Source organism: Actibacterium ureilyticum, assembly GCF_002285435.1.
GTDB classification, from domain to species: Bacteria; Pseudomonadota; Alphaproteobacteria; order Rhodobacterales; family Rhodobacteraceae; genus Actibacterium_C; species Actibacterium_C ureilyticum.
In genome coordinates this window covers 2,501-59,301 of the sequence record NZ_NSBT01000007.1, presented here as the reverse complement: position 1 = coordinate 59,301, position 56,801 = coordinate 2,501, and the positions used below count along the sequence as shown (strand labels likewise).

Here is a 56,801-nt window from a genome sequence, read left to right as displayed (position 1 = left end):
ATGGCACAGGCATGCAGCGGCCCGGCGCCGCCAAAGGCGAACAGCGCGAAATCGCGCGGATCCTCGCCTAGCGAGATCGACACCATCCGCACCGCATCCGCCATCTTGGCCGTGGCGATCCGCAGCACCGCCGCCGCGGCCTGTGTGGCATCCAGCCCCAGCGGCGCGCCCAGCTTGTGCTGGAACGCGTCGCGGATCGTGTCGATCGACACATCCCCCGATATCGTGTTCAGCTTGGCCGGGTTCATCCGCCCCAACAGCATGTTGGCATCCGAAATGGTGGGGACCGTGCCGCCCTTGCCGTAACAGATCGGCCCGGGATCGGACCCCGCGCTGTCCGGCCCGATCTGCAACAGACCGGCCGGATTGACCCGCGCGATCGACCCGCCACCGGCACCCACGGTGCGCACATCGACCATCGGCACATGGATCGGCATGGCGTATTCGATCTCGATCTCGTGCGAGACCGCCGGATCCGCGCCGCGGATCATCGCGACATCGGTCGATGTCCCGCCCATGTCATAGGTCAGAAGATCGGGGATCCCCGCCCGCCGCCCGGTATAGGCCGCCGCCATCACCCCCGATGCGGGGCCGGACATGACGGTTTTTGCGGCCTCTTCCGCGACGATGCGGGCCGAAACCATCCCGCCATTGCCGTTCATCACCAGCAGATCGCGGGCATAGCCGCGTTCGGCCAGCTTGTCGGCCAGCCGTTCGACATAGCGCCGCAACAGCGGCTGGACCGACGCATTCACCGCCGCCGTCACACCGCGTTCGAATTCGCGGCTTTCGGACAGCAGCGCATGGCCCAGCGTGATGTTGCCGTTGGGCCATTCCTGTTGCGCGATCTGGCCGGCGCGGACCTCGTGGGCGGGGTTGGCATAGGCGTGCAGAAAGTGGATCACCAGCGCCTCGCACCCGGCCGCGCGCAACTGGCGCAGCGCGGCGCGCAGGGCGTCCTCGTCCAGCGGCATGTATTCCGAGCCGTCGGCCAGCATCCGTTCGGGCACCTCGAGCCGCAGATCGCGCGGGATCAGGGGGCGGAACTGGCCCTTCATCCCATAGGCCTGGGGGCGCGTGCGGCGGCCCAGCTCCAGCACATCGCGGAAACCCTGGGTGGTGATCAGGCCGGTCTTGCACAGCTGCCGTTCCAGCACCGCGTTGGTCGTCGTTGTGGTGCCGTGGACGATCAGATCCAGCGCCGCCGCATCGACCCCCGCCGCATCCAGCGCGCCCAGCACGCCGTGCGCCTGATTGTCCAGCGTGGTCGGCACCTTGGCCAGGTGAACGCGCCCGGCGCGGCTGTCATAATGGACAAGATCGGTGAAGGTTCCGCCCACATCGATCCCGGCAAAGCTGCCGGTCAGCTGGTTCTTTTCCGTCATTCTGTCGCTCTGTCTGCCGCGTCGCGCCGGGCCAGGATGGCGGCGCGCACCCGGTCGGGGGTGGCGGGAAGGTGGTGGATGCGCGCACCCGTCGCATCCGCGATTGCATTCAGCACCGCAGGCGCGGTCGGGATCAGGCAATGTTCGCCCAAGCCCTTGGCGCCATAGGGACCATGCGCGTCCCCCGATTCCACGATGATCGACCGGATATCGGGCACATCGCCCATGGTGGGGATCAGGTAATCGTGCAGGTTCTCGGTCCGGCCGGGCAGGAATTCCTCCATCAGCGCCAGGCCGATGCCCTGCGCGATCCCGCCCTCGATCTGGCCCTCGACCAGCAGCGGGTTGATCGCCTTGCCGACATCATGGGCGGCGGTCACTTTCAGCAGCCTGACGGTGCCCAGCTCGGTATCGACCTCAAGCTCGACCATCTGCGCGGCAGTGCCGAAAACCGCATAGGGCGCGCCCTGGCCGTTTTCATCCAGCGGCAGCGTCGGCGGGTCATAGCTTTCGACCACCTCCAGCGCATAACCATCGCGCGCGGGCAGGTCGATCCGGCGGGTCACGCCATCCTCGGACAGCTCGACCGCGCCGTCGCGGAAGGCGATGGTCGCCTCGGCCCCGACATTGCCCAGCCGCAGAATTTGCGCGCGCAGCGCCGCGCCCGCAAGCCGCGCGGCATTGCCGGTGATAAAGGTCTGGCGGCTGGCCGATGTCTTGCCCGCATCGGGGGTCTGGTCGGTATCGGGGCCGATCAGCGTGACCTGTGACACCGGCACGCCCAGTGCCTGGGCAAAGATCTGGGTGATCACGGTGTTCGACCCCTGCCCGATATCCACGGCGCCCTGATGCAGCATCATCTCCCCGGCCGAAGTCACCCCCGCCCGGATGGTCGACGGGTTGGACATCGACGTGTTGCCACAGCCGTACCAGCCCCCGGCGACCGCAACCCCGCGCCGCAGATGCGTGCCGCGCGCATTGGCCGTGGCCGCATCGGCCAGCGCCCGGTCCCAATGGGGTTTCAGCACATCGAAACAGGCGTCGATCCCCATGCCGGTATCGAAGACCTGGCCGGTGACCGTCGGATCGCCATTGCGCAGACAATTGCGGCGGCGAAATTCCAGGCGGTCCATCCCCAGCCGGGCCGCCAGCAGGTCGTAAAGCTGTTCCTGCGCCACCGCCGATTGCGGCACGCCAAAGCCGCGAAAGGCACCGGCAGGGGCGGTGTTGGTGTGCACGCCGGTCGATCTCGCCTGATAGTTCGGCGTCAGATAGGGCCCCGAGGCATGGATCGGCACCCGATTGGCCACGGTCGGGCCCCAGCTGGCATAGGCGCCGGTGTTGAACGTGCCCTCGAACCGCGCGGCGACGATCCTGCCGGTGGCATCGGCGCCGATCTCCATGTGGATTTCCGACGGATGCCGCTTGGTGCTGGTCGCGATGCTTTCGCTGCGGCTATAGGCCAGCCGCACGGGCTGCCCCAGTATCCAGGCGGCCAGCGCCACGAAGGGCTGCGCCGTCAGATCCAGCTTGGACCCGAACCCGCCACCCACCGCCGTCGGCAGGATGCGCACCGCCTCGGGCGCCAGGCCCAGGATCCCGGCCAGCTCGTCGCGGTTCATATAGGGCGCCTGGGTGCAGCAGTGCACCTCGATCCGGTCGCCCACCCGCCGGGCCGAGGCCGCCTCGGGCTCGATATAGCCATGTTCGATGAACCCGGTCGAGAAATCGCCCGACACCACATGCGCGGCCTGCGCCAGTGCCGCTTCGGCATTCCCGCGCGCGACATAGCCCCGGCACATCACGTTATCCGCCCGGTCGGGATGCAGCATCGCCGCCTTGGCCGCCCCGGCGGGCGTCAGGTTGGCGCGCCGTTCCTGCCAGGTCACCGGGAAATCGGGCAGCGCGGCGATCACCTCCTTGCGGCCGATGACGGCGGCGACGGCCTCGCCCTTGAACCGTGCCTCGTGCTCGGCAAAGACCGGCTGATCCTCGAACCCCGGGATCACGCCGAAACGGTTTTCGCCCGGAATGTCGGCCGCCGTCAGGATCAGGTCCAGCCCGGTGCGGTCGCGAAAGCCGTCCAGATCGCCGAACCGGAATGTCGCGCGGTGAAACGGCGACCGGATCACCCGCAGCACCAGCGCCTCGGGCGGGGCAACGTCATCGCCGAACCGTTCGGTGCCCGCGACCTTGGGCCAGCCATCCAGCCGCGCGACCGGCTGGCCGATGCCGCCCTCGGCCAGTGGATCGTCGTCGCTGGCGGCGTCCAGAACGGCGGCGATGATCTTGCGATAGCCGGTACAGCGGCACAGCACACCGCCCAGCATGTCGGCGACCTGGGCCTCGGTCGGTGTCGCACCGGAGCGCAGAAGCGCCACCGCCGACACCATCATCCCCGGCGTGCAGATGCCGCATTGCGCCGCCTGATGGCGTTGGAACGCCTTGGCCAGGCGCTGTGCGGTGTCGCTGTGGGCCACCAGCCCGGCCTGGGTTTCGACATGGCGACCCTGGGCCTGTCCGGCGGCGGTGACACAGGCACAAACCGGCGCGCCATCCAGCAGCACGGTACAGGCCCCGCAATCGCCAGCGTTGCAGCCCACCTTTACATCCAGCGCGCCCGCGCCGTCGCGCAGCACATCCGACAGGCGGTCGGTCGCGGCGGCGGGCACGGTGATCCGGTCGCCATTCAATGTCAGGTCGATATGACCTTCGGGCGCGTCAAGCGACATGGGGGGCCTCCATTGCCATCAGGATGGCGCGGGCGATCAGCGTGCGCGCGGCGTCATTGCGATAGGTGGCGGTCGCGCGAACATCGTCGATCGGGGCCAGCTCGGGCAGGTCCGCCGCCGCGACCAGCCGCGCCACATCCCCCGGCGCAGCCCCCGTCAGGGCGGTTTCGACCCCGGTCAGGCGTCGCGCCACCGGCCCGCAGGACCCGACCGCGACACGCGCCCGGTCGATGCGGCCCGACCGGGTCGCGATCACGGCGCCGACCATCGCGATCGAGATCACCAGATACCGGCGCGCGCCCAGCTTCAGAAAGGCGCCCTGCCCCGGACCGTCGGGGATCAGCACCGCCGTCACCAGTTCGCCCGGGTCCAGCGCGACCGCGCGCGGCCCGGCGATGAAATCCGTCAGCGGCACCTGCCGGGATCCGCCGGGGCCCTGAACCTCGACCAGCGCATCCAGCGCCATCAGCACCGGCACGCCATCCGCCGCGGGCGAGGCGTTGCACAGGTTGCCCGCCACCGTGCCGCTGTTCTGTATCTGCACCGATCCGACCTCGCGCGCGGCCAGTTTCAGGCCATCGAACAGCGGCGGCAGGTCGGCGCGGATCACATCGGTCCAGGTGGTCGCCGCGCCGATGCGCCATTGACCGCCCGCGCGCGCGATGCCGCGCAGCCCCGCGATGCCGCTGATATCGAGCAGATGCGCGGGCGGCGCCCCGTCCCGCAGCCCCGGATAGACATCGGTCCCCCCGGCCAGAACGGTCATGCCGCCCTTGCCCAGAAGCGACAGGGCGGAGTCCAGCGAATCGGGTCGGTACAGCGTCATCGGTGCCTCTTGTGGTTCCTGAAACGACGTGAATCTTCATTTGTATGCAAACATTATGCGCTCACCGTAGAAAGTTGCACGAAAAGTTGTCAATCGCCGTGGTGCGGTTCGGGGGCAGAACGGATCAAAAAACGAATTTCATTTGTATACGAATGAATTTTCACGCAGCATATGCCTCGAAATGATGCAACAGGGACCTCAGACATGACCGAACCGGCCATCCAACCGATCCTTCAGGGCGCGCCTGCGGGGTTTGCCATTCCCAACGGGTGCTTCGACCTGGCCGTGACCGAGGTCCAGCATTACACAGACCGGCTGTTCCGGTTCCGGGTGGAACGCCCGGCATCGTTCCGGTTCCGCTCGGGCGAGTTCGTGATGATCGGCCTGCCCAATGCCGAACGCCCGGTAATGCGCGCCTATTCCATCGCCTCGCCCAGCTGGGACGACACGCTGGAATTCTATTCGATCAAGGTGCCCGACGGCCCCCTGACCCAACATCTGCAAAAGATCCGCGAAGGCGACACGGTGCTGATGCGCAAGAAGCCAACCGGCACGCTGGTGCTGGACGCGCTGACACCGGGAAAGCGGCTGTGGATGCTGTCGACCGGCACCGGCATCGCGCCCTTTGCGTCGCTGATCCGCGATCCCGACACTTATGAGCGGTTCGAACAGGTCCTGCTGTGCCACGGTTGCCGACAGGTTGCCGAGCTGACATATGGCCAGCAGATCGTCGCCGCCACCCATGCCGATCCGCTGGTCGGCGATCTGGCGCGCGACCGCCTGCGCCTGTTCAATACCACCACCCGCGAACCCTATGGCGTGCAGGGCCGGCTGACCGACCTGATCACCACCGGCGCGATATATACGCATCTGGACCTGCCGCCGATCAGCCCCGCCGATGACCGGGTGATGATCTGCGGCTCGAAGGAAATGTTGACCGATTGCCGCGATATCTGCCTGAATTACGGGCTAGAGGAAGGCGCCAACAACCGTCCTGCTGAATTCGTGGTCGAAAAGGCATTTGTGGACTGATCGATGACCGGCACTTTCGCAAAACTGTTGACACACAAACGATCCACATGCGTTCGTGTACAAATGAATAACCCGTCAGAGGCGGCCGCACGGACCGTCCCGACACCGGAGCCCGCAACGTGACCGACGCACCCGCCAAACGCCAGCGTGCCGACAAGCCGGAGAAGATCCGCTGCGATGCCTGTCCGGTCATGTGCTATATCGCCGACGGGCGGTCGGGTGCGTGTGACCGCTATGCCAACGAGGGTGGCGAGCTGGTGCGGCTGGACGCGCTGACGATCCTGGAAAACCGGCCGGATGACGCCCCGCTGGTGCCGTTCCTGGACCGGGAATGGGACGGCGAGCTGGTATCGGGCGAAGACACGTTCATCACCGCTGTCGGCTCTGGCACGACCTATCCCGACTATAAACCGGCGCCCTTCATCGTCGCATCCACGGCGGCGGGCGCGGACATGATCACCGTGGTGACCGAGGGGATCTTTTCCTATTGCGGGGCCAAGGTGAAGATCGACACCGACCGGCATCTGGGCAGCGAATGCGCGCCCGTCCGGGCCGAGGGCGAGGTGATCGGGCATGTCACGACCTCGGAATACGGGTCGCAGATGCTGTCGCTGGGCGGGGTCAACCACCTGACCGGTGGCTCCAAGAAAGAGGGCCGCGCCACCTGTTCCACCCTGCTGGCGCTGTGCAATGGCGAGACCGTCGCGCTGGAGATCGACGGCGGCGCGCAACTGGAAATCGCGGCGGGACAGGCGCCCGTGGTCAATGGCCAGCGCGAAGAGCGGATGCGCGTCGGCTGTGGCTCGGCCACCGTGGGCATGTTCGCGGCACAGTGGAAGGGGCTGGTGGACGAGGTGGTGGTGGTCGACGACCACATCACCGGCGTCATGTCGGAACATCAGGCCGGCAAGGTCATCGGCTGGGCCCCGTCGGGCATCCGGGTCAAGGGCCGCCGGTCGACTCCGGGGCGCTATTTCCAGGTGGCCGAACCCGGCACCGGCTGGGGCGGCACCGACCTGAGCGATCCGCTGACGATCCTGGACAAATGGCGGCCCGAACAGGGCGCACGCCCGGGGCTATCGCTGCTGATGGTGTCGACCACCGGCGAAAACGCCGCGTATTACCAGCTGAACGACGCTCTTGAACCGGTCGAGATGGACATGCCCGCGCGGCTGAAACCATCGGTCCGCCGGATCGAGGAAAACTGCGAGCCGTCGCTGGCCTCGGTCCTGTTCATGGCGGGGGCGGGTGGATCGCTGCGGTCAGGGGTCACCGAAAACCCCGTGGGCCTGACCCGGTCGGTCCAGTCGCGCCTGACCCGCGTGACCGTGGGCGGCGCGCCGGTCTTCATGTGGCCGGGCGGCGGGATCACCTTCATGGCCGATGTCACCCAGATGCCGCGCAACGCCTTCGGCTATGTGCCCACGCCTGCGCTGGTCGCGCCGATCGAATTCACCATGCGCGCCGACGATTACGCGGCGTTGGGCGGTCACATGGATTACGTGATGCCGTTGCAGGATGCGCTGCGCGGGGCCAAGGGCCGGCAGAACGATCACCGCCTGTCGGGCCAGCGGACCGAGCCGCGCAAGCAGGGCGCGCCCTGGCCGGTGGCCGGTGCCCGCAAGCCGGAGCAGACGGAATGACCTGGTCCGAAGGCCCCCGCGCGCACCGCGCGCCGGATGGATCGCTGCGGCTGATCCACGGGCCCATCGACCTGATCGTTGCCGTCCGGGGACCGGCGCAGGCGATGCAAGCGGCCCAGACGCGCGCCTGTCGGGCCTTTGCGACGATCCTGACCGATCTGGTGGCCGAACTGCCAAGGCTGCGCACAGCGCATGGCGCCGATCCGACCGGCGCCGTCGCGCGCCGGATGCAGGCCGCGACCGATCCCTTCCGCCCCGCCTTTGTCACGCCGATGGCCGCCGTGGCGGGGGCCGTTGCCGATCACGTTCTGGCCGCGATCCTGACCCCCGGCCACGCGCTGACACAGGCCCATGTGAACAATGGCGGCGATATCGCCCTTTGGACCGGCGCGCGCCCCCTGTCGCTGGCGATTTGCGAGGATCCGCTGACCGCCGCCCCCGGCGCCCGCGCCCGGATCGGTCAGCGCGACGGGGTGGGCGGCGTTGCGACCTCGGGCTGGCGGGGGCGCTCGCATTCGATGGGTATCGCGGATGCGGTGACCGTGCTGGCGCGCAACGCGGCCCTGGCCGATGCCGCCGCGACGCTGATCGCCAATGCGGTCGACCTGCCCGGGCATACCGGCGTGGCGCGCAGCCCCGCCGATGCCCTGTCGCCCGACAGCGACCTGGGCGGGCGGCTGGTCACCACCGATGTCCCGCCCCTGTCCACGGCCGAGATCGGACAGGCGCTGGAGGCCGGGCGCGCCCTGGCCGAAACCTATCGCGCGGCGGGGCTGATCGCGGGGGCCTGCCTGGCCTGTCAGGGCGGGCGGATCGTGATCGGCCCGGCCATCGACGCCCCCGCCGCGACCCACCAAACCACCGGCAGACAAAGACAAAAGGAACCGGCCCATGCCTGAGCCGCAGATCCGCAAGACCGCGATCCTGATGGAAACCATCTTTCACGAAGGTGGCCCCGCGCCCGAGACACCGCTGCGCCGCGCCGCCTGTATGGCGGTCATCGCCAACCCCTTTGCCGGGGCCTATGTCCAGGATATCCAGGGCTTCATGGCCGATCTGGAGCCGCTGGGCCAGCAGATGGCGCAGGACCTGATCGACGCGCTGGGCGGCGATCCGTCGGTGGTCGAAGGCTATGGCAAGGGCGCCATCGTCGGCACCAATGGCGAGCTGGAACACGGCGCGCTTTGGCATGTGCCCGGCGGCTATGCCATGCGTGACAAGATCGCCGACAGCAAGGCCATCGTGCCATCGACCAAGAAGCTGGGGGCGCCGGGCACGCGGCTGGATGTTCCGATCACGCACACCAATGCCTCGTATGTGCGCAGCCATTTCGACGCGATGGAGGTGGGCCTGGCCGACGCGCCCAAGGCCGACGAGATCCTGTTGGTGCTGGTGATGACGACCGGGCCGCGCATCCATGCCCGTGTCGGCGGGCTGGCGGCCGGGGACGTGAAGGGGGAAGACGGGCTGAGATGAAGCTGCGCCGGATCATCACCCTGGCCGAAGAGACGCGGACCGAGATGGGGCGGGTGATCGCCCCGCCCAGTCGCCGCGCCCTGGCCGCGGCGGTGATCGCGGACCCGTTTGCCGGTCGCTATGCCGACGATCTGGACGATCTGATCGAAACCGGCGCGCTGCTGGGCGAGCGGCTGGGATCCGAGGCGCTGGCCGCCCTGGGCTGTGCCGCCGACGAGGTACAAGGCTATGGCAAGGCCGCGCTTGTGGGCGAGGCGGGCGAGCTGGAACACGCCGCCGCCCTGCTGCACCCCGCGCTGGGGGCGCCGCTGCGCGCGGTCCTGGGCGGCGGCAAGGCGCTGGTGCCGTCGTCAAAGGCGATGGGCGGACCGGGCGATGTCCTGCATATTCCGCTGGGGCACAAGGATGCCGCCTATGTGCGCAGCCATTTCGACGGCATGACCCTGAAACTGGCCGACGCGCCCCGCGCCGACGAGATTGTGGTTGCCGTCGCATTGCAGATCACAGGCCGCCCGAACCCGCGGGTCGGCGGGCTGAAACATGACGAGATTACCGGCGCGGACGGGCTGCGCTGACCCCGGAAAGCAAGGAGGAAGACCGATGACGCATTTCGTACGCAACGCCTGGTATGTCGCCGCCTGGTCCACCGAAATCGACGGCGAGCTCCGACGCTTTACCATCCTGGGCGACCATGTCGTGATGTTCCGCAAGACCGATGGCACGGTCTCGGCGCTTGAGGATCGCTGCCCGCACCGGCTGTTGCCGCTGTCCAGGGGCAAGCGGATCGGCGACACGGTGCAATGCGGCTATCACGGGCTGACCTTCGACGGCACCACGGGCATGTGTACCCGCGTGCCCGGACAGACCAACCTGCCGCGTTCGGCCTATGTCACCGCCTATCCGATCGAGGAACGCCACGGCATCGTCTGGATCTGGATGGGCGATCCCGAAAAGGCCGACCCGTCCAAGGTGTTCGACATGCCCGAATTCTCGGACCCCGACTGGGCGGTGCATCACGGCGACGCGCTCTACCTGAAATCGAACTATCTGAACGTGGCCGAAAACCTGGTCGACCCCGCGCATGTCAGCTTCGTTCATCCCACCACGCTGGGCAATGCGGCGTCGGAAAACGTGCCGGTGCATGTCCAGACCGAAGGCGAGGCCATCGTCGCCTGGCGCTGGATCCGCGATGCCGAACCGATCGGCTTCTTCAAGGGTTTCGGCGGATTTACCGGCAATGTCGACCGCTGGCATTACTATTACCTTTACACACCCTGCACCGCCGTGATCGATTTCGGATCAGTCGAAACCGAGAAAAACTGTGCCGAGGAAGACCGCAACGCCGGTGTCCGCATCTTTGCGCTGCATCTGATCACCCCCGTGACCGAGACCGAAACCATCGACCGCTGGCTGCATATCCGGAACACGGCGCTGGACGACCCCCAGGCCGAAACCACCATGGACGCCATGTTCCGCAAGGCGTTTCAGGAGGACAAGGAGATCCTGGAAGCCGTGCAGGAGGAAGAAGACCGCCCCGCCCGGCGGCGGCCGATCCGGCTGGCCATCGACAAGGGGCCGCTTGTGTATCGCAAGCGGATCAATGACCTTCTGGAACTTGAACGAACCGAAGACCTGGCAAGCGACCCCTCGCCCGCCTTCGTCTATCACGATTAACCGGCGTCAGACCGGATCAACGGCAGCACGCTGCCACCCAACAGGAGAACCCTTCATGACTTTCACGCGACGCATGATCCTTGCCGCTGCCGCCGCCCTGACAATGGCCCCGGCCGCGGTCAGGGCCCAGGACACGATCAAGATCGGCGAAATCAACCATTACAAGCGCATGGCCGCCTTTGCCGAACCCTATAAGAAGGGGATCGAGCTGGCGCTGAAGCAGATCAACGCCGATGGCGGGGTGCTGGGCAAGCCGCTGGAATACATCTATCGCGACGATCAGGGCGACCCGGCCGAGGCGGTCAAGATCGCCGAAGAGCTGATGACCCGCGACGGCGCGGTGATGCTGACCGGCACGATCCTGTCCCATGTGGGGCTGGCGCTGTCGTCCTTCGCCGCCGAGAAAGGGTATCTGTATCTGGCGGCCGAACCGCTGGCCGACAGCCTGGTCTGGAACTCGGGCAATCCCAACACGTTCCGGCTGCGGGCGTCGACCTGGATTCAGGCCGCCATGCTGGCCGAAGAGGCCGCCAAGACCGACGCGGTGAAATACGCCACCATCGCCCCCAACTATGCCTATGGGCAGGATGCGGTCGCGGCGTTCAAGGAAAACCTGAAACGGCTGAAGCCCGAGGTCGAATTCGTCGCCGAACAATGGCCTGCGCTCTTCAAGATCGACGCCGGCGCCGAGGTTCAGGCGATCGAACGCGCCAAGCCGGACGCGATCTATAACGTGACCTTCGGTTCGGACCTGGCGAAATTCGTGCGCGAGGGCGGCGACCGCGGCCTGTTCGACGGCCGCAATGTCTATGGCCTGTTGACGGGCGAGCCGGAATACCTGGACCCGCTGGGCGACGAGGCGCCCGAAGGCTGGTTCGTCACCGGCTATCCCTGGTACGGCTTTGCCGACGGCACCCCCGAAAAGGCCTTTGTCGATGCCTATATGGCCGAAACCGGCGAAACGCCCAAGATCGGCTCGCTCGTGGGCTATCTGGACGTGCTGTCGGTGGCCGCGGCCATCGAAAAGGCCGGCTCGACCGACACACCCGCGCTGATCGCGGCGTTCGAGGGGCTGGAGATCCCCGACACCCCGATCGGGCCGCTGACCTATCGGTCGCTCGACAACCAATCGACGATGGGCGCCTATGTGGGCACGCTGGCGCTGCAGGACGGCAAGGGCGTGATGGTCGACTGGTCGTATAAGGGCCCCGACGGGTACATGCCGTCGGATGAAGAGATCACGGCGATGCGGCCTGCGGACTGATCCGCGCGCCCGGCGGGGCGGTTTTTCCCCGCCGGGCCGCACGCAACGGCCCAACGCGCCGCGCCCCAGACGCGGCAGACCCCCGATACCGCGACGCTTCGGCGTCGACCAAGGACCCATTCGCCCGCCATGGCTTTCTTCTTCGCTCAGTTCCTGACCGGCCTCGCCAATGCGTCGTCGCTGTTTCTTGTCGCTTCGGGGCTTTCGCTGATCTTCGGTGTCACCCGGATCGTGAACTTCGCCCACGGCTCGTTCTATATGCTGGGCGCCTTCATCGGGATCACCCTGATGCAGATCCTGCCCGGCGCCATTGGCTTCTGGGGCGCGATCCTGCTGACCGGGCTGGCGGTCGGGCTGATCGGCGCGGTGGTCGAGATGCTGGTGCTGCGCCCGATCTATCGCGCGCCCGAGCTTTTCCAGCTGGTCGCCACATTCGGCGTCATCCTGGTGATCCAGGACCTGGCGCTGATGACATGGGGCGCCGAAGACCGGCTGGGCCCGCGCGCGCCCGGATTGCGAGGTGTCTGGCGCATCTTTGGCGAGCCGGTGCCGAAATATGACATCGTGATCATCGCGATCACCCCCTTCATCCTGTTCGCGCTGTGGTACCTGATCGCGCGGACACGGGCCGGCATCCTGGTGCGCGCCGCGACGCAGGACCGCGAAATGGTCGGCGCGCTGGGTGTGAACCAGGCGTGGCTGTTTACCGGGGTCTTCGCGCTTGGCTCGGCGCTGGCGGGTTGGGGCGGCGCGCTGCAACTGCCCAAGGGGGGTGCCGACCTGCTGATGGATTTCAACATCATCGGCGCGGTCTTCGTGGTGGTGGTGATCGGCGGCATGGGCAGCCTGCCCGGCGCTTTCATCGCCACGGTGCTGATATCGGTGCTGAACGTCTTTGGCGTGACCTATCTGCCGCAATCGACGCTGGTGCTGATGTTCGTCGTGATGGCGGTGGTGCTGATCATCCGGCCCTATGGCCTGCTGGGCCGCGAAGAGGTCGCGGGCGAGCACGGCCAGGTCGGCGCACCCGACATGCCGATCCGGCCCTATGGTCCGGTCGGCCAGGCGCTGGTGGCCGCGCTGCTGCTGGTGCTGGCGCTGCTGCCGGTTTTCGCCGATCAGTTCATGCTGATCCTGATGATCGACATGATCGTCTTCGCGCTGTTCGCGGCGTCACTGCATTTCATCCTTGGCACGGGCGGGCTGGTCAGCTTTGGCCACGCGGCGTTTTTCGGCGGCGGGGCCTATGCCGCGGCGCTGCTGGTCTTTCACACCGACACCCCGATGGAGCTGGCGTTCCTGTTCGCCCCGCTGGCCGCCGGTCTGCTGGCGCTGGCGATCGGTTGGTTCTGCATCCGGCTGACCGGGGTCTATTTCGCGATGCTGACGCTGGCCTTCAGCCAGCTTGTCTGGTCGCTGGCCTATCAGTGGCGCGCGGTCACGCGGGGCGATGACGGGCTGGTCAATATCTGGCCCTCGGACTGGCTGGGCGAAACCGCGTCCTATTACTATTTCACCCTGATCCTGGGCGTGGGGGGCATCCTGTTTTTGCGCCATGTCATCCACGCGCCCTTTGGCTATGCGCTGCGCGCCGGGCGCGACAGCCCCCGCCAGGCCGAGGCGATGGGCATCAACGTCAAGCGCATCCAGTTCGCCGCCTTTGCACTGGCCGGGGCGATGGCGGGGCTGGCGGGGGGGATCTTCGTCTTTTCCAAAGGTTCGGTCTTTCCGACCGAGCTGGAAATCGCGGCCTCGTTCGATGCGCTGATCGTCGTCTTCCTGGGCGGGGTCAAGACGCTGGCCGGGGGCGTGGTCGGCGCGGGGTTCATGACCGTCGTCGAAGACTGGCTGACCCGGCTGGAATACTGGCGCCTGCTGCTGGGCCTGGTGATCATCGCCGTCGTCATCATCGCACCCGAGGGCATCGTCGGGTCGATCCGGACCTTCTGGAACCGGATCCGGGGATCGGAAGAAGAGGCCGCGAAATGACCGAGATCCTGCGAGTCGAGAACCTGAAGAAATCCTATGACGGCTTTCTGGCGGTCAACGGGGTATCGTTTACCGTCGAACAGGGTGAGCTGAAGGCGCTGATCGGGCCGAATGGCGCGGGCAAGTCGACCTGTTTCAACATGCTGATGGGCCAGCTGAAACCGACCGCCGGAGAGGTCTTTCTGGACGGCCAGAAGATCACCCGCCAGAAACCGCGCGAGATCTGGCGCAAGGGCGTCGGGCGGACCTTTCAGATCACCAGCACCTATCAGTCGATGACGGTGATCGAGAATGTGCAGATGGCGCTGCTGAGCCACCATCACAGGCTGTTCGCCATCGCGCCGCGGGCGTGGAAACTGTATCGCGACGAGGCGCTGGAATTCCTGCGCATCGTGTCGATGGAGGATCAGGCCGACCGCAGCTGTTCGATCCTGGCCTATGGCGATCTGAAACGGCTGGAGCTGGCGATCGCGCTGGCCCACCGGCCACGGCTGCTGCTGATGGACGAACCGACCGCCGGCATGGCCCCGACCGCGCGGGTCGCGCTGATGCAGCTGGTGGCCGATATCGTCCGGACGCAGGGCGTTTCGGTGCTGTTCACCGAACATGACATGGATGTGGTCTTTGCCCATGCCCATCACATCATGGTGCTGAACCGGGGCGAACTGATCGCCGATGGCGACGCGACCGAAGTGCGCAACAACCCCCAGGTCCAAGAGGTCTATCTGGGTGGCGGCACGCTGTTCAAGGAGGCGCAGGATGCTTAGCGTCGAGGGTATTCACAGCTATTACGGCAAGGCCCACATCCTTGGCGGGCTCAGCTTCGAGGTCCGCCGGGGCGAGGTCGTCGCGCTGCTGGGCCGCAATGGCGCGGGCAAGTCGACCACGATGAAATCGGTGATGCAGCTGGTCCGGCCGCGCACCGGCAGCGTGATGTTCCAGGGCGAGGATCTGGTGGGCAAGCCCGCCTTTCGCGTGGCGCAGGCCGGGATCGGCTATGTCCCCGAAGATCGCCGGATCTTCACCGACCTGACGGTGACCGAAAACCTCGAGGTCGGGCGCCAGCCGCATCGCGACGGGGCGCCGGAATGGAGCGTCGAGCAGCTGTTCGACATCTTTCCCAACCTGGCCGAACGGCGCGGCAACCGGGGCAAGCACATGTCGGGCGGCGAACAGCAGATGCTGACCATCGCCCGCACGTTGATGGGCAACCCCCTGCTGCTGCTGCTGGATGAACCGTCCGAAGGGATCGCGCCCGTGATCGTCGAAGAGATGGCCAGTACCATCATGCGGCTCAAGGCGGAAGGGCTGACGGTCATGATCTCGGAGCAGAACCTGCATTTCGCCCGCGCCGTGGCCGACCGCGCGATCATCATCGAAGGCGGGGAAAAGAAGTTCGACGGCAGCTTTGCCGAGCTCGAGGCGCATCCCGAGATCCGCGATGCCTATCTGTCGGTCTAGGCGCCCGCGCCCCGGCCGGTTGCGGCCGGGCCATTGCCCTGATCGGCGGCGGCGGTTAAGCCCGGACCCGCAGAACCCAGGAGACGCCGTTGACCCGTGACATCAAGCCCCGCACCAGCGCAGAGCACGGTTACGTGCTGGATGAACAGATCGGCTTTCTGCTGCGCAAGGCCTATCAGCGCAATTCGACGATCTTCCTGAACCGCGTTCCCGGCAACCTGACCACGACGCAGTTTTCGGTCATGCACCGCCTGGCCGAGGACGGGCCGGTGTCGCAGAACCGCCTGGGCCGGTCGGTGGCGATGGACGGTGCGACGACCAAGGGCGTGGTCGACCGGCTGATCGCGCGCGGGCTGCTGGCCACGCGGCGCGACCCCCAGGACCGCCGCCGCCATCTGGTATCGCTGACCCCCGAAGGGGTCGCGCTGATCGACGAGGCGGTCGAGGCCGCGATCCGCGTCACCGCCGAAACGCTGGAGCCGCTGCGCGAAAAGGAAAAGGAAACCCTGCTGCGCCTGCTGGCCAAGATCATCTGAGCGCCCTTGCGCCCGCTTCAGACGGGCGCGGGCACCTGCTGCGGCATCCGCTCCAGTGCGTCGACAAAGAAGGGCCGGAACCCTGCGGGGTGTTCGCTCATCGGGAAATGGCCAAGCTCGTCCATCACCGCCAGCGTGGCACCCGGGATCGCGCGGGCGGTCCGCGCCGCGTCCTCGGGCGTGCAGGTCAGGTCATAGGCCCCGACGATGATGTGAACCGGTGTCTTGGCGGTGTCGATCGACGACAGGCGGGGGATCAGGCTGTCATCGCGGGTATAGAAGCTCAGATCCCCGCGAAACACGCCCGGGCCGCTTTGCATGAACATCCACAGGGTGTTCCAGCGTTCCACATCCGGCGCATGGGGCGAGATATTGGCCGAAACCAGCGCCGCCCCCATTTCGCCGCCATGGGCGTCGGGGCGGTGGAACCAGTCGATATCGTACCAGGCGGGCTGGAAATCGGATGCCTCGATCGCGATGAACCCGCTGAATTTCCCGGGGTGCAGCGCCGCAAGCTGCAACGCGATGCGCCCGCCCATCGAACAGCCCGCCAGGATCGGCCGGTCCAGACCCAGCCCGTCGATCACCGCCAGCACGGTTTCGATATAGGCGTCGGTCGTCAGCAGGTATTCCTGGGTCTCGAACCCCTCGGGCGGCAGCGATTTGCCGTGCCAGGGCATGTCGAACGCAATCAGACGATGCGCCGCCGTCACCTCGGCGTCGTTCATCAGGTGGCGCCACTGGCGCGTGTCGGCGCCCGCGGTGTGCAGGCACAGGACCGGACGCCCCTGCCCGGCCTCTTCGAAATAGATCCGGCGCGGGGCGCCTTCGACGGTGACGGTCAGGTACCGGCCGGTGATGGGTTCGATGCTCATGCCGTGGGCTCCGTGGTTGCGCGCGCCAGGGACAGGACCTCTTTGAAAAAGCGCAGGTTCTTAACCAGGCTCAGGATGTCGCCATCCACCCGGCCCCGTCCGATCTTCACCAGGCCGAAAATATCGTGAAATCCCGGCGCGGGGCGCGGGCGCCAGAACTTTGCCAGCGCCTCGGCATCGGTGCGCAGGGCAAAGCGCCACGGCGTCTTGCGGCTGGGCCCCTCGACCACCGAAACGATATGGCCCTTTTCGAAGGTCAGATAGAATTCGGCGCCGTCGACCTCGATCAGGACCGTTTCGGAAAACAGCCGCCCAAGCCGCAGCAGGTGCGGCGTTTCGTCCAACTGGTGCTGAATATGCCTGAAGGTGTCGATCATCCTTGCCCTCCCGCGGGTGTCCTTGCTGCGTCGTTGGTGCCACGGGCGGGGGGGCGGGGGCCATGCCACATGGGGTATGAGCCGATACTTTGGCCGCGCCCGCGACGGCCAACCACGCGGCGCCCCGGTTCCGGCTGCGGTATCATCTGATACCGACGCAGGCATTGGGTGCGCAGTTGATTTGGCAAATGCTGTCGAGCCATGGAGGGAGGCGGAGGCGCATCCCGCCATCGGCATCAGACCGTTTGGAGGAGGAAATATCCATGGGAATCGTCAATCAAGACAATATTACCGATGTGGTCATCGCAAGCCTAGGCAAGCATGGCGACATCACCGACCGCCAGCGCGAGATCATGACATCGCTGATCAAGCACATGCATGGTTTCGTCAAGGACGTGAAACTTCAGCACAGCGAGTTTCTGGAGGCCTGTTTCTATCTGGAACGCGCCGGTAAGCTTTGCAATGAAAACCGCCAGGAATTCATCCTGCTGGCCGATATCATCGGGGTCGAGGTGCTGGTCGACATGATGACCAACCCCGTGGACGGCAATACCAGCGAATCCACGGTTCTGGGCCCGTTCTATCGGGAAAACCCGCCCGTGCTGCCCAAGGGCGCGTCGACCATCCAGAAGCATTACGAGAACGAGGAAACCGCCTATTATGAGGGTTATGTCCGCGACGCCCAGGGCAATGGCATCCCCGGCGTGATCATGGATGTGTGGGAGGACGCGCCGAACGGCATCTATGAAAACCTGGATCCCGACCAGCCCGAATACAACCTGCGCGGCCGGTTCGAAACGGACGAGAACGGCCATTATGCCTTTATCGCCGTGCGCCCCGTGCCCTATCCGATCCCCGAGGACGAAACCGCGGGCGAGCTGCTGCGTTTCATGGGTCACCACCCGAACCGGCCCGGCCACATGCATTTCATCATCTCCAAGGACGGCTATCGCCCGCTGATCACGCAGATCTATGACGCCGACAGCGAATGGCTGGAAAATGACAGCGTGTTCGCGGTGAAGGAAAGCCTGATCGGCAAATTCATGCCCGCCAATGCGGAACACGGCACCGACCTGCATTTCCAGCACAATTTCGTGCTGCAGGACGAGGCCGCGGTCAGCTCTGTCGCGGCCGAATAGGCCCGCGCGCTCCCCCACGGACTGGCCCCCGTCCCTGCGCGGGGGCCTTTTTTGTTCGCGCAAGATCCCATACCTTGCGCGGCGGGAGAGAGGACATGAATTTCAAGCAACTGACCTATTTCATCGCGGTCGCCGAAGAGCTGCATTTCGGCCGCGCCGCCGAACGGCTGGAAATGGCGCAACCGCCGCTCAGCCGCCAGATCAAGCAGCTCGAGGAAGAGCTGGAGGCCGTGCTGTTCAACAGGGGCCGCAACGCGATCACGCTGACACAGGCGGGCGAGCGGCTTCTGGAACGCGGCAAGGCCATCCTGTCGCAGCTCGAGGATACACGGCTGGAGGTGCGCCGCCTTGGGCAGGGGGCCGAGGGGCGGCTGCGCATCGGCTTTGTCGGATCGGCCACTTTCGGGATGCTGCCCAATATCATCCGGTCCTATCGCGCCAATTACCCGCAGGTGAACCTGAGCCTGATCCCGATGAACAATGCCGAGCTTTACCGCGCGCTGGTGTCGCGGGAAATCGACGTGGCCTTTGCGCGGCCCACGCTGAAGGACCCCGAATTTCTGTCCAAGCACCTGATCGAGGAAAAGCTGATCCTGGCGCTGCCCGATATTGTCGACACCGGCACGCGGACCGTCGCCAAGCTGGAGCGGCTGAAGACGCACAACCTGATCCTTTACCCCGAACGCCCGCGGCCAAGCTATGCCGACATGGTCCTGAAGGCGGTCGAGGATGCGGGGTTCGAGACACCGATGCGCATCTGGTGCATGGACCTGCAAACGGCGTTGAGCCTTGTGGCGGTCGGCGAAGGCGTGTGCATCGTCCCCGAGTCGGTGTCGAACGCGCCGCGCAAGGGGATGAAGTTCCTGAAGATCGAACCCGAGATCGCGCGCACCGAACTGTCGGTCAACTATCGGTTGGACGAACAGGGGGTGCACGTCAAGAATTTCGTGTCCATGGCGCAGAAGGTGGCCCGCAAGAGCCCGATCAAGAAATAGCGCCCTAAACCCCCAGCCAGGTGTGCTGGGCGTCCTCGTCGGCGCGGATTTCGGCGGCGCTGCCGGTCCAGACCACCTGTCCCTTGCCCACGACGGCCACGTCATCGGCCAGTGCGGTGGCGAAACCGAAGTTCTGCTCGACAATGATCATCGACAGCCCGTCGCGCTTCAGCTCCTGCAGCTTGTCGTGGATCAGCTTGACGATGATCGGGGCCAGCCCCTCGGTCGGTTCGTCCAGGATCAGCAGGCGCGGGTTCATCAGCAGGGCACGCGCGATGGCCAGCATCTGCTGCTCGCCGCCCGACAATTGCGTGCCGCCGTTGTCCAGCCGCTCGCCCAGGCGCGGGAACAGCTCAAGCACGCGGTCCATGGTCCAGTCCGGGCGCGGACCGCCGAACCGTTTCGCCACGATTTCCAGGTTCTCGCGCACGCTGAGCGACGGGAAGATGTCGCGCGTTTCGGGCACATAGGCGATACCGCTTCTGGCCACGTCGAAGGCGCGCGTGGCAATGGGATTGCCGTCGAAGACGATGTCGCCGGATTTCAGCGGCAACAGCCCCATGATCGTCTTCAGCGTGGTCGATTTCCCCGCGCCATTGCGCCCCAGAATGGCCAGGACCCGCCCCGGCTGCGCGACCAGCGACAGCCCGTACAGCACCTGTGTTTCGCCATATCCAGACGAGATCGCGTTCAGTTCAAGCATCTTCCCAGCTCCCCAGATAGATGTCCTTCAACAGCTTCGATCCGCGCGCCTGCTCGGGCAGGCCGTCGAACACCACCTCGCCATAGTTCAGGACGGTGATCGTGTCGGCGACATCGAATGCCAGGTCCATGTCATGTTCGATGATCAGCATCGTCAGATCGCGCGGCAGGTTGTTCAGCAGCGCATGGAACCTCTTGGACATTTCCGGCCCCACCCCGCTGGTCGGCTCGTCCATCAGCAGCACCAGCGGCCGCGTGGCCAGCGCGACGCCGACCTCAAGCTGGCGGCGCACGCCATAGCTGATCTGGGACACCTTGGCGTGGATATGGGGCATCAGGTTGACCTGTTCGGCCACCTCTTCGACGATCTCGCGCACCTCGGGATCGGCCAGGCTGTCGGACCACAGCCGGGTGGCCTTGCCGGTATGCACGGCAGCGGCCAGGCCCAGGTTCTCTTCGACCGTCAGCCCGTCGAACAGCGTGTTCTTCTGATAGCTGCGCGACAGCCCGCGCCGGGCGCGCTTGGCCACCGGCAGCGCGGTAACATCCTCGCCCGCCAGATGCACCGATCCGCCATCGGGCGACAGTTCCCCCACCAGCTGGTTGAAAAACGTCGTCTTGCCCGCGCCGTTCGGCCCCAGGATCACCCGGCGTTCACCGCGTTCCAGCTTCATCGAGACATTGCGCGTCACGTGAACGGCGCCAAAGCTTTTGTCGAGATTGCGGGTTTCAAGCATCGCTCGTGGCCTCTTCGGGTTCGGGTTTGCGGGTGGCATCGGCGACGCGGCGTTCGATCCGATCGCCCCAGCGTGCCTCGATCCAGCCGAAGATCCCGTTGGCGCGGCTCATCACCACGGCGATCAGGATGACGCCGACGACAAGGTGCCAATAGCTGGTCAGACCGCTGAGCTCATGTTTCAGCACCACGAAGGCGGCGGCGCCGACAAGCGGGCCAACAAGCGTGCCCAGCCCGCCAAGGATCACTACCACCAGCGCCTCGCCAGAGACGGTCCAGCTGAGCAGCCCGGGCGAGATATACATGATGTGCTGCGCGGCCAGCGCCCCGGCCAGACCCGCAATCATCCCCGACAGGCCGAAGACATCGGCCTTGACCCGCCACACCGTCAGGCCCAGCGCGCGCATCCGCTGTTCGTTGTGCATGACCCCGCTCAGCGACCGGCCCAGCCCGGACCGCAGGATCAGCACCGCCGCGCCATAGACCGCGCCCAGCGCCGCCAGACAGAACAGCGCAAAGCTGCGGCTGTCGTTCAGGTCGATGCCGAACAGGCCCAGATCCAGCCGCGCAATGCCGCCCAGCCCGTCATCACCGCCGAAAACCAGCGCCTCGAACACATAGGAATAGGCCATCTGCCCGAAGGCGAGCGTGGCCATGATGAAATAGATGCCGTGGCTGCGCGAACAGATCGCCCCGATGGCCCAGGCCGTCACACCGGTCAGGGCGACCGCCCCGGCCATGGCCAGCGGCGGCGCGATCCCCGCCTTGGCCGACAGCAGCGCATAGGCATAGGCCCCCACCCCCATCAGCGCGCCGTGACACAGCGACACCATGCCGCCGAACCCCGCCACGATATCAAGCGCCAGCACCAGAATGGCCAGGATCAGGATCTCGGTCAGGATCTCCAGCCCGAAATACTCGGCGGTAAAGGCCTGAAACAGCGCCGCGGCCAGCAGCACGACCAGAACGGCATATCGAAGTGCGTTATGTCGGAACATCGCCCTATCCTTTCGCCGGGAACAGGCCCACGGGCTTGATCACCAGAACCGCCGCAAGCAGCGCATAGATCAGGACCGAGGCAAGCTGCGGCGCCAGCACCGCGCCGAAAGTCTGGACAAAGCCGAAGATCAGCGACCCCGCGACCGCCCCTTTCAACGAGCCCAGCCCGCCGATCACGATAACGATCAGCGTGGGGATCAGGATTTGCAGCCCCATATCCGGCGTCACGCTCAGCAGCGGTGCCGCGACAACACCAGCCAGCCCGGCCAATGCGCAGCCAACGCAGAAGACGATGAAGAAAAGCCGCTCGACATTGATGCCCAGACAGGCCGCCATCGCGTCATTGTCGACCCCCGCGCGGATCATCGCACCGATCTGCGTGCGGCTCAGCACAAAGGCTAGTGCTGCGAAAATGCTCAGACCAAGGCCGATGATGAACAGCCTGTAGGTCGGGTATTCGATGCCCAGAAGGGCCGTGCGCCCCGCCAGGATCTGCGGCACCTGGATCGCCAGCGCCAGATCGCCCCAGAACAGGCGTGTCAGGTCCAGCAGCGCAAAGATCAGGCCGAATGTCACCAGCACCTGCGCCATCGGTCCCGATTTGCGCATCCGCCGGATCAACCCCGAATACAGCAGCACCCCGACCCCAGCCACGGCCACCGGCGCCACGAAGAACCCCAGCCAGAAGCCGCCCACAGCCGCCGCCGACGCCCCGAAATAGGCGCCCAGCGCGTAAAGCGAGCCATGGGCCAGGTTCACGAAATGCATCAGACCGAAAATGACCGTCAGACCGATGGAAAGCAGGAAAAGAAGCATCGAAAGTTGCAAGGCATTCAGCGCCTGCAGCATCCAGAACCCCGGATCATGTGCCATGAGCGTCCCCCTTCGCGTGAAAGACCCGGCAGCGTTCAGGCCGCCGGGCCATTGGCATCAGTTCGAAACCGCCGGCATGGCGCAGCCATTGACCGGGTCGGCCTCGGCCGGCAGTTGGGCCAGGACCTTTTGGGTCAGCCCATCGTCGCCAGCCACGGTTTCATAGACATAGATCGGCTGGACGATGTTGTTGGTGGCCGGGTCGATCGACAGCGCGCCGCGCGGCCCGTCGAAGCTGACCTTGCGCAGCGCCGCGGCCAGCGTTTCGCGATCCCGCGCGCCGGTCTGCACGGCGGTGACAAGGGCACGGCCCGCGTCATAGCCATGGACCGCGAATTCCGACGGCACCCGGCCCGTCTTGGCCTTGAACGCGGCAACGAACGCCGCATTGGCAGGGTTGTCGATGGTGGGCACGTAATGCAGCGCGGTGATCACGCCCTCGGCCGACGGACCCTCGGCGTTGACGTAAAGCGGCGAGGTCAGGAAGCCCGAGCCATAAAGCGGCAATTCCGCCTTCAACCCGAAACTGTCATATTGCTTGACGAAGGAAATCGCCTCGCCCCCGGCATAGAAGACATAGACCGCGTCGGCGCCGCTGGCCTTGGCCTGTGCCAGATAGGGGCCGAAATCCTGGGTCTTCTGGAACGGGGTGAATTCCTGGCCGACAACCTCGCCGCCCGCTGCGGTAAAGGTCTGGGTGAAGCCGTCGATCATCTGGCGCCCGGCGGCATAGTCGGGCGCAAGGGTGAACACCTTGCGAATGCCCTGGTCGTACATCCAGGTGCCCATCGGGCGGTTCACCTGCCCGTTGGAAAAGGACATGCGGGTGATGAAGGGCGAACAGGACGCGCCCGTTGCATCGTCATTGCCCGCATTCGCCACGATCAGTGGCACACCCGCGCCGTGCACCATATCGCGCACCGCGCCCAGCACGCCCGAGCTGACGATGCCCGCCATCACGTCGACCTTGTCCTGCAGGATCAGCTTCTTGGCCTTGCCCAATGCGACGGGCGGCTTCACCTCGGTGTCTTCGCGCACCACGTCGAACGTGACGCCGGTATCGCTGCCGAACTCGTCCAGTGCCAAGGTGAAGCCCGCTTCGATGTCATTGCCAAGCGCGGCATAGACCCCCGAAAACGGCAGCAGCAGACCGACCTTCAGGTCGTCGGCGGCGGCAGGCAATGCAAGGCTGGTGGCAAGCCCCAGGGCTGCCAGTATCGCGCGTTTCATTTGGTAACTCCTCCAAGTTTCCCGACCCCTCCTCAGGGCCTATCCAAGATCTCCTCCACCCACCGGGACGGTGACCCCGGTGATGTAGGAAGCGTCGTCCGACGCCAGGAAAAGGATCGGACCTGCCTGTTCGTCGAGCGTTCCGTAGCGTTTCATGAACGAGGACTGGATCGTCTGATCGACGATGGTCTGGTACCAGTCCGCGCGCTGTTCTTCGGCGGCGTTGGGGTTGCGCGGCACCACGCGCGGCGGCGCTTCGGTGCCCCCCGGCGCGGTGGCGACGACGCGAATGCCGCGCTCTGCCACCTCCCACGCCAGGCTGGCGGTCAGCGCGTTCACGCCCCCCTTGGCCGCGGCATAGGGCACCCGGTTCAACCCGCGCGTGGCGATGGACGACACGTTCACGATCACGCCCGCGCCCTGCGGCAGCATCCGTTCGATGGCCGCCCGGCAGCAGTAAAGCGTGGGGAACAGCGACCGGCGCAGTTCGGCGTCGATCTCTTTCGGGGCATAATGCTCATAGGGTTTGGCCCAGATCGTGCCGCCCACATTGTTCACCAGGATGTCGATGCGCCCCCAAAGGTCGACGGCCCTTTGGATCGCCTTTTCACAGCCCGACCAGGTCTCCAGGTTGACCGATACCGCCTCGGCCGCGCCACCGGCGGCGCGGATCGCCGCGACCACGTCGTTGCGCGCGGGCGAACGGTCCACGATCAGCACCCGCGCGCCCTCGGCGGCGGCGCGTTCGGCCACTGATCGGCCAATGCCCTGTGCCGCGCCGGTGACGACCATCACCTTGTCTGCGAAACGGCCCGTCATGCGGCGGCGACCTCTGCCTCGGTCGGGTTGAACTTCTCGAAATAGAAATTGGCCGGTTCGACGCCCAGCCTCGCGAAATGGTCGCGCACGGCATCGACCATCGGCGGCGGGCCGCACAGGTAAACGTCGCAATCGCCGCCGTTCAGATCCTGGGCCGTCACGTGATCGGTGACGAAGCCCTTGCGGTCATGCGCGTCCTCTTCGGCGGCCAGGATGGTGATGACCGTGACATTGCCGATCCGGTCGGCCAGCGCGGTCACGCGGTCCAGCTCGACCAGATCCGCAGCGCGGGTCACGGCATAGTAAAGCGTGACCGGCTGATCGCTGCCCTGCGCGGCCACCTGTTCCAGCATCGACAGGAAGGGCGCCAACCCGGTACCGCCGGCCAGCCAAAGCTGCGGGCGTTCGATGGGGCGCAGGTAAAACGCCCCCATCGGCCCGGTCAGCGTCACCGCATCGCCGGGCGCCGCGCGCTCGGCCAGATAGCGGCTCATCACCCCGCCGGGCAGGTTCCGGATCAGAAAGCTTGCCTGATCCGTGCCGGGCGCCGAGGAAAAGGAATAGGACCGGTGCGTATCGGCGCCCGGGACGGTCACGTTCACGTATTGGCCGGGCAGAAAACCCATCGGCTTGGCCAGCGTCACCCGCAGGCCAAAGGAGGTCTCGGACAGCGGCTCCACCGCGCTGACCGTGCCCGACACGGCCTCCGGCGCGGTCTTGCACAGCGCGGACGAGGCCGGAACCCGCAGCACGCAATCGCTTTCGGGGATCATCTGACAGGTCAGGACGAAACCCTGCTCGGCCTCTTCGTCGCTCATGGATTCGTCCATGTAGAATTCCAGCTCGTATTCGCCCTTCTCGGCGAAACACTTGCAGGTGCCGCAAACCCCATCGCGGCAATCCATCGGCAGGTTGATCTTCTGGCGAAAGGCGGCATCGGTCACCTTTTCGTCGTCATCGCATTGGATGACACGGGTCACGCCATCTTCGAAATTCAGCGCGATATTATAGGTCGTCATGGCATGTTCCTCCCTTGATCGCGCACCCTGGGGCGGGTGCGCGTCTGATGTCCCGCAAGACCGGGGTCAGATGTGGTAGACGTCGATCACGTGGTGGATGTGATCGTTTTTAAGCACCACCTTCTTGTCGGCGATCAGCGGCTTCGGGCCGCTGGTGTCGAGCGTATAGAACGACGTGCCCCAGTGCTGATCGGTCGTGCCATAGCGATAGCTGAGCGTCTGCCAGTTGAACCGCAGCCGGATCTCGGTGCCGTCGCGGGACAGAACCTCGATCCCCGACAGGTAATGATTGGTGCGCGGTTCGGGCAGCGACGTGGCCGATGACCGGTCGGTCTTGATCCGGAACACGCGATCCTCGATCCCGTGCTTGTTGGGGTAATACATCAACGACATCTCGTTCTGCGGATCTTCGGTCAGGGTGTCGTAATCGTCCCAGGCCGGCATCCAGAACGGGCATTTGTCGTGATAGAACGACAACCAGGTGTCCCATTCGCGGTCGTCCAGCGCGCGTGCCTCGGCATAAAGAAACGCCTGGATTTCCTCGAAGCTCATGGCGGTGTCGGGCTGGCTGCGTTCAAGCGTGGCGGTGCTCATGTCCGATGTCCTCCTTATTCGGCCGCGGTGCGCATCTGCGGCGCGGCGGCACGTTCCCGGGCGATGGCGTCGGCCATGCGATCGGACCAGTTGCTGTGCTGGATGACGAACAAGCCCTCATCCTCGGTCCGGGCGCCCGACAGGACCGGGTTGATGCCCAGCGCCTTGGCGTCCTCGTCCGGACCCGCGATCCATTGGGTCGCACCACGGGTAAGGTCGTTCCAGGGCGCGTGGGACGCCCCGGCATAGCCACGCTGGGTGGCGCGGAATTCCTCGGTGTCGTCCGGTGTCGCCATGCCGGATGCGTTGAAGAAATCCTCGTACTGGCGGATGCGGCGTGACCGGGCCTCCTGGCTTTCGCCCTTGGGCGCGATGCAATAGATCGTCACCTCGGTCTCGTTCACGCTGATGGGGCGGAACACGCGGATCTGGCTGCTGAACTGATCCATCAGGAAGACGTTCGGATAAAGGCACAGGTTGCGCAGCACGCCCACCATCCATTCGGCCTTGGTCTTGCCGTGCTTCTCGGTCCATTCCGCCAGACGCGGATAGCCCGGGCGGTTGGTCGGGTCGGCCCATTCGGTCCACAGCAGGATGTGGCCGTTTTCATAGGCATGGAAGCCGCCGCGCTGCTTGGCCCATTTGGACGCATCGGTCGCCTTGATGTCGTCTTCCTTGCCGTCATCGGTGCGGTGCGCGGTGGTCGCGACATAGTTCCAGTGCACCGCCGACACGTGATAGCCATCGGCGCCGTTCTCGGCCTGAAGCTTCCAGTTGCCGTCATAGGTATAGGTCGACGCGCCGCGCAGAACCTCAAGCCCCTCGTCGGCCTGATCGACGATCATGTCGATCATCTTGCGCGCCTCGCCCAGATATTCCTCCAGCGGTTTCACATCCGCGTTCAGCGATCCGAACAGGAAGCCGCGATAGTTTTCGAACCGGGCGACCCGGGTCAGGTCGTGGCTGCCATCCTTGTTGAACTGTTCGGGGTATCCCGCGCCCTTGGGGTCCTTGACCTTCAAAAGCTTGCCGGTGTTGGAAAACGTCCAGCCGTGAAACGGGCAGGTAAAGGTCTTCTGGTTGCGGCGCTTGAACCGGCACAGCATCGCGCCACGGTGCGAACAGGCATTGACCAAAGCGTGCAGTTCGCCGTCCTTGTCGCGGGTGATCACGACGGGCGTGCGGCCCATGGTCAGGGTGAAATAATCGCCCGGCTCGGGGATCTGGCTTTCATGGGCCATATAGATCCAGTTGCCCTCGAAGATGTGCTTCATCTCCAACTCGAACAGGTCCTCGTCGGTGAAGATGTCCCGGCGGCAGCGGAAGATACCGTTTTCGGGGTCGTCCTGGATCGCGCCTTCGATGTGCCGCTCGACCGCGTCGAGATCTGGGTTCGTAAACATCAGTAGTCCTCCTCCTGACTGCTGAAACGCGTTTGTGCCGCGCTTGTGCTGGGTAAGAATCCTTGTGCCGTCTAAGCCCCCGCGACGGCTGTGACGGTCCGCCCCCTGTCGCGGCGGAAAAAGTCGATCTTGTCGGGGTCCAGCGCGATGCCGTTTCCGGGGCCGCGCGGGATTTCGACGCAGAAGTCGCGATAGCCGATGGGCGTGGCCAGAATGTCTTCGGTCAGCAGCAGCGGACCGAACAGCTCTGTCCCCCATTGCAGGGTCTCGACCGTGGCGAAAAGATGCAGCGCCGCCGCGGTGCCAAGCCCGGTTTCAAGCATCGTGCCCGCATACAGCCCCAGCCCCGCCGCCTGTCCGATCGCGACGACCTCGGCCGCGCGTTTCAGCCCGCCCGATTGCGCGACCTTGACCGCAAACACATCCGCCGCACGGTCGCACGCGACCTCGACCGCGTCCTCGGGGCCGTTCAGCGCCTCGTCCGCCATCACCGCGATCTCGTATCCGCGCGCCAGTTCCGCCATGCCCGCACGGCACCGGGCCGCAACCGGCTGTTCGACCAGCTCGCACCCGGCCTCTTGCAGGCCCCGCAGACCCCAGCGCGCATCCTGCAGCGACCAGGCGGTGTTCACATCGACCCGCACGCTGGCGCGGTCGCCCACGGCGGTCTTGATGCGGGCCACATGGGCCACATCCGCGCGCACGTCGCGCTTGCCGATCTTCAGCTTGAAGATGTTGTGGCGCCCGGTCTCGATCATCTCGAGCGCCTCGGCGATATCGGTTTCCGAATGGCCCGAGGCCAGCGTCCAGGCGACCGGCAGCCTGTCATGCACCGCGCCGCCGAACAGCTGTGAAACCGGCACGCCCAGCCGTTTGCCCAGCCCGTCCCACAGCGCGGTTTCCACCGCGGTCTTGGCGATGCGGTTGCCCTTGACCAGCTTGTCGATCAGCTGGATCGCGCCGTTCACGTTGTCGCCGTCACGGCCGATCAGATTGGGCGCGATATAGGTCTCGATCGCGGACTGGATGCTTTCGGGGCTTTCGGCGCCATAGCTCAACCCGCCGATGGTGGTGCCTTCGCCGATCCCCTGGGACCCGTCGGAAAACCGGATCGTCACCAGAACCGCCGTCTGGGTCCGCATCGTGGCCATGGAAAGCACGTGGCCCCGGATGGTCGGAATGTCGAGGATCGTCGTCTCGATCTGGTCGATCTTGGTCACTGCTATCACCACGTCCGCAGGTTTCGTTGGCCTGCAGATTGCCCGCCCGGGCCGGTTTCTGTCGATGATGGGGCGGGTCTTGGGTGATACCCTGATGGGGCAGATTGCCGCGCCACCATGGCAGCGCGGCAAGGGTTCGTCCGTCAACCGGCGGATCGCCGGAGACGCGTCACGCGATGAAATCGTCCGTGGCGAAAACGATATTGTCGACAACGCTTTCATCGGCGTCGCGAATGACGATCACGTCCCGATCACCACCGTCGAGCACGATCCGAAGATCGCCACCGCGTTCGATCAGGCGCAGGATCTCGGCGCCCTGCTCCAGAACGATCAGATCCTCGTCGATGTTGAAATCGGTGATGACATCGCGATCACGCGACCCGTCGCCGGTATCCGCACCGAAGATGAACGTGTCGGCCCCGTCGGAACCGGTCAGCTTGTCGCTGCCCGCGCCGCCAATGATGATGTCGTCGCCGTCGGTCCCGCGCAGCCGGTCATCGCCGCTGGTGCCCTCGATAACCGTGACCTCGGGTTCCGGGATCGGGTCGGGATCGGGGATCGGATCCGGCGTCGGGGCGGGGTCGTCGCCCGGCGTCGTACCCAGCGGTTCGAAACCGATCTCGGCATAGGTCAGGTTGTGGCTGGTGAAGGATTCGAAATCCGCATCCACCACATTGTCCAGCGTCCGGCCCGTCGCCTCGACCGCCGCGACATCGATCGCAAAGGCGCGTGTGTCGATGGTCTGGTTGTTCACGAACGAGATATCGCCCGACTGATAGGCCCGCACACCCGAGATCGAACTGCCATCATCGAAGGTGACGGTGACCAGCACTGCGGCATTGAACACGCTGATTTCCGTGCTGTCGTCGGGGTTGAGCACGGTGTCGTCGCTGTCGATCACAAGCCGTGTCACGCCCAGACCCGGCGCATCGATCGAACCGCTTCCGAAAACCAGGCCCTCGAACTGCGTCGTACCCGGCGGGACCAGACCGAAATCCAGCTGGTTGAAGGCGACGTTGTTGGCGCGGATCTGCGAATCGGCGGTGACATCGGTCAGCCCATCCGCCGGGAAATCGTTGCGCGGCAGGAAATAGGTGTCGCCGCCGGCAAAGAAGGTGATGCCGAAAATGGTGCCAACATTCGTCTGCAGGCTCACGAACTCGTAAGATGGCGATTGCGTCGCGATTTCGATGCCATCGGCGAAGAAGCTGATCGCTTCTGCCTCACTCAGCACGGTTTCGTTGACGGTGCCTTCGAAGATTACCGAACGCGGGGTCACGATAAAGTCGTTCGCATCGGGATCGACGGTCCGAAGCTCGACCGCGGTCAGGCTGGTGCCTGCTGAAATGATGTCGTTCGACCCAAGCTCGACGCCTTCGATGCGATAGGCGGTACCGACCAATGTTGTGGGCATGTCTTTATCCTGTATGGGTGTGGTTGGAGGTTAACGACACCGATATAGCCGCTTGTGCGCGCCCAGGATGTTGACACATTTTCACATAACGGTGCGGAGCCCGCGAGCACCCCCCGCACAGGTGACGGGCCGCCGGAAAAGGCGCGGGCCGCCGCCCTCAAGCCCGGCATCGAACGGACCATATGTCGACGTTCCGCCAAGCTTGAGGGTGTCTTTGACCTCAGGCTTCCAGAGGCACCTGACGGTCATGGGCCCGATTGACCCGGGCCGCCAGCCGGTGCAGGCGCGCGGCATCGGGCGCGGCATCGGCCACCGCCGCGATGCGCGCCCAGACGGCGCGATAGGCCAGGGTGCAGGTCTGTTCCATGAACGCGTGTGCGCCCTGCACGGCTTCCGGGTCCCGGGCGATCTGTTGCGCGGCGGCCTGCCATTCGGCCAGCGTATCGGCCATCTGCGGGCCGCTGTCGCGGATGAACGCGGCAAAGGCCCGCGCGCCCGCCCCGCCGTTCAACGCCAGCGACCGGGTCGCCGTCGTTCTGGCATGGATGCCGTTCGTGCCTTCGTAGATCGCGCAGATGCGCGCGTCGCGCCAGTTCTGTTCGGCGCCGTATTCGCGCAGATAGCCGTAGCCGCCCATCACCTGGATCGCCAGATCGGCGGCACGCGTTCCTGCCTCGGTACAGAAATACTTGCAGACCGGCGTCATGAACTCCACGAAATCGGGCGCGTCGCCCCGTTCCTGCGCCACCAGCGTGATATGGCACAGCGCCCGGCCGCCAATGGCCAGCGCATCGCAGGTGTCGATCATGCGCGCGACATCGGCGTGGCTGTCGATGGTGGCCGGTTGGCCCGCCGCATCGCGCCCCTGAACCCGGTCAGCGGCATAGCGCGCTGCCAGATCGGCCGCCCGCGCGGCATGAGCCACGCCCTGCAACCCGACATCGAGCCGGGCGTGGTTCATCATCGCGAACATCGCCTTCAGCCCCGCGCCCTCTTCGCCGACCAGATAGCCCACCGCATCGTCGAATGCCATCTGGCAGGTGGGCGAGGCGTGCAGGCCCAGTTTCTCTTCGATGCGGGTGACCTTGATCGCGTTGCGCGTGCCGTCCTCCAGATCCGAAGGGCAGGCATAAAGGCTAAGCCCCCGCACCCCCGAATCCGGCGGGCCGGACCGCGCCAGCACCAGGTGCAGGATGCCCTGCGACATGTCCTGATCGCCGCCCGAGATGAAGATCTTCTCGCCATTGATGCGCCAGCCGTTGCCATGGGCGGTCGCGCGCGTGCGGATGGCCGACAGATCGGATCCGGCGCCCGGCTCGGTCAGGGCCATGGTCGCCAGCCAGCGGCCTTCGGCCAGCAGCGGGATATAGGCGGCCTGTTGCGGCGCGGTGCCGAAATGCCGGAGCGTGCTGATCGCCGCCGGGGCCAGCGAACAGACCATCTGCAACGCATGGTTGGCGCCGCTGAAAATCTCGCTGACCCCGGCCAGAACGATGGCGCCCTGGCCCTGTCCGCCGTGTTCTTCGGGCGCCGTCAGCCCCTGCCAGCCCTGCGCGGCCAGTTCGTGGAACAGATCCGCAAAGCCATCGGGCATCCGCACCCGGCCACCGTCGAGCCGGCAGCCCTGGGCGTCGCCCACCGCATCCAGCGGCGCGATGCGCCCCTCGGCGAATTCGGCGAACGCGCCGATGATCGCCGCGGCCAGCTCATCATCCCAATCCGGCAGCCGGTCGGCCCGCGCCACATGGCGCAACGAAAACAGGATGTCGTCGGTTGGCGCGTGAAAATCGGTCATGACAGCCCCAACAGCCGCATCGCGTTGTCCTTCAGGATCAGCGGGCGCACATCGTCGCGGAAATCGGCCTGGTCGAAGGCGTTCAGCCATTTTTCCGGCGCGATCATCGGCCAGTCGGAGCCGAACAGCATCTTCTTCTTCAGGATCGTGTTGGCGTATTGCACCAGGATCTTGGGGAAGTATTTCGGCGACCAGCCGCTGAGGTCGATATAGACGTTGGGCTTGTGCTGGGCGACCGACAGCGCCTCTTCCTGCCAGGGGAAGGACGGGTGCGCCAGGATGATGGGCATATCGGGGAAATCGACCGCCACATCGTCCATATACATCGGGTTGGAGTATTTCAGCCGCATGCCGTTGCCGCCGCGCATTCCCGACCCCACACCTGTCTGGCCGGTGTGAAACAGCACCGGCTTGCCGGTTTCGGCAATCGCCTCGTACAGCGGATAGGCCAGCCGGTCATTGGGATAGAACCCCTGCATCGTCGGGTGCAGCTTGAAGCCCTGAATGCCGTGGTTTTCCACCAGATCGCGGGCCTCGCGCGCACCCAGCTTGCCCTTGTGCGGGTCGATGGACGCAAACGGGATCAAGATATCGGCCTCGGCCGCGCAGGCCTCGGCAACCTCGTAGTTGTTATAGCGCCGGTAACCGGTCTCGCGCTCGGCATCCACCGGGAAGATCACCGCCGCGATATTGTGCTGGCGGTAATGGGCGGCGGTCTGCGGGATGGTTGGCGGGTGCTGCCATGGTGCGCCAAAGTAATTGGCCATGGTCGACATCAGATCGTCATAGCCGTCATCGGCATGACAGCCACAGGGCTCTTCGGCATGGGTGTGAAAGTCGATCGCGCGGATCTTCGAGAAATCTATCATTGTCCTACCTCACACCCGGATCAGCGCCGGGTCTTCGTTGTCGTAAAGCCGTTCCAGCAGGTCGGCGCGTTTCTTCAGGATGTTGTTGATGTTGAGCGAACCCTTGTCCGTGACCTCGTTCGCTTTCAGCGAGGGCGGCTCGGCCAGGATCAGCGCGCGGGTGATCCGCTTGGCCGATCCGGTGACGGTGCCGTTCATCGCGCGCAGGCGCTCTTCGATCCGGGCCATCAGATGGGCGTCGGTCACCGCGCCACGGGTGACATTGCCGGGCTCGGCCGCGCCGGGGGCGGGAAAGACGAACAACCCGATCTCGCCCCGGTCATGCCCGCAGACCACCACGTCGGAGGCCAGCCCCGCCAGCGCGCCCAGCGCCTTCATCCGCAGGGTACCGGCCTGGACCCAGGTGCCGGTTTCCAGTTTGAAATCCTCGGACACGCGGCCATCAAAGATCAGCCCGCGCGCCGCATCGTCGGGGTCGACGAATTTGACCGCATCGCCGGTGATGAAGAACCCCTCGTCATCGAAGGCGGCGGCGGTCTTGTCGGGGTCGTTGTAATAGGCCGTCATCACGTTCGGCCCCTTCACCCGCACCTCGCAGCGCATCTCGTCATCGGGGATCAGCTTGATCGTGACGCCGGGCAGCGGCACACCGATCACGCCAGACCGCCCGATGGGTTCGTGCACCGCCAGACAGGCGGGCGCGGTTTCCGTCAGCCCCCAGGACGAAATCATCAACGGCAGCCCGCCGCGCGCCTCGAGGCAGAAGTTTTCAAGCGCCTCCCACACGTCCTGCGGCAGCGACGCGCCGGCATAGAACAGAAGCTGCTGTTCCTTGATGATCTCGCGCCGGGTGTCGGGCATCTCGGTCAGGGCATCGACCATCATCGACCAGCCCACCGGCACGTTGAAGGCCAGCGTGCCGGGCCGGTCGATCCGGTTTTTCAGCGTCGTGGCAAAGGCCGGGCCGGTTGGCTTGCCGCTGTCGATGGTCAGCGTGCCGCCATTGGCCAGCATCATGTTGACGTTGTGGCTGCCGCCAAAGACGTGGTTCCACGGCAGCCAGTCGGTGATGCGCGGCGCGTGATCTTTCAGAAACGGCAGGATGGTCGCGATCTGGGCCTGGTTCACGCACATCATGCGGTGCGTCGTCAGCACCCCCTTGGGGTCCGAGCTGGAGCCCGATGTGAACAGGATCTTGGCCAGCGTATCCGGCCCGACCTTGGCATGCGCGGCGTCGACATCGACGCTGTCATCGGCATCCATCAGGTCATCCATCCGGGTGACGGGCCGCGCACATTCGCCGCGACAGGCCACGATCTCCACCCCGTCCAGCTGCGGCAGCTCCAGCGCGGCGGCATAGCGCGTGGCATCGTCGACAAAGGCCATCGCGGGTTTCACCCGATCCAGCACATAGATCAGGCGGCCATGCGCCTCGGCGATCAGGGAATACTGTTCGGCCAGCGGGACCACGGGCACGCCCACATATTGCGCGGCCAGCGACAGGATCAGGTGGTCCAGGCCATTGCCGGACATGATGGCAATCGTGTCCCCCTGCCCCAGCCCGCGCGCCACCAGATGCGAGGCCACCGCGCGCACCTGCACCAGCAGCTCGCCATAGGTCACGTTGCGCCAGCCCGGCCCCTTGGCGGGGCGTTCGGACACCGCCACGCGATAAGGTGCGGCGACGGCCCAATGGTGCAGCCATGCGCCGGTGTTCGGCGCGGGGTCCGGCAGCGCATAGCCCGAGGTCAGAAGGATCGTGCCATCGGCCCGGTCCTGGCGCGTCACGCGGTGCGGCACGAACTTGGTCAGGGTATGGCGCCGCGCCCAGTCGGCGCGTTCGGCGGTGCCTGTGGGCGCCTTCTCGATTTCGGTGATGGTGGTCATGGGTTCCTCCCCCCAAGGTGCGATGTTCAGCGGAACACCGGCGCGCGTTTTTCAAGAAATGCCTTCAGCCCCTCCTCGGCGTCGGGCGTGGTCTGGACCAGGGCGGCGGCCAGGCTTTCGGTGAACAGCCCGTCGGCGCGCGACATGTCGGCGATCCGTGGCAGCGCGTTCACCATGAAATAGTTGGACATGGGCGCATTGTCGGCGATGCGCGCGGCCAGCTCGCGCGCCATCGGCAGCGCCGCGCCCTCGGCCACGCTGTAATGGGTCAGGCCCAGGCGCAGCCCCTCGTCGGCATCGTATTTCCGGCCCGTCAGCATCATCTCGACCATGCGGTCGGCGCCCAGGATGCGGCCCACGCGCACCGTCGCGCCGCCCCCCACGAAGATGCCGCGCCGCCCCTCGGGCAGCTGGAACATGACGGACGGCTCGGCGATGCGCACATGGGTGGCACAGGCCAGCTCAAGCCCGCCGCCGATCACAGCGCCGGTCATGGCGCTGACCGTGACCGTGCCGCCATACTGGATCATGTCCATCACCCGGTGCCAGTTGCGCGAGTGATGCACCCCTTCCTCGGCGCTGCGCGAGACATGCTCGGCCAGATCCAGCCCGGAGCAGAAATGCCCGCCCGTCCCGTGCAGGATCACCACCCGCACCTCGGCGGGCAGCGCGGTATAGAACGCCTCGATCTCGGCAAGCAGCCCGTCGGACATGGCGTTTCGTTTATCCTCGCGGATCAGGGAAAGTTCGGCGATCTGGCCGTCTATGCGGCCTTGGGTATAGGTGCCTGTCATGGTGCGTTCCTTATTTGGGGGCCAGCCGGACGGCACTGTCGAGGCGGATGACCTCGCCGTTCAGCAGCGGATTCTCGACAATGGACTGAACCAGCATCGCGAATTCGTCCGGGCGGCCCATGCGGGACGGGAATGGCAATCCGGCCTCGAGCGCGGCACGTGCCTCGGGCGGCAGGCCACTGGCCATCGGGGTTTCGAACAGGCCCGGCGCCACGGTCATCACGCGGATGCCGAACCGGGCCAGTTCCCGCGCCGCCGGCAGGGTCAGCGACGCGACGCCGCCTTTCGACGCGGCATAGGCGGCCTGTCCGATCTGGCCGTCCTGCCAGGCGACGGATGCGGTGTTGATGATGACGCCGCGCGCGCCGTCCTGGTCCACCGGATCCAGCGCGGCCATTGCGCGGGCGGCGATGCTCAGCACGATATAGGTGCCGATCAGGTTGACCTCGACCGTGCGGCGAAAGCTGTCGATGGGCAGGGTCCCGTCGCGGGGCAGTATCCGCGCGGCGGTGCCGATGCCAGCGCAATTGGCCACGATGCGCGGGGCGCGGCCAAGGGCGGTTGTCACGGCGGCAAACGCGGCGTCGACGGCGGCTTCGTCGGTGACATCGGCGGCATGAGCCACCCCGCCGATTTCGTCCGCGACCTCAGCGGCGGCATCGGCGCTGCGGTCGATCACCGCCACCCGCGCGCCCGCGGCGGCCAGACGGCGCGCGGTTGCCGCGCCCAGCCCGCTTGCCCCCCCGGTCACCAGGGCGATTTCATCGGCAATCTGCATCTGGTCTCTCCTCAGAAAAAGCCATGCGTCGCGATCAGGATCGCGATCAGCAAAAGGTCGGCGATCAGAAACGGCACGATGCCGGCAAAGATCTGTTCAAGCTTCACGAAATCGCGGGCGACCGAATGTATGACAAAGACGTTCAGCCCGACCGGCGGCGTGATCATCCCGATTTCCAGCAGCTTCGCGACAAGGATGCCGAACCAGACCTTGTCGACCCCGTGCATCCCGATCAGCGGCAGAAACAGCGGCAGCGTCAGCAGCAGCGCGCCGATGGGTTCCAGGAACATGCCCAGCGCCAGATAGATCAGCGCGATCATGATCAGCAGCCCGGTCGTGCCCAGGCCCATGCCTTCGACGAAGCCGCTGATTTCGACCGACAGGCCGGACATCGCCACCAGCCGGGTGAACAGGTTCGCGCCGATGGCGATGATGAACAGCGCGCCCGCCGCCAGCAGGGTATCGACCAGGCTTTCCTTGAAACCCGCCCAGCTGAGCGACCGGCGCAGCACCCCGATGACCAGCGCCATGAACGCGCCAAAGGCCCCGGCCTCGGTCGCGGTGAAGATCCCGCCGAACAGGCCGCCGAGCACCGACAGGATCAGCAGCAGCACCGGCCAGATCTCCAGCGTCTTGGCCCAGCGGTCGCCCATGGTATAGGCTTGGGCGCGGGGCAGCGCCTCGGGCGTGCGCAGCCAGACAGCCAGCACGGCCAGGATGTAAAAGACCAGCGATGCAAGCCCCACGAACAGCCCGCCGACGAACAGCGCGTTGATCGACGCGTTGGACTGGATGCCGAACAGGATCAGGATGATCGACGGCGGGATCAGCGCGCCGATGGTGCCGCCAGCGGCGACCGATCCGGTGGCCACCCGCAAATCGTATCCCTGACGGTGCATCTCGGGGATGGCGATGCGCCCGATGGCCGCCGAACAGGCCACCGAAGACCCCGACACGGCGGCAAACCCGCTGGACCCGCCCAGCGACGCGATGGCCAGCCCACCGGGCAGCCAGCCCCACCAGACGCGTGCGGCCTCGAACAGCCCGCGCGTCAGGCCGGAGTGATAGGCGATATACCCCATCAACAGGAACATCGGGATCGAGCTGAGCGTCCAGCTGGCCGACGAGGAATAGGGGATCGTCGACAGCATGCTCATCGCGGCGCGCGGCCCGGCGATGCCCATGATGCCCAGGAAGGACACGAAGATCAGGCTGAGGCCGATCGGCACCCGCAGGGCGATCAGGGCCAGCATCGCGATAACGGCGACGATACCGATGGTGACCGGATCCATCACGCGTTCCCCCCGGCGGTCGAGTCGACCTCTTCGATCGGGTCATGACCGGACAGGTCGAACCGCCCGGTCGCCAGCTGGTACACCCGCAGCAGCAGCACCACCGTCATCAGCGCGAAGGACAGCGCCGGGATCCAGTAACTGGGCCAGGTTTGAAAGACGGTTGTGCCGACCTCGACATAGGCGCCCCGCGTTGTCTGCTTCATCGCCTCGCCAAAGGTGGCATAGGCCATCAGCCCGAACACGCACAGCCCGATGCCGATCCCCAGCCAGGCCACCGCCTGCCGCCAGCCGCCACGCAACGCGTCGGTGAAGATCGTCGCCTCGATATGGCGGCGGTGGATTTCCGTCACCGCCAGCGGCAACAGGCTGATCGCGACCATGTAATAGCGGCTGACCAGATCGGCGGTCGACGGAAAGCCCGACCCCAACAGGCTGCGCATGAACACGTCGATCACGATCTGCAACATCATCGCCAGCAACGCGACGGATACGCATGCGATGCTGATCCGGTCGATCCAGTTCTCGAAAGTCTTCATCCCGGCCCCTCCGCCCAAGGAAATGCCCCGCCCGCAGGCGGGGCAGGATCATCAGAACCCGTAGGCATCCATGTCGAATTTCGAGAAGATCTCGGCGTAGCGCAGCTCGGCCAGCTCTTCATAGGGCATGTCGTCGCTGACCAGGGCTTCCCATTTCTCGACCAGCGCGATGTAGCGGTCGATCTTGGCCTGCGCGTCGGTCACGCCGCGTTCGGTCAGGATCCCCGCCGCCGCGGCCAGCCGTTCGGCGTTATAGGCCTCTTTCGCGGCGGCCAGGCTGTCATCCATCGCGATGAATTCAATGCCCTCGACCGCGCGCGCGGCGGCGGCATCGCGCATGAACGCCACCAGCCCCTTGGCCGTGCCATATTGCGCCGCGCGGGCCAGCGCGCCGCGGTCCTCGGGCGTCATGCGATCCCACAAGAGCTTGCTAACCGTGGCGTCGGCGGCCCCGTTGAAGACGCCCTCGTCCACCTCGGTCACGTATTTGATCACGTCGCCCAGACGGTTCGCGATGATCTCGTGATTGCCGCTCATGGTGCCGTCGATCACACCCTGGCTCAGCGACTCGAACAGTTCGGAAGACGGGATCTGCGTGGGCTCGCCGCCCAGCGCCTCGACGAAACCCGCGTAAAGCGGCGCACCGGTGCGGATGCGCAGGCCCTTCAGGTCGTCGACGCTGCGCACGGGTTTGGTCGACAGGATGTTATAGGTCGGCGTGGCATCGGTGCCCAGATACACCTGTCCGTTGGCCGCGAATTCGGCCAGGCATTCATCGCAGGTGGCAATGTATTCGGTCACCGCGGACGAGATCGCCAAGTTGCTGCTGCCGACGATCGACAGCTCGGACGGCAACGCGGCCTCGGGGAATTCGGCGGGGAAATAGGGCATCAGCAGCGTGCCCATCTCGGTCACCCCGTCGCGCAGGCCCGCGCTCATCTCGTTGGGGGCCACCAGCCCCGACGGCGTGTCCTTGAGGTCCCACCGGCCATCGGTGAACTCGCGCAGGCGCACATCGAATTCGGGATAGACATCCGTGGCCAGCACATGGGACGGGCCAAAGCCGCTTGTGGCCCGGATCGTGTCCGCCTTGGCTGGCACGCAGGCAGCCGCAACCGCGCCGGCAAATGCCAGCGTTACGAGTTTCGTCGTCATGTATCCTCCCTTGGTCGCCCCTTACGGCGACACCGGTTCAATCAGGGGCCGAGCTTTCGATCTTGCTCAGCAGCTTGAAAATCTGCGCCCTCTCCTCCTCCGTCATCCCGGCAAACAGGCGCTCTTCCTGCCGGCGGACTTCCTCGACTGACTGGTCGTGCACATGCCGCCCCAGAACGGTGGCGGTCAGCTCGTACCGGCGTCGGTCTGTTTTCGATCTTTGCCTGATGATCAGGTCGCGGGATTCCAGCTCGTCGATGACGACGACAATGTTCGACCGCTCCATCTTCAGGCATTCCGCCAGGACAGAGGGCGCGATCCCCGGATTTTCGACGATCAGGGACAGGCAGCTGAACGACGGCACCCGCAGATCGAACTGTGTCATGCCCGCCAGCGCCAGGGGTCGCGCGGTCAGATAGGTCCGCTTCAGCATATAGCCCAGGAAACTGCGCAGGACCGCGTCGCTGGGCGTTTCTTCGGGGCAGGGCGTCTGTTGGTTCGCTGTCGATGCCATCGTATTCCTCCCGTCACGGGATTTGTGACAGGGAATATAGTTATCCGTCAATAACTATATTCAGTAACTATTTTGTGTCTGGGTCCGCGCCACCTTGGGCGATTCCGGTCAAATCGTTCACTTCTCTGGGGAATTTCCGGCGGCACGGCATCTGATCGCACGCCCATCGCACCGCAAAGGTATGATGCATTACCCTGCGCCCCGCCGCCACAGGCCCGGTTCTGGCCCGCATTTGTTCTCGCAGCGCCCGAATTTGTGACAGCGGCGCCCAGCTTGCGACCACCGGGCGCCATTCGGGCGGCGCTGCGGCGGTCATTCCGCACCGGCAGCACTTTTTTGCAGTTGCAGCATTGACCTTGCAGACAAGAAGTATACCGTTAGCGACATGAATGGTCTGTAAGCGACATAAAACCCTGATCGGGAACCCTGTTTTCCCGCCTGCCGCCGGCCACCGTTCCCCAAGCCAGACAAAGCGAAACACAACATGAAGCACCAAGTGGTCACGCCGGTGTCACGCCGCAATCAGCCCGAACCCTATACCCGAGTCGCCGTTCTGGGGGCCGGTTCGTGGGGTACGGCGGTGGCGGCCACCTTTGCCAAGGCGGGGGCACAGACCCGGCTTTGGGGGCGTGATCCGGCGGTTGTGGCGGCGATCAACGAAACGGGCCAGAGCCCGCAGCACCTGCCCGATGTCGCGCTGCCCCGTGGGCTGCGAGCCACGGATGACATGGCCGCGGCGCTGGACGGCGCCCAGGCGGTGGCCGTGGTCGTGCCGTCGCGCGCAGTGCGTGCGGTAATCGCCCAAGCGGCCGCGCACCTGACACCCGACATTCCCATCGCGCTTTGCGCCAAGGGGATCGAGGCGGAAACCGGCCTGCTGATGACACAGATCGCCGAGGAAGAGCTGACCGGCAACCCGGTCGGCTGTATCTCGGGGCCGACCTTTGCGGCCGAAACGGCGCTGGGGCATCCCACCGCCGCGACGGTCGCCTTTCCTTTTACCCATCGCGACCGGCTGGACCCCGATGAAAGCCCCGCCCTGCGCATGGCGGTGTCGCTGTCGACCGAAAGCTTCCGCACCTATGTCTCGGACGATCTGGTGGGGGTCGAGGTCGGCGGCGCGGTGAAGAATGTCATCGCCATCGCCTGCGGCATGCTGACCGGCGCGGGCTTTGCCGAAAACACGCGCGCCGCGCTGATCACCCGTGGCGTGGACGAGATGAAGGTCCTGGCCGAGGCTTTGGGCGGGCGCCGCGAGACGGTGACCGGCCTGTCGGGGATGGGGGATCTGACGCTGACCTGCTCCAGCGCGACATCGCGCAACATGTCGCTTGGGCTTCAACTGGGCGGTGGAACACCGCGCGCGGCCTGTTTCGACGGCCGCCCCGTCGTGGTCGAGGGCGAGATGAACGCCAGATCCGTCACCGACCTGGCGCGGCGCGTGGGCGTGTCGATGCCGATCTGCGAGGCGGTGCGTGCCATCCTGCACCACGACGCCGATCTTGGCGCGACCTTCGCCGCGCTGTGGGCCAGCCCGATCGAGGCCGAACCGCGCGCGCTTGAACTGTCCTTCGATCACCCGGCCTCTGACACGGCAATCCAGCAACTTGCAGAAAGGTTCGCATGACACAGCTAACAGACCCCGCAGACAGACAGGATCTGTCGAACAAGCAATTCGTACTGGCAACCGACCTTGACGGGACGTTCCTGGGCGGATCGGCGGGCGCGCGTGCGGACCTTTATGAATGGATCGGCAACAACCGCGATACGGTCGGGCTGATCTTCGTCACCGGGCGCGACCCGGGGTTCATCAGCGATCTGACGCGCAATGGCGACGTGCCGCGCCCCGATTATGTGGTGGGCGATGTGGGCACCACCATCGCGGCGGTCGGGGCCGATCATGTCCTGACCCCGATCCGCACGCTCGAGGCCGAAATCGCCGCCGCCTGGAATGACGCGGGTCCGCGCGTTCATGACGCGCTTGCCGATATCGACGGGCTGCGCCGTCAGCCCACCGGGTTCCGCTATCGCGTCAGCTATGACATGGATCCCGACCGGTTCGACCGCGCCGCATTGCGGATCGTGGCCGGTCTGGGCCTGGATGCGCTGGTGTCCGACAACCGCTATTTCGATGTGCTGCCCAAGGGCATCAGCAAGGGGCCGTCGCTGTCGCGCCTTCTGGTGCATCTGGGTGTGGCGCCCGAACGCTGCTTGGTGGCGGGCGATACGCTGAACGACCTGTCGATGCTGTCGCTGGGGGTTCCGGCGGTCGCCGTCGGCAACTCCGAACAGGGGCTGATCGCCGCGCTGGCGGGGCAGGATCACGTACATTTCGCCACCGGCGAAGGGGCGGCGGGGATTGCCGAGGCGATCCTTGCCCTCGACCTTCTGCACCGCAACGCCGCCTGAACAGGGAAACCGCCCATGTCGTCCGATCTTGTCATCGTCTATCACCGCCAGCCCTATGAAGAGGTCGAGGAAAACGGCCGTATCGTCCTGAAGGAAAACACCAGCCCCAACGGGATCGTCCCGACGCTCAAAAGCTTCTTCGGGGCGGTGGATCACGGCGCTTGGGTGGCGTGGAAACTGGCCGAGGACCCGTCAAACCCCGATTTCGAACAGGTGATCGAGATCGACGATGCCTATGGCAAATATTCGGTGTCGCGCCTGCCCTTGTCGCCGCATCAGGTGCGGGAATTCTATCACGTCACCTCGAAAGAGGCGTTCTGGCCCATCCTGCACAATTTCAAGGAACGCTATAACTACGACCCCGTGGACTGGCCCAATTTCCGCGAGGTGAACTGGACCTTCGCCGAGGCCGCCGCCGCCGAAGCGGCCGAGGGCGCGCTGGTCTGGGTGCATGATTACAACCTGTGGCTGGTGCCCGGTTACCTGCGCAAGCTGCGCCCCGATCTGCGCATCGCCTTTTTCCACCACACGCCCTTCCCGTCGGCGGATGCCTTCAACGTGCTGCCCTGGCGCAAGGAGATCATCGAAAGCCTGCTGGCCTGTGACGATGTGGGGTTCCACATCCCCCGCTATGCCGCAAATTTCGCATCCGTCGCCCGCAGCCTGTTCGATGTCGAATCCGTGGGCCGCGAGCGGGTGCCCGACAAGTGGATTTCCGAAGGCACCGCGCTGATCGAACGCATGATGCCGTCCGAGCTGCGCTATGACGGGCGCAGCATCTCGGTCAGCGTCGCGCCGGTGGGCGTCGATGTCGACTATATCACCGAGAACGCGCAATCCGACGAAGCCGTCGAGAAAGCCGCCGCCATCCGCGAAGAGCTGGGCGAGACGCAGCTGATCCTGTCGGTCGGGCGCACCGACTATACCAAGGGCGGGATCGAGCAGCTGGAAAGCTTTGAACGCGTGCTGGAGGCCAACCCGAACCTGATCGGCAAGGTGCGCCTGATGCATGTATCGGTGTCGGCCAACCGCAACATGACCGCGTATGAGGATATCCAGGGCGACCTGGAACAGGCCGCCGGTCGGATCAACGGGCGCTTCGGGACGCTGGACTGGCAGCCCATCGCGCTGATCTCGCGGGCGATCCCGTTCGTGGATCTGGTGTCCTATTACCGCGCGGCGGATGTCGCCTGGATCACGCCGCTGGCCGATGGCATGAACCTGGTGTGCAAGGAATTCATCGCCGCACGCGTCGATGGGGACGGTGTGCTGGTCCTGTCCGAATTCGCCGGTGCCGCGGTCGAATTGGAAAGCGCGGTGCTGACCAACCCGTTTTCGAACCGCTCGATGGACAGCGCGATCCTGACGGCGCTGAACATGCCGCGCGACGAACGGCTGACGCGCATGTCCAGCCTGCGCGAGGTGGTGCAATCGAACCCGGTCCAGAACTGGAAACCGGGCCGCCTGAAGACAGCAACCTCCAAGACCGTCGCCTCGGCCGCCTGACGCAACCGATTCTGGAACCGGCCCCGGGCCGGCCATTCAAACTGCGCGGTCGAATCGCCGGGAACGGCGCCGGTCAAGCGTCATCCGCCAACCCGCGCCCCTGCCGTGGCGGAAAATCGCTGCGCGGATTTGCCGCTTTGGCATGAAGTCGCGCATCGAAACTCTCCCTTAGGTTTATTCCTTCGTTGATCGAAACCTTTGCTAGCGTGAAGGGGGAAGCGCCAGATTACGGCCTTCCGTCTCTGCATTAAGTGAAGCGAATACGTCACCGATCGGGGTCGGCGCGGGTCGTCCGGCCACCCCCCAAAACCGGAGAATTTTCGATGAACAAAGACACCAACGAAATCGTGGAAAGCTATAACGACGCCTTCGATCCGGCGCCGGCAATCGCCAATCCGCGCGTCTATCAGGATCAGGGCGCGACCTTTGGCGGCGGCGGTGGCGGTGGGGGCGGCGGCGATACGCAGTCGCCCGATTTCTGCACCGTCTTCTGCGATCTGGCCTCAAGCGTTCGCGGCTAGGACACCTGCCATGCACCTGCACCCCGCTCTGGATGTTCGTCAGCTTTCGGCACGCGTCTCGTCGGAATTCGACGATGGAACAGAGCGGGGCCTTGAACACCAGACCCGCCTGATGTTTCGCAGCGCCATCGACAGCTTCGCCCTGCGGGACAACCCGCAACTGGCCGACGCGCTGCGGTCCGGCGCCATCGACAGCGCCACGCCCGGTGGCCAGGCGCTGAAGGATCGCGGTGTGCTTATCGATACCCCGCTGACATGGAGCAACGACATGGTTGTCCAATCCCTCGACCTGGCGCGGCGCGCGTTTCAGAACGTGCTTGGCGACGATCCCGAACGGGTCGAAGCGGCCACGCTGGCACAGCCCGTCTTCTCGATCATCGGTCAAGGGCGCGTGGCCGACAGCGTTCGGCGCCACGCCTGCGATATCGGTGCCATCGCCGCCGCCGAGGATCGCGGCCTGGAAACGGCGGATGCCGCGATGGTCTGCGCCGATACCTGGGACCACGCATTTTTCAGCGACCAGAACGCGCGGCTTGCCGATAGCGGGCTGCCTTATGTCTTTGCCTATGTCGATCAGACACGGGCGGTTGCCGGTCCGCTGTGTCGCGGCCGCGAGGCGGCGTGCTACACCTGTCTGTTCGAACGGCGCGCGGCCCATGGCCGGGCAGGCCGGGCGATCGAGGATTGGCTGTCGGCCCCCGCCGCCCCAGCAGATCCGCTGGCCCCGTCCCGTGCCGTGCCCAGTGCGATCGTCGCCACGACCGCCGCGGCCAATGCCGTCGCGCTTATGATTGCGCACCTGTCGGGGATGGAACACACGGCCCCGCTGGGCATGGTGCGCGAACAGGAATTGCTTTCGGGCACGTTCGAGGCCGGGATCGTGCTCAAGGCGCCGCGATGCCCTGTGTGCGGCACCCGTCCCGATTTCGCCCCGGGCGCCCCCCTGCGCACCGGCCGCCTGACATGGGAGGCGGCAGAGCGTGACTACAACGATTGAGCTTGCCGATATCAAGCGCATCGACGGCTTTGCCCTTCCCGATGCGCTGCGCGACACGATTGCCCGGGCGACGCATCCCCGGTTCGGGCTGATCAAGACCATTGTCGAAACCCCGGTGCCGCAGGGTCTGCCGCGGTTCCATCAATACAGCGCCTCGCTTGCGGATGTCCGACGCCTGCGCCGGGGGCGCAGCCGCGCGAGCGAGAAAGCCATTCGCGGCGGCGCGCTGGGATGCAATCCGGTCGATACGCTGTGGGCGGCGGTGGGCGAATCCGTCGAACGCTACAGCGCGGCGATCTACCCCGAGGACGCGATCGTCCATGGCACATGCGACAGCTTGCAGATCGACGACACCATCATGCGCAGGCTGATCCGGTTCTCGCCCGAGATGCTGGCAGACCCCGAGGTCTTTTTCCACGATTATGACCCCGACCTGCCCCGGGGCTGGGTGCGCGGCACGTCGCTTCTGGATGGCGCGCCGGTCTGGCTTGCGGCGCAATCGGTCGTCTTCAACTATCACATGGCGCATGATCACGAGCTGTTGTCGCACAACACATCGAACGGGATCGCCGCCGGCCAGGATATCGACGCCGCCCGCCTTGGCGGTCTGTGCGAGGTGATCGAACGTGACGCCTTCGCCTGTCACTGGATGCTGCGCCGCGCGCCCGATGCCCTGCCCGCGTCGCAGCTGGACACGCTGTCGCTGCCGCGCCAGGTGCGTGCCCTGATGAACAGCCCGTCGCACCGGCTGCGGGTCTTTGACATGCGCGTGGATATCGACATTCCGACCATCCTGGTGGTGCTGTCCAACAGCGATGACACGGTGTTCTGCATCGGGGCGTCCTGCAAACCGACCCTGGATCAGGCCGTGACCAAGGCGGTGTGCGAGTCGATCCACTGCTGGACCTATCTGGCGCAACAGCGGCTTCTGGGCGCACGGCCCGTCGCGTTCGAGGATATCTCGAACTTCCTGGAACACGCCGAATTCTATCTGGACCCGGTGCGCAAGCCCGCGTTCTGGTGGCTGACCGAGGGGGACGTCGCCGAATACCACACCGATTTCCCGAACGGCGACACGTCCACGGCAACGCTCGAGGCGCTGCTGGAACGGGTCGGCGCGGCCGGGCACATACCGGTGTGGTTCGACATGACCGGGATGGATGCGGCGCAACTGGGTCTGGCCGTGGGCAAGGTTGTCGTGCCGGGGCTTCAGCCGCTTTACAGCGGTCTGGCCATTCCCGATGACCTCAGACGGCTGGAACAGGCCGCGCCGCATCTGGGCCTCACACAGGTTGAATTGAACCGCGATCCCCACCCGTTCCCCTGAACCGCAAAGGCCCCGCCATGCCGATGATCGAACGCCTGCCCCTGTCCAGTGTCACACCGACCATCCGGATCGCGGGAATGGAACGCGACGGGTTCGACCTGGTCGAGTTGTTTGCCGAAAACACCAAGCTGCGGCCATCCAACATCCGTGCCCACCGCTACCGGATCATCCCGCATCTGCGAAGCGAGGCCGCCGTCCGCGCCGGGGCGCATGGGTACAAGGTCTATCTCGACGCGCCATCGCGCCCCCTGCCCGAGGTTCACAGCAATACCGCGCCGCGCGAATCCGCGCGTTTCTTTCCACCCCATTCGGACGCGCACCGGCAGGCGGTCGAACAAACCCTGGCCCATGCGCTGCGCCGGGACCGGCACCGCACCGCCGGCACGTGGCAGGATGTCGTCTATGCGCTGGGTCGCTACCCGTCGGCAGGCGGGCTGTTTCCGGTGGAACATTATGCGGTCCTGCCCGACCCCGATACCGGTGCCTTCGACGTCTGGTATGTCGATCCGAAGAACGGGCGGCTTGTGTTGGTCAATGGCGGCATTTCCGGTGATCTTCTGTACGGCGCGCTTGCCACCACGGCAGAGCGGCTGGGCCAACCCGCAGCCGTCCTGTTCCAGACGGTCCTGCATCAGCGCAGCACGGCGAAATACGGCGCGAGGGGCTATCGCTTCGCCCTGACCGAGGCCGGATGCGCGGCCCAATGCGTGCTGGACGCCGCGACGCGCGCGGATCTGGCCAGCCTGTGCTGGGGCGGGTATGTCGACGATGCGGTCAACGCGCTGCTGGATGTCGACGGCGTCGATGAAACCGCAATCGGCTGCATCCTGCTTGGCGCGCCGCAAACGGACGGGGCCGCGTGATGGGCGGCGCCACGATGACCGGCACGACCGGGCGGCTTGATGCGCTGCGGGCGCAGGTGGTCCGGCAATATCCCGACCTGGCCGGACGGGACGACATTCTGGCGCTGCTCGACCAGGTGCCGCGCACGCTTTACGCCGATCGCTATGCCGTGCTGGGCGAGACCGCATTCAAATCCTTCGACGGCAGCGCCCGGCACATGGACGAGGTTCTGTCCGATGCCCCGCTTGTGCTGTCCTATGACGCTGTCGGCCTGCCCGCATCGACGATCTCGGCCCCGTCCATCGTGTTGAAATTCATCGCACTTCTGGATCCGCAACCCGGCGAACAGATCGTCGAGGTCGGATCGGGATGCGGCTGGATGGCCGCGATGATCGCGCGCCGCGTCGGGCCGGACGGCCATGTCACGGGGATCGAGATCCTGCCCGAGGTCGCACGCGCCGCAAGCGCCCGCGCCGCCCGCATCGGCCCGGCGAACTTGACCCTGCTCGCGGGCGATTTCAACGATGCGCTGCCCGGCCTGCCGCCACAGGACAGGATCGTGGCCACGGCGGCGTTCGACCGGGTGCCGCTGGCGATGCTGCGCGCGCTGAAGCCCGACGGTGTGCTGTTGCTGCCGGTGACCATCGCCCATGCGGTGAATGCGGCGCTGCTGATGGACCGTACGGGCCACGTCATCGCGCAGCTGCCATCGCTGTTCGTCCCGGCAACCGGAGCGTTCGGGGTATCGGCCCTTCTGCCAGACTGGTCGGCGGCGACCGGGCTGGCGCATCCCGGCACCCGCAGCGCAGAGCTGAGCGCGCGGTTCGACCGGCTGGGCGATCGCGCCTTTGGCCTGCGGTCATTCGTGGCCGCGACCGAGCCGCAGGGCTTCCTGTCGCGCCGGCCCGATCCGAAAACCGGTAAATCCGCGCCCGGCTGGGCCTTTGGCACGACCTATTCCCAGGGCGCGCTGACCATAACGGATCGCGACGGGGTATTCGTACACGGAAGCCCCGACCGGGCGACCGAAGAGCTCGACCGCCTTGTCGCGCGTTGGGTGGCGGTGCTGCGCCCTGCGCCGACCGATCTGCATATCCGGCCCGGCCCACCCACAGCCGACGGCAACGCGCTGTCGCTTGTGGCCACGGCGGACGCGGCATGAGGTGGCTGGCGATCATCGGGCTGGGCTGCGCGACCGCGGCCATGGCGGGGTCCGATCAAGGCGCCGACACCCTGGCCCCCGCCCCGCGCCCCGGAACGGTCGCGGCCCAGGTCGCCCCCCGGTTCGCGGCGTTTGCGGGCCTGTGGCAAGGCAAGTGGGAGGGGACGCTGGACGTTGTCTTCGCCCTGCAAAGCGCCGATCAGACGGACTGCCGCGCCTATGTCTCGTGGGGGCAGAACGCGCTGGTCGCGGATGCAGGCGAAACCGTCACCCCCTGCCGCGAGGTGGGCGGAGAGCTGGTGATCTGGATGGGCGAGCACAACATGATCGTGCTGGAACCCGATCAGGACGATACGCTGTTCGGCCTGTTCTATACCCAGGATGCCGAGCGTCCCTTTCGCGTGGTCCTGCGCCCCGAAAGCCGCGAAAATGACGGCGGATGACGCGGCAGAGCCCGCCTTTGTCTTCACCGATATGGCGGGCCGCGTCTGTACGTTGCCGGTCAAGGACGGGCGCGGCTTTTCCGGCTCTGTCCTGCCCGAATGGTGTGCGCCCAGCCATAGCGATCTTTGTTTCGAACCGGACGACACCGCATGTTTCGGGGCCGCGGGCGACTATGCGTTCGGCTGGATCGCGCAGCGCCGGGGGGGCGCGCCGGCCTGGTTCGACAGCCGGGCCATGCTGGAACGGACAGTGCAACGCCTGGCGGCGCATGGGATCGAGATCCGCGCAGGCTTCGAGGCCGAGTTTTACCTGTTCGACACCGCCCGGATCGTGGCGGGGCTGAGCCACAGCGAAATCACCCTGGAAAGCGCCGACATGGTCGATCAGCATCCGCGCGCCGCGTCACCCTATCGGATCGGATACCCCCGGATGCAGTTCCGGCCGCCCCCCTTCGACCGGCATCGCGGTCTGCGCCGCCGTATCGCGCAGCGCCTGTCGGCGCTGGGGGTCAACGTCGTGCATCACGACCACGAAGCCGGGCCGGGCCAGCAGGAATTCGCCCTGGCCCCCGCTACGCCGGTGGCGGCCTGCGACGCGCTGTCGGTCCTGAAACTGGTGACGCATGAGCTGGCCGATCTGGGTGGAATGACGGCAAGCTTCATGCCGCTGCCCCTGTCCTGGTGTCCGGGCAGCGGCCTGCATCTGCATCTGTCGGCGCGGCAGAATGGCAAGGACATGCTGTTTGCCACGACCGGGCGCACCGATGCGGGGCGGCAGGCGGTTCGCAGGCTGACGGCCGCCATACCCTGCCTGGCCGCGTTCGCGACCCCCTCGCCCTCGGGGCTGCGCCGGTTGTGGATGATGCACAACGCGCCGGGTCCGGGCGGCGGCGTTGCGGGCTATGGCAGCCGCCGGGGTCTGGTGCGGCTGATCGCGCCCGATACCGGCCGCGACGGGCGGGTCGAGCTGCGCTTTCCCGATGCCTCGGGCGATCCCTATGCGATGATGACGGCTGTTCTTGGATGCATGTTTCTGCACCCGCCCGAGCCGATGCCAGCCCCCGATCACGCGCCGGTTCTGGCGATGCGGCCGCTTCTGGACCAGGCGATGCGTTGTCTTGAGCCGGTGCTTGACGCGGCGGGCGCGCATCCGCGCTATGCGCCTGCTTATCATGGCTTTCGCCAGCGCGAGCTGGACGCGCTGGCCATGGCGCCGTCGATCGCGGAAATGCAACTGCATCTGGGGTGTTAGGCCAATGTCGCGTTTGCACAGCCCCCCGGTCACAGCGGATAATGCGGCGTACGAGACCGCGCTGCGCCATGACCGGATCGCGCAGATCGAACATCGGATGAAGCGCCCGCTTCCGGACGGGTTGATAGCCCTGGTGCGCGATTTTGCCCGCTGCGGGGGGAACGAAACCCGCCAGAACCTGCATCGTCATTACGACCTGGCCCGCCCCCATGCCGCCTATGGCGATCACGATCCGGTCAATTTCGAATGGGCTTTATGGATGGGCGCCTTTGTCTGGGAGACCCCCGTCGGCAGTGCCCATTGCATCGGCCCGCCCGACCCGCTGGCAAGCGCCATTCTGGACACCAGTCCGCGTGGGGGACAGGAGCGGCTTGTGGTGCATCTTGGCGCGGCGGGGCGCGACATTCCCCCGTTAGACGGCGCGCGCGCGCTCGTTCCGCTGCGTCTGGCCGCCGAAAGCCTGACGCTTCACGCGATTTGTCGCGATGGGATCTGTACCGCGCGGCCCGTCTATCCGCTGCCGCCGCGACCCCGGCCAGAGTTCCCCCAATGGTACGACACGGGGGATTTCACCTGGACGAAGATGTCATGCAGCCCACATGGCGGGTTCTGCCTGGCGGTGCTGCTGGAAATCGCCGGTTGGACCGTGTCGCCGACGCATCTGTCGTCGGGGGGGCGTGGCCTGGCGCTGTCCCATGCGGAAAAGCGTGCGATCCTGACCCCAGATGGCCAGATCGGCGTTCTGACCCGCCATCAATCCGAAACGTCGCGCGCCCTGTCCGCCGCGATGGATTCCCTGCCCGATGACGCCCCCCTTGGCCCGATCCGATGGCCCGCGGCGGCCCCTCATCCGGTGATACCCCGCCGCGTCGACAGGGACGGCACGCTTTGGTGCGACGCATGACCGCGCTTCGCCCCATCGACACCGGCGATATCCCGGACATCATCCGCGCCGCACAGGCGATGTTGCAGGAATCCGACTGGCGGCATTTCGGGCTGGATGCGCAAAGCGTCGACCGGCTGGCCCGGCGGGTGATCTTGGATCGGGACAAGCCCCGGCTGGGCCTGATCGCGCGAAATCCAAAGGGGGACGTGTCCGGGATCATGGCTGCCGAGATCGACGATCTGGAATGGGTGGTCGGGCGGCGCGCGATCAACATCTTCACATTCGTGCCCCCACAGAATGCCGGCAGCCTGATCGGCCCGCGCCTGATCCGTGCCTTTCTGGACTGGGCGCAACGCCATCAGGTCGATGCGGTCGAATTCGGCGTATCCTCGGGCGTGCGGCTGGACTCGTCGGACCGTCTGTTGCGCGCGCTGGGGTTTCAACCCGTCCAGGGCACTTATCTGACGGGGGAAAGCCGATATTGATGGCCCAGGAAATCCCCCGCGATCCGATGGTCGGACAAAACGCAGGCCGACCCGCCTTTGCCCTCCATGACGGTCGCCAGCCTCTCCTCGACCGGGGCATCCGGCGCGGCAAATACCATGGCCCGCCACAGCGTCGCACGGGTGACCGAGAACGCCTCGTACCGCAGCGCGATCAACAGGTCGGGCGAAAACCAGTGCAGCGCGCGCGTCTCGTCTGGCGCATGAAAGCCCAGCAACCAGGCCAGGGATCGCTGCGGATCGAAATCCAGGTCGGGATACCGCCGCAGGGCAATGTCGCGCATGAATGGCAGGATCTGTTTATCGATGATCTTTCGATCCCGGGCGGGGTGGATGCGCATCTAGCCGCGCCGGCAGATGTCACGCATCTGGGCCGAGGTCGGCGGCACCAGGTTGCACGACGCCGAATGCGCCGCCCGCGCACGAACCGCATCCACCAGCGCCCCGGAAAACCACACAAGCAGGCCGATCAGGCAAAGCGTGGTCAGCGTGAATGCAATCGCAATGCGCACTGTCATCTTGTCGGCCCCTTGGATGCGGATGGGCCCGGCGCCCACCACTCAGGCGGGATCATAGCGCGTCTTTTTCGGGTCATACGTGCGCGATGCCGCAGCGCCTTGAACTGGCACGAACTGGCCGTTCTGCCCCGTTGGCCCTAGCGGCTTCCCGCCGATCCGACGCCAATCACCATCGAAAGGATTTGCAAGATGAGGCCCTTCGCAGAAAGCATCACCCGCGGTGTCTGGCGCGAAATCACGGTGGCCGGACTGCTTCAGGTGGCTGCGGTCGGGATCAACCTGTTCGGTCTGTCGATCCTGCGCGGGGGCGAGGGGGGATCGGCCATCGCCTCGGCCTTTGCGCTGCTGTTCGCGACCGGCGTTCTGGTGACATACTTCACCGGGTTTCTGTCCAACTACGCCTGCGCCAAGACCGATATCAAGCTGCGTCAACAGCTGTTGCAGCTGCCGCAGATCCCCGCATCGCGTGCCAATAATGACGTGTCGATCGCGGTCGGTGTCATTGTCTTTTACGTGTTCGCCCCCGGTCAGACGGTGGCCTGCGCCATTTATCTGGTACAGCTACATCGGCTCGACCCGATGGCATTTCTGACGCTATCTGGCGGCGTTCTGCTCGCGCTTTTACCGCTGCTAGGCTACACGCGTTGGCGCGGCCGGATGATCGGACGGGTCCGCCAGGCGCGCAACAGCCTTCTCGATCATCACGATGCAGCAAACGCCGTGAAATGCGGGCGGCTAGAGACATATCGGCGCGACTATCTGCGCTTTGTGGTTTTCGATGCCCTGCTCGGGCTGCTGTTCATCCTGACAATGATTGGGCTGGTTTTTCTGGTCAGTGACATGCTGGCGGCCAAGGATCAGCTTGCCGGGCTGGCGCTGATCGTGCTGATCCTGTTTCAGATACGCAGCCTTGCGGTGGCATTCAGTCTTTATCAGGAGAATCGCAAAAGCGCCCGCGCCATTGCCCATGACCTTGCAAGACAAGACCGTCGCAGCGCCATCGACTGATGGCTGAGGTCATGATTTCTATTTTTTCTGGCATTTTTTATCGACTGGTTGCGGGAGTAGGATTTGAACCTACGACCTTCAGGTTATGAGCCTGACGAGCTACCGGGCTGCTCCATCCCGCGTCACTGTCGATTTTTGTCGTTTAGAGAGATTATTGGTTTTTTTCTAGGTTTGGCGGTGACCTACTCTCCCACGTCTTGAGACGCAGTACCATCGGCGCAACCGAGCTTAACGGCCGAGTTCGGGATGGGATCGGGTGTTTCTCTGGCGCTGTGACCACCAAACCGAGGAAAAAACCAAGTCAAGTCAAGTACATGTGTGTTTTGTGTATGCTTCTGACCAGTATTAGCCTTGCTATTACTGGATCAAATCAAGCCTATCGGACAATTAGTACCGGTCAACTGAACGCATTGCTGCGCTTACATCTCCGGCCTATCGACGAGGTGGTCTACCTCGGTCCTCAGGGATACCTTGTTTTGAGGGGGGCTTCCCGCTTAGATGCCTTCAGCGGTTATCCTGTCCGATCATAGCTACCCTGCACTACCGTTGGCACGATAACAGGTCCACCAGTGGATCGTTCACCCCGGTCCTCTCGTACTAGGGGCAACTCCTCTCAAGTATCCTACACCCACGGCAGATAGGGACCGAACTGTCTCACGACGTTCTAAACCCAGCTCACGTACCTCTTTAAACGGCGAACAGCCGTACCCTTGGGACCTGCTCCAGCCCCAGGATGAGATGAGCCGACATCGAGGTGCCAAACACTGCCGTCGATATGGACTCTTGGGCAGTATCAGCCTGTTATCCCCGGCGTACCTTTTATCCGTTGAGCGATGGCCCTTCCACGCGGGACCACCGGATCACTATGGCCGTCTTTCGACTCTGCTCGACTTGTCAGTCTCGCAGTCAGGCTGGCTTCTGCCATTGCACTCAACGAGCGATTTCCGACCGCTCTGAGCCAACCTTCGCGCGCCTCCGTTACTCTTTAGGAGGCGACCGCCCCAGTCAAACTACCCGCCACACAGGGTCCCGGCACCGGATAACGGTGCGCGGTTAGACATCAAGCAGAACAAGGGTGGTATCTCAAGGGAGGCTCCACAGGAACTGGCGTTCCTGCTTCGAAGCCTACCACCTATCCTGCACATGTTGTGCCTGATGCCAGTGTGAAGCTGTAGTAAAGGTGCACGGGGTCTTTCCGTCTAACCGCGGGAAGCCTGCATCTTGACAGGCAATTCAATTTCGCTGAGTCGATGTTGGAGACAGCGGGGAAGTCGTTACGCCATTCGTGCAGGTCGGAACTTACCCGACAAGGAATTTCGCTACCTTAGGACCGTTATAGTTACGGCCGCCGTTTACCTGGGCTTCAATTCGGAGCTTGCACCCCTCCTTTTAACCTTCAGGCACCGGGCAGGCGTCAGACCCTATACGTCGTCTTGCGACTTCGCAGAGCCCTGTGTTTTTAGTAAACAGTCGCCACCCCCTGGTTTGTGCCCCCAGCTCCAAGTTGCCTTGGAACCGGGCCTCCTTCTCGCGAACTTACGGAGGTATTTTGCCGAGTTCCTTCAACATCGTTCTCTCAAGCGCCTTGGTATGCTCTACCAGTCCACCTGTGTCGGTTTAGGGTACGGTCTGATGGAGGGCTATTTCCAGGAACCTCTCAGCGGCCCACCCAATCCGATAAGGGTGAACAACAGTCGAGATCCGTCACATCCTCCTGGCCTAGGAATATTAACCTAGTTCCCATCGTCTACGCATTTCTGCCTCGACTTAGGGGCCGGCTTACCCTGCTCAGATTAGCTTTAAGCAGGAACCCTTGGACTTTCGGCGAGAGTGTCTCTCACACTCTTTGTCGCTACTCATGTCATCATTCTCGCTAGTGATCGCTCCACCGTTCCTCACGGACCGGCTTCATCGCCAAACCCTGTCCTCCAATGATCCCCGAAAGGATCGAAGGAGGAATGGGTTTTATCACACTACGCTCTGCTACCATGCCTTACGGCATCCTCAGCTTCGGCTCGTGGCTTGAGCCCCGTTACATCTTCGCCGCAGGACAACTTGTTTAGACCAGTGAGCTGTTACGCTATCTTTAAAGGATGGCTGCTTCTAAGCCAACCTCCTGGTTGTTTTGGTCGTCCCACCTGCTTTCCCACTTAGCCACGAATTGGGGGCCTTAGCTGGAGGTCAGGGTTGTTTCCCTCTCCACGACGGACGTTAGCATCCGCCGTGTGTCTGCCATCTAGTACTCCCGGGTATTCGGAGTTTGGTTAGGATCAGTAAGCCTGTGGGGCCCCATTACCCATCCAGTGCTCTACCCCCCGGGGTATTCGGATGACGCTCTACCTAAATAGATTTCGCAGAGAACCAGCTATCTCCGAGTTTGATTGGCCTTTCACCCCTAGGCACAGCTCATCCCGATCTTTTTCAACAGATGTGGGTTCGGTCCTCCAGTAAGTGTTACCTTACCTTCAACCTGGCCATGCCTAGATCACTCGGTTTCGGGTCTGATCCTACGAACTCTGTCGCCCTATTAAGACTCGCTTTCGCTGCGCCTACACCTAACGGCTTAAGCTTGCTCGTAAGACCAAGTCGATGACCCATTATACAAAAGGTACGCCGTCAGCTCGCAAGGAGCCTCCGACTGATTGTAGGCGTTCGGTTTCAGGTACTGTTTCACTCCCCTCGTCGGGGTGCTTTTCACCTTTCCCTCACGGTACTGGTTCGCTATCGGTCAGTAAGGAGTACTTAGCCTTCGAAGGTGGTCCTCCGATCTTCAGACAGGATTTCACGTGTCCCGCCCTACTTAATACGTACCTCAAAGCTTCCCATACGGGGCTATCACCCGCTATGGCCCTGCTTCCCAACAGGTTCTGGTCACTTATCGGTCTCGGCTGGTCCCCGTTCGCTCGCCGCTACTAGGGGAGTAGCTATTGCTGTCCTTTCCTCCGGGTACTTAGATGTTTCAGTTCCCCGGGTTTGCTCTTAAAACCCTATATATTCAGGTAATAAGTACTTGGTTTACCCCGCTATTGAATGACCTTGCGGTCAACAATAGTGGAATATCAAGTGGGTTGCCCCATTCGGAAATCCATGGATCAAAGCCTATTCTCGGCTCCCCATAGCTTATCGCAGAGTATCACGTCCTTCATCGCCTCTTACTGCCAAGGCATCCACCAAACGCCCTTCTCGCGCTTGATCTGATCCAGAAAAAGCAAGGCTCTTGGCAGGGCCAAACTTCGTGCCGATCGAACGGCGCTCCGGATCAGAAGTCATACATTTTCCCGCCCGCCTTCCTGGTTCGTGAAGGCGGACATGATGCGATCTTCCGATCACATCAGGTTAGTGTACTTGACTTGGACAACATCGTCGTTTCGGAAGGGATACGCGGTTCCA

General features: G+C 65.0%; 53 protein-coding genes, 1 tRNA gene and 2 rRNA genes (1 of these 56 cut by a window edge). 26 read left to right on the top strand and 30 right to left on the bottom strand.

Annotation, left to right across the window (positions count from 1 at the left end):
• The 3 genes in view from CLM60_RS01245 to CLM60_RS01235 are tightly spaced (each overlapping or abutting the next) and all read right to left on the bottom strand, a layout consistent with a single transcriptional unit that may run on beyond the window.
• Nucleotides 1–1,385, bottom strand: the 5' portion of a protein-coding gene (locus tag CLM60_RS01245) for a hydantoinase/oxoprolinase family protein (RefSeq protein WP_095587455.1). It extends 685 nt beyond the left edge of the window; 1,385 of the gene's 2,070 nt are visible here — the first part of the coding sequence; the start codon lies at nt 1,383–1,385; the stop codon falls past the left edge of the window.
• Entirely contained in the window at nt 1,382–4,117 is a 2,736-nt protein-coding gene (locus CLM60_RS01240) for a molybdopterin-dependent oxidoreductase (protein ID WP_095587454.1), read from the bottom strand. Before CLM60_RS01240 ends, CLM60_RS01245 begins: the two co-directional genes overlap by 4 nt.
• Nucleotides 4,107–4,943, bottom strand: coding sequence for an FAD binding domain-containing protein (locus CLM60_RS01235; protein WP_095587453.1), 837 nt, complete (start codon nt 4,941–4,943; stop codon nt 4,107–4,109). The genes CLM60_RS01240 and CLM60_RS01235 overlap by 11 nt, the downstream gene beginning before the upstream one ends.
• 204 nt (nt 4,944–5,147) lie before the next feature.
• On the opposite strand from CLM60_RS01235, the gene CLM60_RS01230 reads away from it, so the two are divergent.
• The 11 genes from CLM60_RS01230 to CLM60_RS01180 all read left to right on the top strand — a co-directional run bounded on the left by CLM60_RS01230 (nt 5,148) and on the right by CLM60_RS01180 (nt 16,018).
• Nucleotides 5,148–5,975 (top strand): ferredoxin--NADP reductase, encoded by an 828-nt coding sequence (locus CLM60_RS01230; protein ID WP_095587452.1) that lies wholly within the window; start codon nt 5,148–5,150, stop codon nt 5,973–5,975.
• A 191-nt stretch (nt 5,976–6,166) separates the two neighbouring features.
• Complete coding sequence (locus CLM60_RS01225) at nt 6,167–7,618, top strand: 6-hydroxynicotinate reductase (RefSeq protein WP_245848105.1); 1,452 nt, start codon at nt 6,167–6,169, stop codon at nt 7,616–7,618.
• Nucleotides 7,615–8,517 (top strand): UPF0280 family protein, encoded by a 903-nt coding sequence (locus CLM60_RS01220; RefSeq protein ID WP_095587450.1) that lies wholly within the window; start codon nt 7,615–7,617, stop codon nt 8,515–8,517. The genes CLM60_RS01225 and CLM60_RS01220 overlap by 4 nt, the downstream gene beginning before the upstream one ends.
• Complete coding sequence (locus tag CLM60_RS01215; protein WP_095587449.1) at nt 8,510–9,094, top strand: amino acid synthesis family protein; 585 nt, start codon at nt 8,510–8,512, stop codon at nt 9,092–9,094. Before CLM60_RS01220 ends, CLM60_RS01215 begins: the two co-directional genes overlap by 8 nt.
• Nucleotides 9,091–9,669, top strand: a complete 579-nt coding sequence (locus CLM60_RS01210) for an amino acid synthesis family protein (RefSeq protein ID WP_095587448.1) — start codon at nt 9,091–9,093, stop codon at nt 9,667–9,669. The genes CLM60_RS01215 and CLM60_RS01210 overlap by 4 nt, the downstream gene beginning before the upstream one ends.
• Before the next feature lie 25 nt (nt 9,670–9,694).
• A complete protein-coding gene (locus tag CLM60_RS01205) occupies nt 9,695–10,768 on the top strand; it encodes an aromatic ring-hydroxylating dioxygenase subunit alpha (protein ID WP_095587447.1) in 1,074 nt (357 codons plus the stop codon).
• Between the two features lie 55 nt (nt 10,769–10,823).
• On the top strand, nt 10,824–12,032 hold the full coding sequence (locus CLM60_RS01200; RefSeq protein WP_095587446.1) for an ABC transporter substrate-binding protein: 1,209 nt from the start codon (nt 10,824–10,826) through the stop codon (nt 12,030–12,032).
• A 129-nt stretch (nt 12,033–12,161) separates the two neighbouring features.
• A complete protein-coding gene (locus CLM60_RS01195) occupies nt 12,162–14,021 on the top strand; it encodes an ABC transporter permease (RefSeq protein ID WP_095587445.1) in 1,860 nt (619 codons plus the stop codon).
• Nucleotides 14,018–14,788: an ABC transporter ATP-binding protein gene (locus tag CLM60_RS01190; protein ID WP_095587444.1), complete on the top strand. Its 771-nt coding sequence runs from the start codon at nt 14,018–14,020 to the stop codon at nt 14,786–14,788. The genes CLM60_RS01195 and CLM60_RS01190 overlap by 4 nt, the downstream gene beginning before the upstream one ends.
• Nucleotides 14,781–15,482: an ABC transporter ATP-binding protein gene (locus CLM60_RS01185; RefSeq protein ID WP_095587443.1), complete on the top strand. Its 702-nt coding sequence runs from the start codon at nt 14,781–14,783 to the stop codon at nt 15,480–15,482. Before CLM60_RS01190 ends, CLM60_RS01185 begins: the two co-directional genes overlap by 8 nt.
• A gap of 89 nt (nt 15,483–15,571) precedes the next feature.
• Nucleotides 15,572–16,018: a MarR family winged helix-turn-helix transcriptional regulator gene (locus CLM60_RS01180; RefSeq protein ID WP_095587442.1), complete on the top strand. Its 447-nt coding sequence runs from the start codon at nt 15,572–15,574 to the stop codon at nt 16,016–16,018.
• Nucleotides 16,019–16,035: 17 nt separating this feature from the next.
• Here the strand turns inward: CLM60_RS01180 and CLM60_RS01175 are convergent, their stop codons facing one another.
• Nucleotides 16,036–16,893 carry an alpha/beta fold hydrolase gene (locus tag CLM60_RS01175; protein ID WP_095587441.1) on the bottom strand — a complete coding sequence of 286 codons (858 nt, stop codon included), beginning with the start codon at nt 16,891–16,893 and terminating at the stop codon, nt 16,036–16,038.
• Nucleotides 16,890–17,270 carry a hypothetical protein gene (locus tag CLM60_RS01170; RefSeq protein WP_095587440.1) on the bottom strand — a complete coding sequence of 127 codons (381 nt, stop codon included), beginning with the start codon at nt 17,268–17,270 and terminating at the stop codon, nt 16,890–16,892. Before CLM60_RS01170 ends, CLM60_RS01175 begins: the two co-directional genes overlap by 4 nt.
• A 263-nt stretch (nt 17,271–17,533) precedes the next feature.
• On the opposite strand from CLM60_RS01170, the gene CLM60_RS01165 reads away from it, so the two are divergent.
• Together CLM60_RS01165 and CLM60_RS01160 are read left to right on the top strand one after the other, a co-directional pair.
• Nucleotides 17,534–18,409 carry a dioxygenase family protein gene (locus tag CLM60_RS01165; protein ID WP_095587439.1) on the top strand — a complete coding sequence of 292 codons (876 nt, stop codon included), beginning with the start codon at nt 17,534–17,536 and terminating at the stop codon, nt 18,407–18,409.
• Nucleotides 18,410–18,504: 95 nt separating this feature from the next.
• On the top strand, nt 18,505–19,404 hold the full coding sequence (locus tag CLM60_RS01160; RefSeq protein WP_095587438.1) for a LysR family transcriptional regulator: 900 nt from the start codon (nt 18,505–18,507) through the stop codon (nt 19,402–19,404).
• A gap of 4 nt (nt 19,405–19,408) precedes the next feature.
• On the opposite strand, the gene CLM60_RS01155 is transcribed toward CLM60_RS01160, so the two are convergent.
• The 20 genes from CLM60_RS01155 to CLM60_RS01060 form a co-directional block, all read right to left on the bottom strand.
• The gene (locus CLM60_RS01155; protein WP_095587437.1) at nt 19,409–20,107 is read right to left on the bottom strand and encodes an ABC transporter ATP-binding protein; all 699 of its coding nucleotides are present in this window, start codon (nt 20,105–20,107) and stop codon (nt 19,409–19,411) included.
• Nucleotides 20,100–20,843 (bottom strand): ABC transporter ATP-binding protein, encoded by a 744-nt coding sequence (locus CLM60_RS01150; RefSeq protein WP_095587436.1) that lies wholly within the window; start codon nt 20,841–20,843, stop codon nt 20,100–20,102. Before CLM60_RS01150 ends, CLM60_RS01155 begins: the two co-directional genes overlap by 8 nt.
• Nucleotides 20,836–21,840 (bottom strand): branched-chain amino acid ABC transporter permease, encoded by a 1,005-nt coding sequence (locus CLM60_RS01145; RefSeq protein ID WP_095587435.1) that lies wholly within the window; start codon nt 21,838–21,840, stop codon nt 20,836–20,838. Before CLM60_RS01145 ends, CLM60_RS01150 begins: the two co-directional genes overlap by 8 nt.
• Nucleotides 21,841–21,844: 4 nt before the next feature.
• Nucleotides 21,845–22,714 carry a branched-chain amino acid ABC transporter permease gene (locus tag CLM60_RS01140; RefSeq protein ID WP_095587434.1) on the bottom strand — a complete coding sequence of 290 codons (870 nt, stop codon included), beginning with the start codon at nt 22,712–22,714 and terminating at the stop codon, nt 21,845–21,847.
• Between the two features lie 57 nt (nt 22,715–22,771).
• Nucleotides 22,772–23,944, bottom strand: a complete 1,173-nt coding sequence (locus CLM60_RS01135) for an ABC transporter substrate-binding protein (protein WP_095587433.1) — start codon at nt 23,942–23,944, stop codon at nt 22,772–22,774.
• Between the two features lie 39 nt (nt 23,945–23,983).
• Nucleotides 23,984–24,763 (bottom strand): benzoate diol dehydrogenase BenD, encoded by a 780-nt coding sequence (benD, locus tag CLM60_RS01130; RefSeq protein ID WP_095587432.1) that lies wholly within the window; start codon nt 24,761–24,763, stop codon nt 23,984–23,986.
• A complete protein-coding gene (gene benC, locus CLM60_RS01125; RefSeq protein ID WP_095587431.1) occupies nt 24,760–25,782 on the bottom strand; it encodes a benzoate 1,2-dioxygenase electron transfer component BenC in 1,023 nt (340 codons plus the stop codon). Before benC ends, benD begins: the two co-directional genes overlap by 4 nt.
• A 66-nt stretch (nt 25,783–25,848) precedes the next feature.
• A complete protein-coding gene (benB, locus tag CLM60_RS01120; RefSeq protein ID WP_095587430.1) occupies nt 25,849–26,376 on the bottom strand; it encodes a benzoate 1,2-dioxygenase small subunit in 528 nt (175 codons plus the stop codon).
• A 14-nt stretch (nt 26,377–26,390) separates the two neighbouring features.
• The gene (gene benA, locus CLM60_RS01115) at nt 26,391–27,779 is read right to left on the bottom strand and encodes a benzoate 1,2-dioxygenase large subunit (protein ID WP_095587429.1); all 1,389 of its coding nucleotides are present in this window, start codon (nt 27,777–27,779) and stop codon (nt 26,391–26,393) included.
• Nucleotides 27,780–27,850: 71 nt separating this feature from the next.
• Nucleotides 27,851–28,999, bottom strand: a complete 1,149-nt coding sequence (locus CLM60_RS01110) for a muconate/chloromuconate family cycloisomerase (RefSeq protein WP_281256650.1) — start codon at nt 28,997–28,999, stop codon at nt 27,851–27,853.
• Between the two features lie 169 nt (nt 29,000–29,168).
• Complete coding sequence (locus CLM60_RS01105) at nt 29,169–30,413, bottom strand: calcium-binding protein (protein WP_141246437.1); 1,245 nt, start codon at nt 30,411–30,413, stop codon at nt 29,169–29,171.
• Between the two features lie 220 nt (nt 30,414–30,633).
• Nucleotides 30,634–32,208, bottom strand: coding sequence for an acyl-CoA dehydrogenase family protein (locus CLM60_RS01100; protein WP_095587426.1), 1,575 nt, complete (start codon nt 32,206–32,208; stop codon nt 30,634–30,636).
• Entirely contained in the window at nt 32,205–33,077 is an 873-nt protein-coding gene (locus CLM60_RS01095) for an amidohydrolase family protein (protein ID WP_095587425.1), read from the bottom strand. Before CLM60_RS01095 ends, CLM60_RS01100 begins: the two co-directional genes overlap by 4 nt.
• Nucleotides 33,078–33,086: 9 nt before the next feature.
• Nucleotides 33,087–34,964 carry a feruloyl-CoA synthase gene (locus tag CLM60_RS01090; RefSeq protein ID WP_095587424.1) on the bottom strand — a complete coding sequence of 626 codons (1,878 nt, stop codon included), beginning with the start codon at nt 34,962–34,964 and terminating at the stop codon, nt 33,087–33,089.
• Nucleotides 34,965–34,990: 26 nt separating this feature from the next.
• Nucleotides 34,991–35,758 carry a crotonase/enoyl-CoA hydratase family protein gene (locus CLM60_RS01085; protein WP_095587423.1) on the bottom strand — a complete coding sequence of 256 codons (768 nt, stop codon included), beginning with the start codon at nt 35,756–35,758 and terminating at the stop codon, nt 34,991–34,993.
• Between the two features lie 10 nt (nt 35,759–35,768).
• Entirely contained in the window at nt 35,769–36,536 is a 768-nt protein-coding gene (locus tag CLM60_RS01080) for an SDR family NAD(P)-dependent oxidoreductase (protein WP_095587422.1), read from the bottom strand.
• 11 nt (nt 36,537–36,547) lie between these two features.
• Nucleotides 36,548–37,828, bottom strand: coding sequence for a TRAP transporter large permease (locus CLM60_RS01075; RefSeq protein ID WP_095587421.1), 1,281 nt, complete (start codon nt 37,826–37,828; stop codon nt 36,548–36,550).
• A complete protein-coding gene (locus CLM60_RS01070; RefSeq protein WP_095587420.1) occupies nt 37,828–38,367 on the bottom strand; it encodes a TRAP transporter small permease in 540 nt (179 codons plus the stop codon). Before CLM60_RS01070 ends, CLM60_RS01075 begins: the two co-directional genes overlap by 1 nt.
• 51 nt (nt 38,368–38,418) lie before the next feature.
• A complete protein-coding gene (locus tag CLM60_RS01065) occupies nt 38,419–39,522 on the bottom strand; it encodes a C4-dicarboxylate TRAP transporter substrate-binding protein (RefSeq protein WP_095587419.1) in 1,104 nt (367 codons plus the stop codon).
• Nucleotides 39,523–39,559: 37 nt separating this feature from the next.
• On the bottom strand, nt 39,560–40,036 hold the full coding sequence (locus CLM60_RS01060) for a MarR family winged helix-turn-helix transcriptional regulator (protein WP_095587418.1): 477 nt from the start codon (nt 40,034–40,036) through the stop codon (nt 39,560–39,562).
• 484 nt (nt 40,037–40,520) lie between these two features.
• On the opposite strand from CLM60_RS01060, the gene CLM60_RS01055 reads away from it, so the two are divergent.
• The 12 genes from CLM60_RS01055 (at nt 40,521) to CLM60_RS01000 (ending at nt 51,867) form a co-directional block, all read left to right on the top strand.
• Complete coding sequence (locus CLM60_RS01055) at nt 40,521–41,663, top strand: NAD(P)H-dependent glycerol-3-phosphate dehydrogenase (RefSeq protein WP_095587417.1); 1,143 nt, start codon at nt 40,521–40,523, stop codon at nt 41,661–41,663.
• Complete coding sequence (locus CLM60_RS01050) at nt 41,660–42,445, top strand: HAD-IIB family hydrolase (RefSeq protein ID WP_095587416.1); 786 nt, start codon at nt 41,660–41,662, stop codon at nt 42,443–42,445. The genes CLM60_RS01055 and CLM60_RS01050 overlap by 4 nt, the downstream gene beginning before the upstream one ends.
• A gap of 15 nt (nt 42,446–42,460) precedes the next feature.
• The gene (ggpS, locus tag CLM60_RS01045) at nt 42,461–43,951 is read left to right on the top strand and encodes a glucosylglycerol-phosphate synthase (RefSeq protein WP_095587415.1); all 1,491 of its coding nucleotides are present in this window, start codon (nt 42,461–42,463) and stop codon (nt 43,949–43,951) included.
• A gap of 323 nt (nt 43,952–44,274) precedes the next feature.
• Nucleotides 44,275–44,472, top strand: a complete 198-nt coding sequence (locus CLM60_RS01040; protein ID WP_095587414.1) for a hypothetical protein — start codon at nt 44,275–44,277, stop codon at nt 44,470–44,472.
• A 10-nt stretch (nt 44,473–44,482) separates the two neighbouring features.
• Nucleotides 44,483–45,469 (top strand): TOMM precursor leader peptide-binding protein, encoded by a 987-nt coding sequence (locus tag CLM60_RS01035; protein ID WP_095587413.1) that lies wholly within the window; start codon nt 44,483–44,485, stop codon nt 45,467–45,469.
• Complete coding sequence (locus CLM60_RS01030; RefSeq protein WP_095587412.1) at nt 45,453–46,796, top strand: YcaO-like family protein; 1,344 nt, start codon at nt 45,453–45,455, stop codon at nt 46,794–46,796. Before CLM60_RS01035 ends, CLM60_RS01030 begins: the two co-directional genes overlap by 17 nt.
• A gap of 17 nt (nt 46,797–46,813) precedes the next feature.
• A complete protein-coding gene (locus tag CLM60_RS01025; protein WP_095587411.1) occupies nt 46,814–47,659 on the top strand; it encodes a SagB/ThcOx family dehydrogenase in 846 nt (281 codons plus the stop codon).
• Complete coding sequence (locus tag CLM60_RS01020; protein WP_095587410.1) at nt 47,659–48,801, top strand: protein-L-isoaspartate O-methyltransferase family protein; 1,143 nt, start codon at nt 47,659–47,661, stop codon at nt 48,799–48,801. Before CLM60_RS01025 ends, CLM60_RS01020 begins: the two co-directional genes overlap by 1 nt.
• Complete coding sequence (locus tag CLM60_RS01015; RefSeq protein WP_095587409.1) at nt 48,798–49,244, top strand: hypothetical protein; 447 nt, start codon at nt 48,798–48,800, stop codon at nt 49,242–49,244. Before CLM60_RS01020 ends, CLM60_RS01015 begins: the two co-directional genes overlap by 4 nt.
• Complete coding sequence (locus CLM60_RS01010) at nt 49,231–50,496, top strand: type I glutamate--ammonia ligase (protein WP_176473754.1); 1,266 nt, start codon at nt 49,231–49,233, stop codon at nt 50,494–50,496. The genes CLM60_RS01015 and CLM60_RS01010 overlap by 14 nt, the downstream gene beginning before the upstream one ends.
• 4 nt (nt 50,497–50,500) lie before the next feature.
• Nucleotides 50,501–51,400, top strand: a complete 900-nt coding sequence (locus CLM60_RS01005; RefSeq protein WP_095587407.1) for a hypothetical protein — start codon at nt 50,501–50,503, stop codon at nt 51,398–51,400.
• A complete protein-coding gene (locus CLM60_RS01000; RefSeq protein ID WP_095587406.1) occupies nt 51,397–51,867 on the top strand; it encodes a hypothetical protein in 471 nt (156 codons plus the stop codon). Before CLM60_RS01005 ends, CLM60_RS01000 begins: the two co-directional genes overlap by 4 nt.
• On the opposite strand, the gene CLM60_RS00995 is transcribed toward CLM60_RS01000, so the two are convergent.
• Together CLM60_RS00995 and CLM60_RS20805 are read right to left on the bottom strand one after the other, a co-directional pair.
• Complete coding sequence (locus CLM60_RS00995) at nt 51,840–52,226, bottom strand: hypothetical protein (RefSeq protein ID WP_095587405.1); 387 nt, start codon at nt 52,224–52,226, stop codon at nt 51,840–51,842. The two genes, CLM60_RS01000 and CLM60_RS00995, sit on opposite strands and share 28 nt — an antisense overlap.
• A complete protein-coding gene (locus CLM60_RS20805) occupies nt 52,227–52,403 on the bottom strand; it encodes a hypothetical protein (RefSeq protein WP_176473753.1) in 177 nt (58 codons plus the stop codon). It abuts the gene before it with no gap.
• 189 nt (nt 52,404–52,592) lie between these two features.
• Here CLM60_RS20805 and CLM60_RS00985 point away from each other — a divergent pair, with 189 nt between their 5' ends.
• The gene (locus CLM60_RS00985) at nt 52,593–53,411 is read left to right on the top strand and encodes a hypothetical protein (protein WP_095587403.1); all 819 of its coding nucleotides are present in this window, start codon (nt 52,593–52,595) and stop codon (nt 53,409–53,411) included.
• Between the two features lie 45 nt (nt 53,412–53,456).
• Here CLM60_RS00985 and CLM60_RS00980 read toward each other — a convergent pair.
• The 3 genes from CLM60_RS00980 to CLM60_RS00970 all read right to left on the bottom strand — a co-directional run bounded on the left by CLM60_RS00980 (nt 53,457) and on the right by CLM60_RS00970 (nt 56,606).
• Nucleotides 53,457–53,533 (bottom strand) — tRNA-Met (locus CLM60_RS00980).
• 47 nt (nt 53,534–53,580) lie between these two features.
• A 5S ribosomal RNA gene (gene rrf / locus CLM60_RS00975) occupies nt 53,581–53,695 on the bottom strand.
• An 82-nt stretch (nt 53,696–53,777) separates the two neighbouring features.
• A 23S ribosomal RNA gene (locus tag CLM60_RS00970) occupies nt 53,778–56,606 on the bottom strand.
• Between the last annotated feature and the right edge of the window lie 195 nt (nt 56,607–56,801).

Bases quoted from the DNA above. Each gene is read 5' to 3' on its own strand.
- CLM60_RS01240 (WP_095587454.1), bottom strand. From the start codon at position 4,117: ATGTCGCTTGACGCGCCCGAAGGTCATATCGACCTGACATTGAATGGC.
- CLM60_RS01235 (WP_095587453.1), bottom strand. From the start codon at position 4,943: ATGACGCTGTACCGACCCGATTCGCTGGACTCCGCCCTGTCGCTTCTG.
- CLM60_RS01230 (WP_095587452.1), top strand. From the start codon at position 5,148: ATGACCGAACCGGCCATCCAACCGATCCTTCAGGGCGCGCCTGCGGGG.
- CLM60_RS01225 (WP_245848105.1), top strand. From the start codon at position 6,167: ATGTGCTATATCGCCGACGGGCGGTCGGGTGCGTGTGACCGCTATGCC.
- CLM60_RS01220 (WP_095587450.1), top strand. From the start codon at position 7,615: ATGACCTGGTCCGAAGGCCCCCGCGCGCACCGCGCGCCGGATGGATCG.
- CLM60_RS01215 (WP_095587449.1), top strand. From the start codon at position 8,510: ATGCCTGAGCCGCAGATCCGCAAGACCGCGATCCTGATGGAAACCATC.
- CLM60_RS01210 (WP_095587448.1), top strand. From the start codon at position 9,091: ATGAAGCTGCGCCGGATCATCACCCTGGCCGAAGAGACGCGGACCGAG.
- CLM60_RS01205 (WP_095587447.1), top strand. From the start codon at position 9,695: ATGACGCATTTCGTACGCAACGCCTGGTATGTCGCCGCCTGGTCCACC.
- CLM60_RS01200 (WP_095587446.1), top strand. From the start codon at position 10,824: ATGACTTTCACGCGACGCATGATCCTTGCCGCTGCCGCCGCCCTGACA.
- CLM60_RS01195 (WP_095587445.1), top strand. From the start codon at position 12,162: ATGGCTTTCTTCTTCGCTCAGTTCCTGACCGGCCTCGCCAATGCGTCG.
- CLM60_RS01190 (WP_095587444.1), top strand. From the start codon at position 14,018: ATGACCGAGATCCTGCGAGTCGAGAACCTGAAGAAATCCTATGACGGC.
- CLM60_RS01185 (WP_095587443.1), top strand. From the start codon at position 14,781: ATGCTTAGCGTCGAGGGTATTCACAGCTATTACGGCAAGGCCCACATC.
- CLM60_RS01175 (WP_095587441.1), bottom strand. From the start codon at position 16,893: ATGAGCATCGAACCCATCACCGGCCGGTACCTGACCGTCACCGTCGAA.
- CLM60_RS01170 (WP_095587440.1), bottom strand. From the start codon at position 17,270: ATGATCGACACCTTCAGGCATATTCAGCACCAGTTGGACGAAACGCCG.
- CLM60_RS01165 (WP_095587439.1), top strand. From the start codon at position 17,534: ATGGGAATCGTCAATCAAGACAATATTACCGATGTGGTCATCGCAAGC.
- CLM60_RS01160 (WP_095587438.1), top strand. From the start codon at position 18,505: ATGAATTTCAAGCAACTGACCTATTTCATCGCGGTCGCCGAAGAGCTG.
- CLM60_RS01155 (WP_095587437.1), bottom strand. From the start codon at position 20,107: ATGCTTGAACTGAACGCGATCTCGTCTGGATATGGCGAAACACAGGTG.
- CLM60_RS01150 (WP_095587436.1), bottom strand. From the start codon at position 20,843: ATGCTTGAAACCCGCAATCTCGACAAAAGCTTTGGCGCCGTTCACGTG.
- CLM60_RS01145 (WP_095587435.1), bottom strand. From the start codon at position 21,840: ATGTTCCGACATAACGCACTTCGATATGCCGTTCTGGTCGTGCTGCTG.
- CLM60_RS01140 (WP_095587434.1), bottom strand. From the start codon at position 22,714: ATGGCACATGATCCGGGGTTCTGGATGCTGCAGGCGCTGAATGCCTTG.
- CLM60_RS01135 (WP_095587433.1), bottom strand. From the start codon at position 23,944: ATGAAACGCGCGATACTGGCAGCCCTGGGGCTTGCCACCAGCCTTGCA.
- benD (WP_095587432.1), bottom strand. From the start codon at position 24,763: ATGACGGGCCGTTTCGCAGACAAGGTGATGGTCGTCACCGGCGCGGCA.
- benC (WP_095587431.1), bottom strand. From the start codon at position 25,782: ATGACGACCTATAATATCGCGCTGAATTTCGAAGATGGCGTGACCCGT.
- benB (WP_095587430.1), bottom strand. From the start codon at position 26,376: ATGAGCACCGCCACGCTTGAACGCAGCCAGCCCGACACCGCCATGAGC.
- benA (WP_095587429.1), bottom strand. From the start codon at position 27,779: ATGTTTACGAACCCAGATCTCGACGCGGTCGAGCGGCACATCGAAGGC.
- CLM60_RS01105 (WP_141246437.1), bottom strand. From the start codon at position 30,413: ATGCCCACAACATTGGTCGGTACCGCCTATCGCATCGAAGGCGTCGAG.
- CLM60_RS01100 (WP_095587426.1), bottom strand. From the start codon at position 32,208: ATGACCGATTTTCACGCGCCAACCGACGACATCCTGTTTTCGTTGCGC.
- CLM60_RS01095 (WP_095587425.1), bottom strand. From the start codon at position 33,077: ATGATAGATTTCTCGAAGATCCGCGCGATCGACTTTCACACCCATGCC.
- CLM60_RS01090 (WP_095587424.1), bottom strand. From the start codon at position 34,964: ATGACCACCATCACCGAAATCGAGAAGGCGCCCACAGGCACCGCCGAA.
- CLM60_RS01085 (WP_095587423.1), bottom strand. From the start codon at position 35,758: ATGACAGGCACCTATACCCAAGGCCGCATAGACGGCCAGATCGCCGAA.
- CLM60_RS01080 (WP_095587422.1), bottom strand. From the start codon at position 36,536: ATGCAGATTGCCGATGAAATCGCCCTGGTGACCGGGGGGGCAAGCGGG.
- CLM60_RS01075 (WP_095587421.1), bottom strand. From the start codon at position 37,828: ATGGATCCGGTCACCATCGGTATCGTCGCCGTTATCGCGATGCTGGCC.
- CLM60_RS01070 (WP_095587420.1), bottom strand. From the start codon at position 38,367: ATGAAGACTTTCGAGAACTGGATCGACCGGATCAGCATCGCATGCGTA.
- CLM60_RS01065 (WP_095587419.1), bottom strand. From the start codon at position 39,522: ATGACGACGAAACTCGTAACGCTGGCATTTGCCGGCGCGGTTGCGGCT.
- CLM60_RS01060 (WP_095587418.1), bottom strand. From the start codon at position 40,036: ATGGCATCGACAGCGAACCAACAGACGCCCTGCCCCGAAGAAACGCCC.
- CLM60_RS01055 (WP_095587417.1), top strand. From the start codon at position 40,521: ATGAAGCACCAAGTGGTCACGCCGGTGTCACGCCGCAATCAGCCCGAA.
- CLM60_RS01050 (WP_095587416.1), top strand. From the start codon at position 41,660: ATGACACAGCTAACAGACCCCGCAGACAGACAGGATCTGTCGAACAAG.
- ggpS (WP_095587415.1), top strand. From the start codon at position 42,461: ATGTCGTCCGATCTTGTCATCGTCTATCACCGCCAGCCCTATGAAGAG.
- CLM60_RS01040 (WP_095587414.1), top strand. From the start codon at position 44,275: ATGAACAAAGACACCAACGAAATCGTGGAAAGCTATAACGACGCCTTC.
- CLM60_RS01035 (WP_095587413.1), top strand. From the start codon at position 44,483: ATGCACCTGCACCCCGCTCTGGATGTTCGTCAGCTTTCGGCACGCGTC.
- CLM60_RS01025 (WP_095587411.1), top strand. From the start codon at position 46,814: ATGCCGATGATCGAACGCCTGCCCCTGTCCAGTGTCACACCGACCATC.
- CLM60_RS01020 (WP_095587410.1), top strand. From the start codon at position 47,659: ATGGGCGGCGCCACGATGACCGGCACGACCGGGCGGCTTGATGCGCTG.
- CLM60_RS01015 (WP_095587409.1), top strand. From the start codon at position 48,798: ATGAGGTGGCTGGCGATCATCGGGCTGGGCTGCGCGACCGCGGCCATG.
- CLM60_RS01010 (WP_176473754.1), top strand. From the start codon at position 49,231: ATGACGGCGGATGACGCGGCAGAGCCCGCCTTTGTCTTCACCGATATG.
- CLM60_RS01005 (WP_095587407.1), top strand. From the start codon at position 50,501: ATGTCGCGTTTGCACAGCCCCCCGGTCACAGCGGATAATGCGGCGTAC.
- CLM60_RS01000 (WP_095587406.1), top strand. From the start codon at position 51,397: ATGACCGCGCTTCGCCCCATCGACACCGGCGATATCCCGGACATCATC.
- CLM60_RS00995 (WP_095587405.1), bottom strand. From the start codon at position 52,226: ATGCGCATCCACCCCGCCCGGGATCGAAAGATCATCGATAAACAGATC.
- CLM60_RS20805 (WP_176473753.1), bottom strand. From the start codon at position 52,403: ATGACAGTGCGCATTGCGATTGCATTCACGCTGACCACGCTTTGCCTG.
- CLM60_RS00985 (WP_095587403.1), top strand. From the start codon at position 52,593: ATGAGGCCCTTCGCAGAAAGCATCACCCGCGGTGTCTGGCGCGAAATC.